The 44,256-nt window shown below is 69.5% G+C and carries 36 protein-coding genes and 2 tRNA genes; 25 read left to right on the top strand and 13 right to left on the bottom strand.

Annotated features, from left to right (window positions below; genetic code table 11):
* Nucleotides 1-635: 635 nt before the first annotated feature.
* Genes ACFFC4_RS15585 through ACFFC4_RS15575 form a run of 3 tightly spaced genes read right to left on the bottom strand, consistent with a single transcriptional unit; the run spans nucleotide 636 to nucleotide 2,023 of the window.
* Entirely contained in the window at nucleotides 636-1,343 is a 708-nt protein-coding gene (locus ACFFC4_RS15585; RefSeq protein ID WP_375502472.1) for an SIMPL domain-containing protein, read from the bottom strand.
* Nucleotides 1,344-1,347: 4 nt separating this feature from the next.
* Nucleotides 1,348-1,569 carry a hypothetical protein gene (locus ACFFC4_RS15580; RefSeq protein WP_375502470.1) on the bottom strand — a complete coding sequence of 74 codons (222 nt, stop codon included), beginning with the start codon at nucleotides 1,567-1,569 and terminating at the stop codon, nucleotides 1,348-1,350.
* Nucleotides 1,570-1,618: 49 nt separating this feature from the next.
* A complete protein-coding gene (locus ACFFC4_RS15575; protein WP_375502468.1) occupies nucleotides 1,619-2,023 on the bottom strand; it encodes a secondary thiamine-phosphate synthase enzyme YjbQ in 405 nt (134 codons plus the stop codon).
* 40 nt (nucleotides 2,024-2,063) lie between these two features.
* On the opposite strand from ACFFC4_RS15575, the gene ACFFC4_RS15570 reads away from it, so the two are divergent.
* On the top strand, nucleotides 2,064-5,249 hold the full coding sequence (locus tag ACFFC4_RS15570) for a BTAD domain-containing putative transcriptional regulator (RefSeq protein WP_375502466.1): 3,186 nt from the start codon (nucleotides 2,064-2,066) through the stop codon (nucleotides 5,247-5,249).
* A 10-nt stretch (nucleotides 5,250-5,259) separates the two neighbouring features.
* On the opposite strand, the gene ACFFC4_RS15565 is transcribed toward ACFFC4_RS15570, so the two are convergent.
* Nucleotides 5,260-6,117, bottom strand: a complete 858-nt coding sequence (locus ACFFC4_RS15565) for a LysR family transcriptional regulator (RefSeq protein ID WP_375502464.1) — start codon at nucleotides 6,115-6,117, stop codon at nucleotides 5,260-5,262.
* Between the two features lie 45 nt (nucleotides 6,118-6,162).
* On the opposite strand from ACFFC4_RS15565, the gene ACFFC4_RS15560 reads away from it, so the two are divergent.
* The 21 genes from ACFFC4_RS15560 (at nucleotide 6,163) to ACFFC4_RS15460 (ending at nucleotide 31,589) form a co-directional block, all read left to right on the top strand.
* On the top strand, nucleotides 6,163-7,518 hold the full coding sequence (locus ACFFC4_RS15560; protein ID WP_375502462.1) for an FAD-binding oxidoreductase: 1,356 nt from the start codon (nucleotides 6,163-6,165) through the stop codon (nucleotides 7,516-7,518).
* 96 nt (nucleotides 7,519-7,614) lie between these two features.
* A complete protein-coding gene (locus ACFFC4_RS15555; RefSeq protein ID WP_375502460.1) occupies nucleotides 7,615-7,740 on the top strand; it encodes a hypothetical protein in 126 nt (41 codons plus the stop codon).
* A gap of 151 nt (nucleotides 7,741-7,891) precedes the next feature.
* Nucleotides 7,892-8,656: an alpha/beta hydrolase gene (locus ACFFC4_RS15550; protein ID WP_375502458.1), complete on the top strand. Its 765-nt coding sequence runs from the start codon at nucleotides 7,892-7,894 to the stop codon at nucleotides 8,654-8,656.
* A gap of 67 nt (nucleotides 8,657-8,723) precedes the next feature.
* Nucleotides 8,724-10,550 carry a rhodanese-like domain-containing protein gene (locus ACFFC4_RS15545; RefSeq protein ID WP_375502456.1) on the top strand — a complete coding sequence of 609 codons (1,827 nt, stop codon included), beginning with the start codon at nucleotides 8,724-8,726 and terminating at the stop codon, nucleotides 10,548-10,550.
* A 27-nt stretch (nucleotides 10,551-10,577) separates the two neighbouring features.
* Nucleotides 10,578-11,771 (top strand): LLM class flavin-dependent oxidoreductase, encoded by a 1,194-nt coding sequence (locus ACFFC4_RS15540; protein WP_375502454.1) that lies wholly within the window; start codon nucleotides 10,578-10,580, stop codon nucleotides 11,769-11,771.
* Nucleotides 11,768-12,976: an LLM class flavin-dependent oxidoreductase gene (locus ACFFC4_RS15535; protein ID WP_375502452.1), complete on the top strand. Its 1,209-nt coding sequence runs from the start codon at nucleotides 11,768-11,770 to the stop codon at nucleotides 12,974-12,976. Before ACFFC4_RS15540 ends, ACFFC4_RS15535 begins: the two co-directional genes overlap by 4 nt.
* Complete coding sequence (locus ACFFC4_RS15530) at nucleotides 12,973-14,238, top strand: LLM class flavin-dependent oxidoreductase (protein WP_375502450.1); 1,266 nt, start codon at nucleotides 12,973-12,975, stop codon at nucleotides 14,236-14,238. The genes ACFFC4_RS15535 and ACFFC4_RS15530 overlap by 4 nt, the downstream gene beginning before the upstream one ends.
* The gene (locus ACFFC4_RS15525; RefSeq protein ID WP_375502448.1) at nucleotides 14,235-15,482 is read left to right on the top strand and encodes an LLM class flavin-dependent oxidoreductase; all 1,248 of its coding nucleotides are present in this window, start codon (nucleotides 14,235-14,237) and stop codon (nucleotides 15,480-15,482) included. The genes ACFFC4_RS15530 and ACFFC4_RS15525 overlap by 4 nt, the downstream gene beginning before the upstream one ends.
* Nucleotides 15,479-16,696 (top strand): acyl-CoA dehydrogenase family protein, encoded by a 1,218-nt coding sequence (locus ACFFC4_RS15520; RefSeq protein WP_375502446.1) that lies wholly within the window; start codon nucleotides 15,479-15,481, stop codon nucleotides 16,694-16,696. The genes ACFFC4_RS15525 and ACFFC4_RS15520 overlap by 4 nt, the downstream gene beginning before the upstream one ends.
* Nucleotides 16,693-17,862: an acyl-CoA dehydrogenase family protein gene (locus ACFFC4_RS15515; protein ID WP_375502444.1), complete on the top strand. Its 1,170-nt coding sequence runs from the start codon at nucleotides 16,693-16,695 to the stop codon at nucleotides 17,860-17,862. Before ACFFC4_RS15520 ends, ACFFC4_RS15515 begins: the two co-directional genes overlap by 4 nt.
* A 57-nt stretch (nucleotides 17,863-17,919) precedes the next feature.
* A complete protein-coding gene (locus tag ACFFC4_RS15510; protein WP_375502442.1) occupies nucleotides 17,920-19,635 on the top strand; it encodes an ABC transporter substrate-binding protein in 1,716 nt (571 codons plus the stop codon).
* Between the two features lie 63 nt (nucleotides 19,636-19,698).
* Entirely contained in the window at nucleotides 19,699-20,649 is a 951-nt protein-coding gene (locus ACFFC4_RS15505; RefSeq protein WP_375502440.1) for an ABC transporter permease, read from the top strand.
* A 3-nt stretch (nucleotides 20,650-20,652) separates the two neighbouring features.
* Nucleotides 20,653-21,591, top strand: a complete 939-nt coding sequence (locus ACFFC4_RS15500) for an ABC transporter permease (RefSeq protein ID WP_375502438.1) — start codon at nucleotides 20,653-20,655, stop codon at nucleotides 21,589-21,591.
* Complete coding sequence (locus ACFFC4_RS15495; RefSeq protein ID WP_375502436.1) at nucleotides 21,588-23,300, top strand: dipeptide ABC transporter ATP-binding protein; 1,713 nt, start codon at nucleotides 21,588-21,590, stop codon at nucleotides 23,298-23,300. The genes ACFFC4_RS15500 and ACFFC4_RS15495 overlap by 4 nt, the downstream gene beginning before the upstream one ends.
* Nucleotides 23,300-24,322 carry a ketopantoate reductase family protein gene (locus ACFFC4_RS15490; RefSeq protein ID WP_375502434.1) on the top strand — a complete coding sequence of 341 codons (1,023 nt, stop codon included), beginning with the start codon at nucleotides 23,300-23,302 and terminating at the stop codon, nucleotides 24,320-24,322. The genes ACFFC4_RS15495 and ACFFC4_RS15490 overlap by 1 nt, the downstream gene beginning before the upstream one ends.
* Nucleotides 24,306-25,388 (top strand): LLM class flavin-dependent oxidoreductase, encoded by a 1,083-nt coding sequence (locus ACFFC4_RS15485; protein ID WP_375502432.1) that lies wholly within the window; start codon nucleotides 24,306-24,308, stop codon nucleotides 25,386-25,388. The genes ACFFC4_RS15490 and ACFFC4_RS15485 overlap by 17 nt, the downstream gene beginning before the upstream one ends.
* Nucleotides 25,389-25,437: 49 nt before the next feature.
* Nucleotides 25,438-27,282: an ABC transporter ATP-binding protein gene (locus tag ACFFC4_RS15480; protein WP_375502430.1), complete on the top strand. Its 1,845-nt coding sequence runs from the start codon at nucleotides 25,438-25,440 to the stop codon at nucleotides 27,280-27,282.
* Nucleotides 27,257-29,104 carry an ABC transporter ATP-binding protein gene (locus tag ACFFC4_RS15475; protein ID WP_375502428.1) on the top strand — a complete coding sequence of 616 codons (1,848 nt, stop codon included), beginning with the start codon at nucleotides 27,257-27,259 and terminating at the stop codon, nucleotides 29,102-29,104. Before ACFFC4_RS15480 ends, ACFFC4_RS15475 begins: the two co-directional genes overlap by 26 nt.
* A complete protein-coding gene (locus tag ACFFC4_RS15470) occupies nucleotides 29,082-30,197 on the top strand; it encodes an LLM class flavin-dependent oxidoreductase (protein ID WP_375502426.1) in 1,116 nt (371 codons plus the stop codon). Before ACFFC4_RS15475 ends, ACFFC4_RS15470 begins: the two co-directional genes overlap by 23 nt.
* A gap of 10 nt (nucleotides 30,198-30,207) precedes the next feature.
* Nucleotides 30,208-30,696 (top strand): flavin reductase family protein, encoded by a 489-nt coding sequence (locus tag ACFFC4_RS15465; RefSeq protein WP_375502425.1) that lies wholly within the window; start codon nucleotides 30,208-30,210, stop codon nucleotides 30,694-30,696.
* 119 nt (nucleotides 30,697-30,815) lie between these two features.
* Entirely contained in the window at nucleotides 30,816-31,589 is a 774-nt protein-coding gene (locus tag ACFFC4_RS15460; RefSeq protein WP_375502423.1) for a DUF4232 domain-containing protein, read from the top strand.
* Between the two features lie 6 nt (nucleotides 31,590-31,595).
* On the opposite strand, the gene ACFFC4_RS15455 is transcribed toward ACFFC4_RS15460, so the two are convergent.
* Both ACFFC4_RS15455 and ACFFC4_RS15450 read right to left on the bottom strand, forming a co-directional pair.
* Nucleotides 31,596-32,426, bottom strand: a complete 831-nt coding sequence (locus ACFFC4_RS15455; protein ID WP_375502421.1) for an ABC transporter permease — start codon at nucleotides 32,424-32,426, stop codon at nucleotides 31,596-31,598.
* Nucleotides 32,423-33,400, bottom strand: coding sequence for an ATP-binding cassette domain-containing protein (locus tag ACFFC4_RS15450; RefSeq protein WP_375502419.1), 978 nt, complete (start codon nucleotides 33,398-33,400; stop codon nucleotides 32,423-32,425). The genes ACFFC4_RS15455 and ACFFC4_RS15450 overlap by 4 nt, the downstream gene beginning before the upstream one ends.
* Nucleotides 33,401-33,473: 73 nt before the next feature.
* Between ACFFC4_RS15450 and rph the strand changes: the two genes are divergently transcribed.
* Both rph and rdgB read left to right on the top strand, forming a co-directional pair.
* On the top strand, nucleotides 33,474-34,196 hold the full coding sequence (gene rph, locus ACFFC4_RS15445; protein WP_375502417.1) for a ribonuclease PH: 723 nt from the start codon (nucleotides 33,474-33,476) through the stop codon (nucleotides 34,194-34,196).
* 3 nt (nucleotides 34,197-34,199) lie between these two features.
* Entirely contained in the window at nucleotides 34,200-34,823 is a 624-nt protein-coding gene (gene rdgB / locus ACFFC4_RS15440) for an RdgB/HAM1 family non-canonical purine NTP pyrophosphatase (RefSeq protein WP_375502415.1), read from the top strand.
* Here rdgB and ACFFC4_RS15435 read toward each other — a convergent pair.
* The 6 genes from ACFFC4_RS15435 to orn form a co-directional block, all read right to left on the bottom strand.
* On the bottom strand, nucleotides 34,798-35,619 hold the full coding sequence (locus ACFFC4_RS15435) for a transglutaminase family protein (RefSeq protein WP_375502413.1): 822 nt from the start codon (nucleotides 35,617-35,619) through the stop codon (nucleotides 34,798-34,800). The two genes, rdgB and ACFFC4_RS15435, sit on opposite strands and share 26 nt — an antisense overlap.
* Nucleotides 35,620-35,654: 35 nt before the next feature.
* Nucleotides 35,655-40,466: a beta strand repeat-containing protein gene (locus ACFFC4_RS15430; RefSeq protein ID WP_375502411.1), complete on the bottom strand. Its 4,812-nt coding sequence runs from the start codon at nucleotides 40,464-40,466 to the stop codon at nucleotides 35,655-35,657.
* A 457-nt stretch (nucleotides 40,467-40,923) separates the two neighbouring features.
* Nucleotides 40,924-40,999: transfer RNA gene (locus ACFFC4_RS15425), tRNA-Lys, on the bottom strand.
* Nucleotides 41,000-41,041: 42 nt separating this feature from the next.
* Nucleotides 41,042-42,208, bottom strand: a complete 1,167-nt coding sequence (locus ACFFC4_RS15420; RefSeq protein WP_375502409.1) for a YbhN family protein — start codon at nucleotides 42,206-42,208, stop codon at nucleotides 41,042-41,044.
* A gap of 185 nt (nucleotides 42,209-42,393) precedes the next feature.
* Nucleotides 42,394-42,469 (bottom strand) — tRNA-His (locus tag ACFFC4_RS15415).
* Between the two features lie 79 nt (nucleotides 42,470-42,548).
* Complete coding sequence (orn, locus tag ACFFC4_RS15410; RefSeq protein ID WP_375502407.1) at nucleotides 42,549-43,139, bottom strand: oligoribonuclease; 591 nt, start codon at nucleotides 43,137-43,139, stop codon at nucleotides 42,549-42,551.
* A gap of 54 nt (nucleotides 43,140-43,193) precedes the next feature.
* Between orn and ACFFC4_RS15405 the strand changes: the two genes are divergently transcribed.
* Entirely contained in the window at nucleotides 43,194-43,505 is a 312-nt protein-coding gene (locus ACFFC4_RS15405) for a 4a-hydroxytetrahydrobiopterin dehydratase (RefSeq protein ID WP_375502405.1), read from the top strand.
* 8 nt (nucleotides 43,506-43,513) lie between these two features.
* Here ACFFC4_RS15405 and ACFFC4_RS15400 read toward each other — a convergent pair whose 3' ends face one another.
* The gene (locus ACFFC4_RS15400) at nucleotides 43,514-44,143 is read right to left on the bottom strand and encodes a TetR family transcriptional regulator (RefSeq protein WP_375502403.1); all 630 of its coding nucleotides are present in this window, start codon (nucleotides 44,141-44,143) and stop codon (nucleotides 43,514-43,516) included.
* Nucleotides 44,144-44,256: the final 113 nt, after the last annotated feature.

The following is a 44,256-nucleotide window of genomic DNA, read 5'->3' as shown; positions in this document are numbered from 1 at the left end:
GGCCATGGAGCTGCCTCCTGCACTGGGTCGCGGGCCGGCCTGTCCGGCTCCGTCATCAGCTACGACGAACACCCTGCCGCCGGATCGACAGCTAGCCCACGATTTTCTTCAAAGATTTTTCCGGCGCCACCGCCACCGTGCGTGCCGGAGTCCGCTTTGCGTGCTGAGATGCACTCCAGCGGCCCCACCTGACGCTCCGTCTCGCCGCGGAGCGGCGCGACGGGATGCTGCCCGCCGACGCCTAGAGCGTGTTGCCGCCCGTGCTCATGGCCGAGTGCGTGGCCGCCCCGGCTCGAAGGGCCCAACGCGATCGGTTCGAGGCGGTCGGCGGGCACGTCGACCGGCGGTGCGTGCCGAGCCCCTTCCGCATGTTGATGCGCCCGCACGATGGTCGAATCGACCGCGACCTTCCGCATCTGCCCGCCCGACCGGCCATCCGGTACGTCACTGCCGGTCTGCAACGCGGCCAGGAAACCCGTCGATCACCAGCCGGTGATCGGCCCACCGGTGCCCCCGCCGCGGATTCGGCGGCATCAACGCCCACTGCTCGTCGGTCAGGTCGTGCCGGCTCAGCCGCTCATCCATTACGTCCGACAGGCACACAGACCTAACCCCAATGATCTACAAGACACGCTCTAGTCGGCTGGACGCTCCGGCAGGGCTCCGACGGTGGTGATCAGTCGCGCGTCGATCACCGCTGTCACGACCTGCGGCTCGGGGTTCAGCGATGTCCGTCGCGTTCCTCGCAGTGCCAGGGCAGTGGCCTGCCGGTGCGGGGTGCTGACCGCCTCGCCGCCCAGTAATCCAGCGTCCGCTACGTGCTGGACCCGCTCGACTCGGCCGCCGAGGGCGGTCGCGTAGTCCTGACCCTTGATCAGCGCGCCTCGGATGGCGTCGGCTCGCACGAGCGACCAAGCCGGATTGTCTTCGTCCACCTGCCAGGACATGCCGTGCAGCGTGATGTCGTCGCGGGAGGTCAGTGCGTCGAGAACGCCCGTGAGCAAAGTGAAATCCCGAACTCCGACCTGCAACGTCACGGAAGCGATGTGTTGACCCGTCGCCTGCGAACCGTTCTTGTCGTGGCGGTGCTCGGCTTCGGTGCGCATCGAGTGTGCACCCCAGGACAGCGCTTCGTGAGGTGCGTCCGCCCGTTCCGGCAGGCCACCGAGATCAGCGAACCCGTCCGACAGGGATTGGACGGCGATCTCCAACTGCTGCTGAGCGACGCTCTTGCTGGCGGCAATGGCGACCATGCTGGCGTGCATGATCGTCTCGTCCGGCTCGACGGTGCGTTGCGCAATGGCCCGGACCGACAGCAGGCAGGACTCGTTCAGGCCGGGCAACTGGCTACTGCTCGTCGCCGTCTTTCGCGGACTGCCGCGCCACCTGAGCCATGATCGCGGTCATCTGGGGCTTGCGGTGAATGTGCGTCTGCATCGTGAGCCCGACCCGGTGGGTCACCCAGACGTTGTCCGGGAAGGCGCTGGATCCCTCGACCCCGTTGATGACGCCGATCTGCCCGCAGCGGCACCGAACCTCGAGATTGTTCATCCACGTCGTGTCGCTCATCCCCTCAGTGTGCACCCTCCGGGCGACGGTCCGCGTGTTCAAGGGGCCCTCAGCCGGCGAGAAAACTGAGCCGGACGGTCCGTACGGCGTTGTCGACGTTGGTGTCGACCAGGCAGATCGACTGCCAGGTGCCCAGGGTCAGGGCGCCGTCCACCACCGGAATGGTGATCGACGGCGCGATCAGCGCCGGCAGCACGTGGTCGCGCCCGTGGCCATGGCTGCCGTGTCGGTGCCGCCAGCGGTCGTCGCGGGGGAGCAGCTCGTCGAGCGCGATGAGCAGGTCGTCGTCGCTGCCGGCGCCCGTCTCGAGGATGGCCACGCCGGCCGTGGCGTGCGGGACGAACACGCTGAGCAGCCCGTCGCCCTCGCCACGAACGAAAGCCGAACAGTCGCTGGTGAGGTCGTGAACCTCGGGTCGTCCACCGGTGCGGACCTGCATCGTTTCCGTGCGCATACGCCCATCCTGCCCACCCGCGCGTGGGACAGTTGACGTCGTGCAGATCGCGATCCTCGGGCCGCTCGTGGTCGGTGACCCGACCGGCCGCCCGGTCGAGATCGCAGGTGCCCGGTTGCGCACGCTGCTGGTCCGCCTTGCGCTGGACGCGGGACGTCCGGTCAGCACGACCGCGCTGGTCGACGCCGTCTGGGGCACCCAGCCGCCGGCCGAGGAGGTTAACGCGCTGCAGACCCTCGTCTCGAGGCTGCGCCGCGCGCTCGGCGGCGCGGGCGCCGTCATCGCCTCGGCCGCCGGCTACCGGCTCGCCGCCGACCCCGGCGACGTCGACGCCCTGCGCTTCGAACGGCTCGCAGCCGAGGGTGCGGCCGCCCTGCGGCGCGGCGAGCACGCAGCGGCAGCCGACGCCCTGCGGACTGCCCTCGACCTCTGGCGGTCCTCGCCAGCAACGGCCGCGCTCGGCGACTGCGGCGCGGCCGTCCTCGCCCGCGCGGGCCGTCTCGACGACCTGCGCCTGACGGCTGTCCTCGACAACACCGAAGCTGCCGGCTCCCCGGACGTCGCCATGCTCGGCCAACTGGCGACCGAGCACCCGTTGCACGAGCGCCTTGCCGGCGTACTGATCCGGACGCTCGCAGCGGCCGGTGATCAGGCCGAAGCGTTGCGCCATTACGAGCGGTTACGGGGCGCGCTGGCCGACGAGCTGGGCGTGGACCCCTCGCCCGAGCTGCAGCAGCTCCACCTCGCGGTGCTGCGCGGTGAGCTCGCGCCGGCCCCATCACCCGCTGCACGCCGCACGAACCTCAAGGCGCAGCTGACCAGCTTCATCGGCCGCGAGGACGAGGTGGCGCGCATCGCGAAATCGCTCGAGCAGAACCGGCTCGTCACGCTCGTCGGTCCCGGCGGGGCGGGCAAGACCCGCCTGGCCACTGAGTCGGCCCGGACCATCAGCGACCGCGCGCCCGACGGCATCTGGCTGGCCGAATTGGCGGCCGTCACCTCGGGCACCGACGTCCCGCAGGCCGTCCTGGGCAGCGTCGGACTGCGCGAGACGCACCTCATGGACCGCGGCACCGCTCTCTCGCCCCGCGACGCAGTGAGCCGGCTGCGCGAGGGACTGGCACAGCGGCGAGCAGTGCTCATCCTCGACAACTGCGAGCATGTCATCGAGGCCAGCGCCGGTTTGGCCGAGCAGCTGCTCGGCGAGTGCCCCGACCTGCGCGTGCTCGCCACCAGCCGCGAGCCGCTCGGCATCTTCGGCGAGGCACTGCTGGCCGTGCCCGCATTGGGTCAGCCCACCGCCGCAGCTGGCCCGGTCGAGGCGCTCGAGTACCCGGCCGTTCGGCTGTTCGCCGACCGCGCCGCGGCCGTCCAACCAGACTTCGTCGTCGACGACAGCACAGTCGCTGCGGTCATCGAGGTCGTGCGCCGGCTGGACGGACTGCCGCTGGCCATCGAGCTGGCCGCAGCGCGGTTGCGGACGGTGCCGATCGACGAGATCGCGCGTCGGCTATCCGACCGGTTCCGGCTGCTCACCGGCGGCAGCCGCACGGCGCTGCCCCGGCACCGGACCCTGCGCGCGGTGGTGGAGTGGAGCTGGGACCTGCTCACCCCGGCGGAGCGACGGATGGCCGAGCAACTGGCCGTGTTTCCTGCGGGCATCACCACGGCTGCCGCGAGCGCCGTCCGGCCGGGCGACGTCGCGAATGAGGACGTCGCCGACGTCATCGCTTCGCTGGTCGACAAGTCACTGCTGCAACCCGTCGACGACGGCAGGCGCACCCGAATGCTCGAGACGATCCGCGAGTACGGCGTCGACCGGTTGGCCGAGCGGGGCGAGCTGGCGGCCGCCCGCGAACGGCACGCCCGACACTTCGCCGCCCTGCTCTACGAGGCGTCGCCACACCTGACGACGGCAGGTCAACTGCCGTGGTTCGCGACCCTCGGCGCCGAGCGCGAGAACATCGTGGCTGCGATGCGGTACCGCTGCGATGTCGGTGACGCCGACGGCGCATGCCTCATGGCCGTCCAACTGGCCTGGTACGCCATGATGCTCGGCGACCACGGTGACATTCCCACCCTGCTGGTCGAGGCGCTGGCGGTGCCCGGCGGGCAGGACCGCACCGTCCGGCTCGTGGCCCGCGCGGCCCTCGCCCTCAACCTTGCGGCCTCCGGAGCCGGCTCGGAGCAGATCTCGCAGACGATGGACGAATTGCGCGCGGTCGCCGCCGCGTTCGACGGGGTCGCGGTGGCGGTGCACCCGTGGATGACGCTGTTACGGCCCGCGGTCGCCTACTTCGCCGAGGACCGCGAACGAACGCAGCGTTTCGCCGAGGAGACGCTGGCCGGTACCAACGCCTGGGCCCAGGCGGCGACGCGCATGTTCCTCGCGCTGATGGCCGAGAACGAGGGCGACATCGCGACGATGCGGGCACAGACCGAGACGGCGATGGCGCAGTTCCGCGAGCTCGGCGAGCGGTGGGGGCTGGCCAGCACGCTGCGCAGCTTGGGCGCGGTTTATCTGCTCGACGGGCGATTGGACGACGCCGCCGAGGCCTACGAGGAGAGCCTGAGACTGGTCGAGGAGCTCAACTCCTTCGACGACAAGCTGTTCGCCTACGCACGGCTGGCCGACATCGCGCTACGGCGCGGCGACGTGGCTGCTGCCCGCGACTACGCCGCGCAGGCCCAGGCGTGCGCGGACGCCGGGGGCGGCGTCGAGGCGCTGTTCGTCGCAGCCGTGATCGGTGACCTCGATCGGCGCACAGGTCGCGAGGCCGAAGGCCGCGCGCTGCACGCAGCGGGCATGCGGCGGCTGGAGCAACTGCCCCGCGAACATCCGATGCAGAGCCACCTGCGCGCGTTCATGCTGGTGCTCTCGGCGCGGATCGCCATGGATGACGGCGATCTCGCCGCCGCCGGACGAGCAGCCCATGAGGCCTACACCGCGGGGCTCGGCACGAAGGACCTGCCGATCCTGGCCAGCACCGGGGTCCTCGCTGCTGAGCTCGAGATCGCCTATGGTCGGTTCGAGTCCGCTGCCGAGGTGCTCGGTGCGGCGGCCCGGCTGCGCGGCGCCGATGACTCGACCGCCCTGGACATCAGGACGGCGACCGCGGCCCTGCGGGACGGCCTCGGCGACGCCGGCTTCGAAGCGGCCTACGCACGAGGCCGGTCGCTCGACCGCGCAGCGGCGACCACCCGGCTGGATACGTCCGGTGGCTGATCGGCGCCGATCACGTCCCGCTCAAGGCGTACCGAGCCGCCTCGGCCACCGCGTCGAGGACGTCAGGGGTAGTGGCGTCACCGCCGCGGACGTGCATCGGTTCAGGTAGGACAGCAGGCAGGCCGGGTTCGAGTCGCAAGCCCTCGGGAGGTGGGCCGGAGTGCGCGACGAGTGCCACGCCCACGCCGGCGCGCACCGCACCGAGCACCCCGGCGAGATGGCCGGCCTCGCAGACCACGGAGGCCGGGATGCGGTGGCGCCCGAGACTCTCGACCGCGCGCCGCCGGATCGTGCATGGCCCGTCGATCACGACGAGCGGCACCGGTTGCGCGGTGTCCAGCGGGCCGGCGTCCGTCGCGGTGAACCAGGTGAGCGGGAGCGCCCCGCCGGCCCGGGTGCGGTGTCCGCGCTGGTCGCCGATGAGCAGCGCGGCGTCGATGCTGGCATCGTCGATGCCCTCGTGCAGGCGGTGCCCGCGGTCGATGCGAAAGCGCACCGGTTGGTCCGGGAACTGGGTGCGCAGCCGCGTGGTCACGGCCGGGAGCAGCAGATCGGCGGCGTGCTCGGTGGCGCCGATGACGAAGCCGGGTTGCGTGCCAGGGTGGTCGAGCAGGCGGGCGAGCGCGTCGTCGTGCGCCGCGAGGATGGCGCGGGCGTCGGCGAGCAGTCGCTCGCCGTCACGGGTGAACCGGGTGGCCCGGCCGTCGCGCGCGACCAATGAGCGACCGGAGACGAGCTCGAGACGACGCACGTGCTGGCTGACCGCGGACTGCGACAGATTCAGCTCGTCGGCGGCGCGCCGGAAGCCGCCCGTGTCGGCGATCGCGACCAGGCTGCGCAAGGCAACGACGTCCAGCACTCCGGGCATCTCTATAGGATAGATGCGGTTTGTACACAACGGATTCAGGACGCCATGACTTCGACCCGCACCTTCCCCGCGCACGCCGACGTGGTGTGGCACGACGACCACGACACTGTTCGTGCGTTCCGATTCGACCGTTCCGGATGGGAACCGGACGTCACCCCAGCCGTCGTGGCCCAGGTCCGCAGCGTCGCCGGCGTGCAGCACGTGCTGCGCCTGGCGAATTCCATGGGCCTGCCGGTCGTGCCGCGCGGTGCCGGTACGGCACTGACCGGCGCGGCCGCTGCCGTCGACGGTGGAGTGGTGCTCGACCTGACCGGTCTGGACCGGGTGCTCGGGATCGACGTCGAGAACGAACTCGCGTCCGTGCAGCCTGGTGTGATCACGGCGGATCTGGATCGCGCAGCGCGGGCAGTGGGGCTGCGGTACGCCCCGGACCCCGCGAGCGTCGAGATCTCGACGATCGGCGGGAACATCGCCACGAACGCCGGCGGCCTGCGCTGCGCGAAGTACGGCGTCACCCGCGACGCGGTGCTGGGGCTGGACGTCGTGCTGGCCGACGGGCGGTTGATCCACACCGGTCGGCGCGCGATCAAAGGCGTTACGGGCTACGACCTCACCGGCCTGTTCGTCGGCTCGGAGGGCACGCTCGGCGTGATCGTGGGCGCGACACTACGGCTGCGGCCGCTACCCGCGACGACCACCACCATCGCCGCCTACTTCGATGGGCCGGCACAGGCGTTCGCGGCCGTGGCGGCGATCCGCGCGGCCGGAGTGGTGCCCTCGGTGGCCGAGTTCATCGACGGCCCCACCCTGGCTCGGATAGCCGAGCACGCCGCAAGCACGCTGAAGGCCGCCGGGAACGCCTTCCTGCTCGTGCAGATCGACGGCGCTGCGGCACTCGCAGAGGCCGCGATCGCAGTCGAGGCGCTGCGCCCGATGGCAACATCGGTGACGGTGACGCAGGACCCCGACGAAGCCGAGACCCTGGTCGCTGTGCGCCGGGCCGCGTTGCCGGCGTTGGAGCGTCTTGGCCGGGTGTTGATCGAGGACATCAGCGTGCCGCGGTCGCGCCTGACCGACGCCGTTGCAGCTGTCGAACGTGCCGCGGCCATGACCGGCACCACGATCCATACCTTCGCGCATGCTGCGGACGGCAACCTGCACCCGATCGTTGTGCTGCGCCCGGGCCAGGACTTCGAGCACCCGGACATCCAGGCTGCCGCGAACGCCATCTTCCGCGCCGCGCTCGACCTCGGCGGCACGGTCAGCGGCGAACACGGAGTGGGAGTGCTCAAGCGGCGGTGGATGAGGATCGAACTGGGCGAGGACGTCGTCGCGTTGCAGCGTGGAATCAAGGACGTGTTCGACCCGCTCGGCATCCTCAATCCCGGCCGGGCGATCTGAGCCTGCGCCTGCCACCTGAACCAATAAGCACGTGCGATCGCAGTGATCGCCGATCGTCGTTGGACAGTGACACTAATGCCTACTAGTTTACTAGACATGACCGAGAGCGAGGGAACCGCGCTGCCGGCTGCTGCCGCAGCTGCGCTCGCCGACTCGCGCCGCCGCCTCACCCAACGTCGCGTGATCGATCTCAAACTGCACGCCACCGCGCGCTGTCGCTGACCCACACCACCCCCGGTGACGAGCGTTGTCGCTCGTCACCTCCATCGCGCGCATCGCAGCCGACGCTGGCCCTGTCACGGATTCGAGCAGGCCTACGCCGGCAGGCCCGCTAGCCGTGCCGTGCACGCCGTCCCTGCTGAGAGGCAACCTCATGACCGTCGCCCAGGATCGTGCCGTCCGTACCTGGACCGAGCCGGAGGGCATCGCGCTGCGTGGCACCCTGCTCGTGGTCCCGGGCCGAGGGGAGAGCCCCGAGGTGTATGAGCGCCTCGGCCGGCGCCTGGCCGCCGACGCCTACCGCGTGCACGCCGTCACCGCTCCCACCGAGTCCGCCCACCACGCTCGCGGCCAGGTGGAGGACCTGCTCGCCAGCGCCGAGGCGGGCACGCCTCGGGTGCTCGTCGGATCCGACGCGGGCGCGGCATTCGCCGCTCACCTGACTGCGACGGGGCAGGTGCCCGCGGTGTCTGCCCTCGTGCTTGCCGGCCTGCCGACCTCGGACGCCGCGGCCCCCGCGCAGGGCTGGGACCAAGAGCTGGAGGCACGTACCCAGTGCGCCGCCCATCGCGCACGCATCACCGCGGACGGGGTGCGCCGGTCCGAGTTGTACGCCGAACTCCCCGCCGCATGGATCGACGTCGCGCTGGCATCCCGCATCGCGGTTCCGGTCCTGGGTGTGCACGGCCAGGACGACAGCGTCAGCCCGTTCGACGCGGCACGCCGCTGGTACGCCGCCGTCCCGCGGGCAGAACTGGTCGCGATCGCCGGCGGCCGCCACGACGCCCTCAACGACCAGACCCACCGCACCGTCGCAGCCTCGATCGTGCTGTTCCTCGAGCGGCTGCGGGCCGGCGCCCACCTGCCACCCATCGCGAGCGTCGCCGACTCCCGGCTCGTCGGCGGGACGCCCTCATGACCACCCTCCGCCGCGCTCCGGCCGCCAGAGGCCATTTCCAAAGGTCCTGCTCCGACTGGTTCGTCGCATGACTCGCTACGTCGTCATCGGTGCCGGCGCAGTCGGCGTGAGCCTGGCCGTCGAGTTGCGCGTTGCCGGACGTGAAGTGGTCTTGGTGGGCCGTCCCCGCCAGGCCGAACTCATCGCGGCGGGACGCCTGCGCTACATCACGGCCGACGGCACCCAACACGTGGACGTGCCGTCCGCAACCGGACCTGCGGAGGTGGCGCTCGACCGGCACGACGTGCTCGTCCTGACGACCAAGACCGGTGACGCGGACGCGGCGCTGGCCGAGTGGTCGAGCCAGCCGGTGGGCGACGGGCGGCATCGTGCAGGGGACGTGTTGCCCGTCGTCACGGTGCAGAACGGGTTGGACGCCGAGCGTTCGGCGCTGCGCCGCTTCGCGACGGTGATCGGCGCCGTGGTGTGGATCCCGTCGGTCTACGTCACCGACGACGAGGTCGTGTCGCCCGGCGCCCCGGCCAGGGGAGTGTTCTGGCTCGGCGCGCATCCCGACGCGCCGGCCACGGACGCCGTCGCCCGGGTCGCCGACGACCTGCGCGCGGCCCGCCATGAGGTGCAGGTGGTGGACGACCTGTCCCGCTGGAAGGCCAGCAAGCTGGTCGCCAGCTCGACCTTCGCCCTCGGCGCGCTCTACCCGTCCGGGCCGGAACGCGACCGGGCCGCCGAACTCGTCCGCGCCGAGACCGAGGCGGTGCTCACCGCGGCCGGCTTCACCATCGCCGATCACACCACTGAGGCCACGGTGGACCTGGGCCGGTTCGGGGTGCACCAGATCGAGGGCCACGAGCGTCCGGGCAGCTCCACCTGGCAGAGCCTCGCCCGGGGACGCACACCGGAAACCGACTTCCTCAACGGCGAGGTCGTGCTGCTGGCCCGGTTGAACGGCCTACGGGCCCCGGTCAACGCCGCGCTGCAGGCCCGCGTCTCCCGAGCGGCCGCCGAGGTCACCGCGCCCGGAACGCTCGACGCCGCCGACCTGGCCACGACCCTGGCCGCGGCGACGGTCACCGTCGACCCGACGACCCTGCGGGTGGAACTGGCCGGCCCGCAGCCGCCCGTCGTGCTGGACGTGCGGTGGGCGCTCGGCGACCCGGATGGTGAGAAGCACTACCTGGACGCGCACCTGCCCGGCGCGGCCTACGTCGATCTGGAGTCCGAGCTCGCGGCGCCGGCGTCCGTCGAACAGGGGCGCCACCCGCTGCCCGACATAGCCAACCTTCAGCGTGCTGCACGTCAGTGGGGCGTGCGCACCGGCGTCCCGGTCGTCGTCTACGACGACAACGGCGGGCTGAGCGCGGCCCGCGCCTGGTGGTTGTTGCGCTGGGCTGGCGTCGCGGACGTCCGAATCCTCGACGGTGGCCTGGGCGCATGGGTGGCGCAGACCGGGCAGACCGAGAGCGGTGCGAGCACGCCGGAGCCCGGCGACGTCGTCCTCACACCGGGCCACCTGCCGGTGCTCGACGCCGACGCCGCGGCCGCGCTGCCAGGAACCGGGGTGCTCATCGACGCCCGGGCCGCGGAGCGTTATCGAGGCGAGGTCGAGCCCGTCGATGCAAGGGCGGGTCACATACCGGGTGCGGTCAGCCTGCCTACCGCGGACAACCTCGGGCCGGCCGGAGCCTTCCGCAGTGCCGCGTCGCTGCGCGCCCGGTTCGACGCCGCCGGCGTCACCGGCAGCGTCGGCGTCTACTGCGGTTCCGGGGTGACTGCGGCGCACGAGATAGCCGCCCTGCACATTGCCGGCATCGACGCCGCCCTCTATCCCGGCTCCTGGTCCCAGTGGTCGGGCGATCCGTCCCGCCCGGTCGCCACCTCCGCAGACCCCTCCTGATTCATTCCGATCGAAAGCGAAAAACCCATGGCCGTCGAATTCATCAGCGCCGTCAACGTCAATCCGAGCAACGAGCTCAACAAGCTCGGCCGGGCCGAGATCGACCTGCCGTTCTTCAATCGATACGTCAACGCGCTCGAGGACGCCGGGTTCGACTACACGCTGTGCGCCTACGCCTCGCCGTTCCAGGACCAGTTCGCCATCGCCAACCAGATCGTGGCCCGCACCGAGAGGATCGCGCCGATCATCGCGTTGCGCCCCAACACGATCTACCCGACGGTGGCGGCCAAGGCGCTGGCCACGCTCGACCAGTTCGGCGGCGGCCGCGCGGTCGTGCACTTCATCTCCGGCGGCAGCGATGCCGAGCAGGCCCGCGAGGGCGACTACCTGACCAAGGAGCAGCGCTACGCCCGAACCGCGGAGTACATCGACATCGTTCGTCAGGTCTGGACCAGCACCGAGCCGTTCAGCCACGAGGGTGAGTTCTACAAATTCGACGGATTCCTCAGCGCCGTGCGGCCCACCAACAAGACGATCCCGGTGTCGGTCGGTGGATCGTCGGCCGACGCGTACCGGGTCGGTGGGTCGCGCGCCGACATCTTCGGACTGTGGGGCGAGCCGCTCAAGGACACGCAGGACCAGATCGACATCGTCCATCGTGAGGCGGAGAAGGCCGGGCGTATCGATCGACCGCGGATCTGGGTGACGTTTCGACCCATCATCGCGGCTACGGAGGAGTTGGCCTGGGAGAAGGCGCACCGCATCCTTGCGACCCTCCAGAGCAAGCAGGGTGATCCGGGGTTCGCCCGTAAGGTCTTCGGCAACAGCGCGCCGCAGAACGTCGGGTCCCAGCGGCTACTCGAGATCGCCAGCCGCCAGGACGTTCACGACCGCGCACTGTGGACGCCGACCGCCAGCGCGACCGGTGCTGCCGGCGCGTCCACCGCCCTGGTCGGGACGCCCGAGACGGTGGCGGCGGCGATCCTCGACTACGTCGATCTCGGCGCCGACCTGATCTCCATCCGCGGCTACGACAACCTCAACGACGTCATCGACTACGGCCGCTACCTGCTACCGCTGGTCCGGCAGGAACTCGCACACCGCGAGGTCACCGGGCGGCCCGGCACCCTGCAGGCCGACCACCCCGGCGCGCTCGCGAGCGCCGCCGATCACTCGCAGAACCGCCACTCGCAGAACCGCGCTGAGAGGACTTTCGCATGACCGCTCCGAATGTCGACTCCACCATTCCGGCGACCGCGTCGCCCGAGGTGGAATTCATCAGCCTGTCGCATCTGAACCCCTCGACCGAGCTGAACCCGGTCCCGTCGCGGGGCATCGATCTGAAGTACTTCCGCCGATACGTCCGTTCCCTCGAAGAGGGCGGTTACGACTACACGCTGCTGCCCTACGGCGCGGGCAGCGCCGATTCGTTCGTCGTCGCCAGCGCCGTCGGCCAGCTCACCGAGCGGATCAAGCCGATCGTCGCCCTGCGGCCGAACACCACGTTCCCCACCGTCGGGGCGCAGAAGCTGGCCACGCTCGACCAGCTGACCGAGGGTCGCGCCGTCGTGCACCTCATCTCCGGCGGCAGCGACGCCGAGCAGGCCCGCCAGGGCGACTACCTGCCGAAGGAAAGGCGGTACGCCCGTACCTCGGAGTATGTCGATGTGCTGCGCCGGTCCTGGACCGAGCCCGCTGCGTTCAGTCACGACGGCGAGTTCTACAAGTTCGACGACTTCGGGCCCGGGTTCGCTCCCTACGGGGGGCAGATCCCGATCTCGATAGGCGGCTCCTCGGATGAGGCGTTCCAGGTCGGCGGCGAGAAGGCCGATATCTTCAGCTTCTGGGGCGAGCCGCTCGACGACCTGCGCGCTGAGATCGAGCGGGTGCACGCAATCGCCCGGGCGGCCGGCCGCACGACCCTGCCGAGGATCTGGGTGACCTTCCGGCCGATCATCGCCCAGACCGACAAGCTGGCCTGGGAGAAGGCGCACGAGTACGTCGCAAAGGTGGCCGACACCTGGGGCAAGATCAGCCACCGCTACGGACCCGGAACGCCGCAGAACGTCGGCTCCCAGCGAGCTCTGGCTTTCGCCGACAAGTCCGAGCTCTACGACCGCGCGCTGTGGACCAAGACGGCCGCGGTCACCAACGCCGCGGGCGCGTCGACCGCGCTGGTCGGCTCGCCCGAGACCGTCGCTGCTGCGATCGTGGACTATGTCGACCGCGGTGCGTCGCTGGTGTCGATCCGCGGTTACGACACGCTTGCCGACGCAGTGGACTACGGCCGCTTCGTGCTGCCCCTGGTCCGCGAGGAGCTCGCCCACCGCAAGGCCACCGGTGAACGCGGCCGCCTGCAAGCCGAGAATCCCGGCAACTACAGCCCGCAGTACACCGAGTACGCGACGGCCGGAGCGCTCTCATGAGCGACGCGAAGATCGTGGACACCGCGGCGATCCCGGAGACGGCCGCCGACCAGGTCGAATTCGTCAGCATCACCGGCTACAACCGGGCCAGCGAGCTCAACGGCGCGGCCGGGAAGGCTTTCGACTTCGCGTTCTACCGCGAGTACGTTGCGGCGCTCGAGGAGGCCGGTTTCGACTACACCCTCAACGGCTACAGCTCTGCGTCGGCCGACTCATTCGTCATCGCCTCCGCGACCGGTCAGCTCACCGAGCGCCTCAAGCCCATCGTGGCCCTGCGCCCCAACCACACGTTCCCCCTCGTCGCAGCCCAGAAGCTCGCAACGCTCGACCAGTTGACCCGCGGCCGCGCTGTCGTCCACCTCATCTCCGGCGGCTTCGATGCTGAGCAGCGCAAGCAGGGCGACTACGAGCCCAAAGCGCGGCGTTATGCGCGCACCTCGGAGTTCATCGACCTGCTCCGTCGCGCCTGGACCGAGCAGGAACCGTTCAGCTTCGACAGCGAGTTCTACACGTTCGACGATTTCGGACCGGGTTTTCGGACCTACTCCGGCGATCCGGTCCCGATCTCCATCGGTGGGCAGTCCGACGAGGCGTTCGAGGTCGGCGCCGCCAAGGCAGACTGGTTCACCTTCAATGCCGGCGAGTCCATCACGCAGGTCCGTACGGACATCGAGCGGGTCCATCGGATCGCCGGGCGGGCCGGGCGCCCGAACCCGCGCATCTGGGTGACATTCCGCCCGATCGTCGCGCCGACCGACGAGCAGGCCTGGGAGAAGGCGTTCGACTACGCGGCCAAGGCCGGCGCGTCCGCCGAGGGCATGCGCGCCCGTTTCCTGGGCAAGACGAAGATCAACCCTGCGGAGAGCGAGGGCGGCAAGCGCCAGCAGTCCTACGCCGCGGCGGACGAAGGTTACGACCGGGCGTCCTGGTCGGGCATCGTCCGCGCGACGGGCGGCGCCGGCGGCGCCTCGACCGCCCTCGTGGGCAGCTACGAGACCGTCGCCGCAGCGATCGTCGATCAGGTCGACGCCGGCGCGAGCATCGTGTCCATCCGGGGTTTCGACATCCTCAACGACGTCGTCGACTACGGCAAGAACCTGCTGCCGCTGGTGCGTCAGGAGATCGCCCACCGCAAGGCCACCAGCCGGCGCGGCGATCTTCAGCGCGACGCCGCCGGCTTCGACAGCGCCGAGTACGTCGCTGCCCATCAGCGCGCCGCCGAACGCGCGCTCGCGTCCCAGCCGATCGGAGCATCTGCATGACCAGCGTCTCGAGCGCTATCGACGACACGATCCCGGACACTGCGTCCAAGACCGTCGAGTTCGTCAGTGCCACCAACTACGCCGGCGGTTCCGAGCTGCGGCCGGCCTCCGTGAACGTCGACGTCAACGCCTACCGCGACTGGGTCCGCACCCTCGAGAGCGCCGGCTTCGACTACACCCTCAACGGCTACAGCGCGGCTTCTGCCGACTCGTTCATCGTGGCCGCGGCGAGCGGTCAGCTCACCGAGCGCCTCAAGCCGATCGTGGCGTTGCGGCCCAACACCGTTTTCCCGTTGGTCGCCGCACAGTCCCTGGCCACCCTCGACCAGGTCACCGAGGGCCGCGCGGTGGTCCACCTGATCTCCGGTGGCGCCGACGCCGAGCAGGCCCGGCAGGGCGACTACCTGCCCAAGGACAAGCGCTACGCGCGCACGAGCGAGTACATCGACCTGCTCCGCCGCGCCTGGACCGAGAAGGAGCCGTTCAGTTTCGCCGGTGACTTCTATCGTTTCGAGGACTTCGGACCGGGCTTCGAGACCTACTCAGGCCACCCTGTCCCGATCTCCATCGGCGGGCAGTCCGACGCCGCCTTCGAGGTCGGCGGCGCGAAGGCCGACTGGTTCACCTTCTGGGGCGAGCCCCTCGCCGAGGTGCGCAAAGAGATCGACCGCGTGCACTCCATCGCCGACCGGGCGGGCCGTCCCCGCCAGCGGATCTGGGTGACCTTCCGCCCGATCATCGCCGCAACCGATGCGCAGGCGTGGGAACGGGCCTACGACGTCCTGGGCGTCCTCGCCGACCGGGTGAAGAACGGCACATCCGTCGTTCAGCGGTTCGCGCGCGGGTTGGTCGACACAAACCCGCAGAACAAGGGCGCGCAGCGCGCATTGGGTTTCGCCGCCGAGTCCGAGCGCTACGACCGCGCGCTGTGGACGCCCACGGCGAGCGCGACGAACGGCGCAGGCGCCTCCACCGCCCTCGTGGGCAGCTACGAGACGGTGGCGGCAGCGATCCTCGACTACATCGACGCCGGGGCAGGCATCGTGTCGATCCGCGGCTACGAGGGGATCGCCGACATCGAGAAGTACGGCGAGTTCATCCTGCCGCTCGTCCGTACGGAACTCGCACACCGAGCGGCGACCGGCCGGCGCGGCGATCTGCAGCGCGAGCACCTCGGTTATCGCGACCCGGACTTCCTCGCCGCGCACGACGCGGCTGCCGCCAAGGCGGGGCTGGCAGCATGACGCTCACCGCTGAACCGCGGCAGGTCCACGACGTCCCCGTCCCCGACCTCACCGAAGACGCCCTGGCACGGGTCACCGCCGAGATCGCCGAGCACGCCGCGGAGTACGACCGCACCGGCGAGATCCCCTGGAAGAGCCTCGAGGTGCTCCACCGGGCGGGGCTCACCACCGCCACCGTGGGCACGCAGTACGGCGGACCCGGCCTGGGCCAGCGCGACGTGGCTCGCATCGTCAGCGCCGTGGGCCAGGGCGACCCGTCGGTCGCACTCTTCCTGGCCAACACCGTGATGACCCACGCGGCGCAGGCTGCTGTCGGTGGGTGGTACGACGTCCACTACGACGACCTGCTGCGCCGATCGCTGGAGCGGCCGACGTTCGTCAACGCGGTACGGGCCGAGCCCGAGCTCGGCGCGCCCGCTCGCGGCGGCATCCCGGCGACGACGATTACCCGCACGTCCGATGGCTGGCTGCTCAACGGCCACAAGGCTTACGGCACTGGTGGTCGTGGGCTGGCGTACCAAACGGTATGGGTCAGTGCGGTCGAGCCCGATGGCGACCCCGAGCGCCCGCGCGTCGGTCACATTTCCACGCCCAACGACCTGCCGGGCATCACCTGGCTGGACACCTGGGACCACATCGGCCTGCGCGCCTCGAACACCCACGACGTCCGCTACGACAACGTCGAACTGCCCTACGAGGCGTTCCGCGAGATCCCTCGTCAAGCCGACGGTTCCTACCGCGACCCGGCAGCCGCGGCCGGCCCCGGCGGGTTCGCCCACGTGGCGCTCTACATCGGCGTGGCTCGCGCCGCGCGCGCGGACTTCCGCGCGTTCACCCGCGGCCGGGTTCCCACGGCGCTCGGCAAGCCCATTGCCGAGACCGAGCGCATCCAGTCCGTCGCCGGTGAGATCGACCTGCAGATCGCCACCGCGGAAACCTTGCTGCACGGGTCGCTGCTACGCCTCGAACAGGGCGACCAGTCGATCCTTCCGCAGCTGTCGGTCATCAAGATCGCCATCGGTCGCGCCGTCGTGGCCGCGACCCAGATCGCGGTCGCCGCGCTGGGCAATCCCGGCCTCACCCGGCACAACGCACTGGAACGGCATCTGCGCAACGCGCTCTGCGTCCGGGTGCATCCGCCGCAGGAGGACGCTGCGCTGCTGGCCGCGGGCAAGCGCGTGCTGGCCGACACTGCAGAGACGAGTAGGGCATGACCGCCGTCCACGAGAGCAAGATCCGCGCCCTCCCGGTACCAGACCTGTCCGACGCCGGCCTGGCAGAGCTCACCGCCGAGCTCGCCCAGTACGCCGCGGAGCACGACCGCACCGGCGAGATCCCGTGGAAGGGCCTCGAGGCGCTGCACCGCGCAGGTGTGACCACGGCACGCGTGCCGGCCGAGCACGGGGGCCCGGACATCAGTGATCTCGACGCGGCGCGTCTCGTGGTCGCAGTCGGCGAGGGCGATCCTTCCGTTGCGATCATCCTGGTCAACACGCTGCTGTCCACCCACCCCCTGCCGGGTCTCGTACAGTGGCACGAGCCCACCTACGCTGACTACCTCGCGAAGTCCGCGCAGCGCCTCACCCTCGCCAACTTCGCGGGCGCCGAGCCTGAGGCCGGAGCATCGGCACGGGGCGGCCTGCCGGCGACCAACGTCAGGCGCTCCGGTGACGGCTGGGTCCTCAACGGGCACAAGGGCTGGGTCACGGGCGGCAAGGCACTCGACTACCTCCTCGTACACGTCGTGGCGCTCGAGGACGGCAAGGAGCCGCAGGTCGGTTTCGTCACCCTGCCGACCGACCTCCCGGGCATCAGCTGGCTCGAGACGTGGGACCACATCGGCCTGCGCGCGTCCAACACCCACGACGTCCTGTTCGACAACGTCGAACTGCCCTACGGCGCGTTCGGCGCTGCGGAACGGCCGAACTTCACGTCGCGACCGCTGCCGGCGAGCATCCTGGCGCACACCGGTCTGTACGTCGGGGTGGCGCGGGCGGCCCGCGCGGCGTTCCGCGAGTTCACTCGCAGCCGCGTCCCGACTGCCCTGGGGAAGCCGATCGCCGAGACCGACCGCATCCAGACCGTCGCCGGCGAGATCGACCTGCAGATCGCGACCGCCGAGGGGTTGCTGTACGGGACCTTGCTGCGGGCCGCGAGCGGAGACGACTCAGTCGGCGAGCAGATCACGATCATCAAGGCAGCCATCAGCCGAGCTGTCGTCACCGCAACCCAGACCGCGGTCGCGGCGCTGGGCAATCCAGGCCTGACCCGGCACAACTCCCTGGAGCGGCATCTGCGTGACGCCTTGTGCGTGCGGGTTCACCCGCCCCAGGAGGACGCGGCCCTGCTCGCGGCTGGACGTCGCGTGCTCGCCGGTTAGGCCGGGTCCGTCACCCATCACGACCACCGCACGACCCACCGAAGAGAAGGACATGAAATGAACGTAAGCCGACGTCCGGGCATGATCGCCCGGCGCCGAAAAACGGCACGGTCCACGGCCGTGGCCGGCCTCGCCGCGCTCAGCGTGCTGGCGCTGGCCGCCTGCAGTTCCAGCAGCAGCAGCTCCTCATCGAACCCATCGACCGGTGACGGCGGGAAGCCCGTCCGCGGTGGCACGCTGAGCGTCTCGTTCTGGCAGGACAACCCCAACCTGCTCTGCGTCGACCCCTTCCAGACCTACTGGATCGAACACCGCTCGGAGATCCGGAACTTCACCGACTCGCTGACCGACCAGGACCCCAAGACCGGCAAGGTCATTCCCCACCTCGCGTCGAGCTGGACGATCTCCCCGGACGGTAAGGCCTACACCTTCAAACTGCGCACGGGCGTGACGTTCAGCGATGGCACGGCCTTCGACGCCGCCGCGGTCGTAGCAAATGTGAACGGCTGGCTCGCGACGCAGAAGGCGGTGCCGGGCGCGTTCGGCGACTCCTACATCGCCAACCTGGCCGGCGCCAAGGCAGTCGACCCGCAGACCGTCGAGATCGATCTCAGCGCGCCGAACAACTCCTTCCTGCAGGCCACTGCGACCACGAACCTGGCGATCCTCGCGCCGTCGGCGTGGCAGGTCTCACCGGCGCAGCGCTGCACCGGCAAGGGCCTGATCGCCACCGGCCCGTTCGTGCTCGACAAGTACACGCCGAACGTGGGACTGGTTTTGAAAAAGCGCACCGGCTACAAGTGGGCTTCCGCCAACTCGAAGAATCAGGGTGAGGCCTACCTCAACGAGATCGACTTCCACTACGTCAAGGACGACAGCGTTCGCACCGGCAACCTGCTCAACGGCACGACCGATATCGCGTGGCCACGAAACCCGTTCTCGATCCAGCAACAGGCCCAGATCAAGGGCAACAAGGACGTGATCGAGACCCGGTCGCTGCCCGGCGTGTCCTACCCGTACTTCGCCAACACCACAGCGGGTCGACCACTGGCCGACGCGAAGGTGCGACAGGCGATCTACAAGGCGACCGATCTCAAGACGATCGCGAGCACGACGAACGGGCCGGACTACCCGGTCGCGCAGGGTGTGTTCGACTCCACGACGCCGTACTTCAAGTCGCAGTCGTCCAAGCTCGGCTTCGACCTCGCCGGCGCCAAGAAGATCCTGACCGACGACGGCTGGGCCGTGGGCTCCGGCGGCATTCGGGAGAAGAACGGTCAGAAGCTCACCCTCATCGCACCGCAGGGTGGCTTCGCCGCGCCCGGTGTCGAGTTGTGGCAAGCCGAGCTCAAAGCGGCCGGCATCGACCTGCAAACGCCAATCGTCCAGCAGTCGCAGCTGTTCACGATCCTCGGGGACCCGAGTAAGTGGGACCTCTACGGCAGCTACCTGACCAGAGCCGATCCGGGCGCGCTGCGCAGCATCATCCTGCCCGCCAACGCAACCCTGCCGGGTCTGGCGACGGCGTTGACGGCGTCCGTCCCCGCTGCTGCCACCGAGATCCAGGGCCTCTTCGCCAAGGCGACCAATACGACCGACCTTTCGGTCGCGGGCGAGACCTACGGTCAGCTGCAGGACTACCTGATCGACCAGGGTCTGGCGTTCCCGCTGCTCGAGCGGGTGCAGTACGCCGGCGTCAGCCCCAAGGTGCACGGCTTCGCCTTCACCGACGAGGCATTCCTGGACGCCAGCTCGATCTGGATCGCCAAGTGAGGGTGCCGGCGCTCTGATGCGCCGGCGCTCTGACAACAGGTAACAAACCGCAAGGAGCCACTCATGACCCGATACGTGATCGGGCGGGTTCTACAGGCCATCGCCGTCCTGTGGGCCGCGTACACCGTCGCCTTCGCCGTGCTGTATCTGCTGCCGTCGAATCCGATTGCACTGCAACTGACCGCAGCGGGGATCGACACGACGTCGCTCAAGCCTGCGCAGCTGCACGCGGCGGAGGCGAGGTTCGGGCTCGACAAACCGGTGATCGTGCAGTACTTCGATCATCTGGGTGGCTTCCTGCACGGCAATCTCGGCACGTCGATCACCCGGGACATCCCGGTGACCCAGGTCATCGGGGACCGCATCGACAGCACGCTGCTGCTGAGCCTGGTCGCCGGCGCCGTCGCCCTCATCTGGGGCACGGCGCTGGCGTACCTGGCGAGCTACGTTCGTGTCCGGTGGCTGCGGCTGATCCTGAGCCGGCTGCCGGCGTTCGGAGCGTCGCTGCCGCAGTTCCTCACCGGCCTGCTCCTCATCCAGTTCCTGTCCTTCCAGCTGGGCTGGCTGCCCTCCACCGGACAGCAGGGCTGGAAGTCGCTCGTGATGCCCAGCATCACCATCTCGCTGATCACCGGCTCCGTTCTGGCGCAGGTGCTCATGCGCAGCTTCGAAGACGTCATGCGTCAGCCGCACATCGCGACGGCGCGGGCGAAGGGACTCTCCCGCGGCGCCGTGCAGCTCAGGCACGGGTTGCGCAACGCCGCGCTCCCGGCGCTGACGATCCTCGGCGTCATCGTCGGGCTCACGGTGACCTCGTCGGTCGTGGTCGAGACGGAGTTCAACCGGCAAGGCGTCGGCAGTCTCACCCAGGACGCGGTGTCCACCCAGGACATCCCCGTCGTCTTGGCGATCGTCATGATCGCCGCGACCCTCTTCGTCGTGGTCAATCTCGTCGTCGACCTGCTCTACCCCCTGCTCGACCCGCGCATCTCCCACTACGCCAAGGCGGCCTGATCCATGAGCGTCGACATCTCCGCCGCAAGCGACCAGCTGGCCGTCCTGACCACGGGGCCACCGCCCGGCCTGCCGAAGGACGACGTCCTGGATTCGCGCCACCTCGAGACCGGGCGCTACGGCAACCTGCTGGCGGCGCTCGCCCAGCTCGCGCGCAAACCGTTCTTCGTGATCGCGTTTCTGTACGTCGCGTTCGTCATCGTCTCGGCGATCGTCCCCGGGTGGTTCAGCTCCGGGCAGCCCTATGCCACGCACCCGGCCGACGCGATGCGATCGCCGAGCCTCCACCATCTCTTCGGGACCGACAATCTCGGCCGCGATCTGTGGACACGGGTGCTCTACGGCTCGTCGCTGACCATCGAAGCCACCATCACCGCGATCGCGATCGGACTGGTCGCGGGCTTGACACTCGGGGTCGTCTCCGGGTTCTTCGGCCGCTGGGTCGACGCGATCATCATGCGGATCGTCGACGTGCTGCTCGCAATCCCCTCACTGCTGTTCGCGCTGACGATCGTCACCGCCGTCGGCTACGGCACCATGCCGGTCGCGCTCGCGATCGGCCTGGGCGTCATCCCCGGCTTCGCGCGAACGACGCGCGCCGAGGTGCTCCGCGTCAAAACCCTGCCCTACGTGGAGGCTGCGCGGGCCAGCGGCGCGTCGTGGCTGCGGGTCCTGGTCCGCCACATCCTGCCGAACTCCTGGGGGCCGGTCGCCGTGCTCGCCGTCCTCGACGCCGGCGTCGCGATCATCGCGATCGCGTCGCTATCCTTCCTCGGCTTCGGCGCGCCGCCGCCGTCGTCGGAGTGGGGCACTCTCATCTCGAACGGGCGCGACTTCCTCGTCACGTCGTGGTGGCTGTCGCTGATGCCCGGCATCTTCGTGACGTTGGTCGTCCTGTCCCTGAACCACATCTCCAAGACCCTCCAGGAGCTCGAACGATGACGGCGACCCTGCAGCCCTCGCCGACCCAGCCCGGGGCAGCCCGCCCGATCGTCGATATCTCCGGGCTCGACGTCGGTTACGTTCGGCACCGCAAGGTTCAGCCCGCCGTCACCGGCTTGCGCCTGTCCGTCGCGCCCGGCGAGATCGTGGCCATCGTCGGCGAGTCCGGTTCGGGCAAGACCACAGTCGCCAACGCGATCATCGGCCTGCTGCCTGAGAACGGACGGATCACCGGCGGTTCCGCCCTGGTCGACGGCATCGAGACCGCGGGTGCCAAGGAGAAGGTCCTGCGGACGCTGCGTGGTTGCGTCGTCGGCCTGGTGCCACAAGATCCGATGGTCGGCCTCAACCCAACTCAGCGGATCGGCAACCAGATCGCCGAAGCGGTGCGGCTGCGCGGCGTCCCGCGCGACGAGGTTCGCGCAGAGATCATTGCCGTACTCGAGCAAGCCGGCGTTCCAGACCCGGAACTGCGCGCCCGGCAGTACCCGCACGAGCTCTCCGGCGGCCTGCGGCAACGGGTGCTGATCGCGATCGCATTGGCCGGACACCCCAAGATCATCATCGCGGACGAGCCGACCAGCGCCCTCGATGTGACGGTGCAGAAGCGCATTCTCGACCATCTGACGAATCTGGTGCGTGACACGGGCATCTCGCTGGTGATCATCACCCACGACCTTGCGGTCGCCGCTGACCGCGCGGATCGGGTCGTCGTGATGCAGGCCGGCCGCGTCGTCGAGGAGGGTGAGCCGCGCACGATTCTGGTGAGGCCGCGGCGGGACTACACCCGGCAGCTGATCGCCGCCGCCCCCGGCCTGGCACACGGCGGCGAGTTGGTCCCTCGCTACGAGGTTCGGCGGGACACCCTGCCCGCGCCGATCCTCTCCCTCACCGGGGTCACCAAGTCCTTCCGGGTCACTCTGCCTACCGGCGGCCACGACAACTTCCAGGCGCTGTCGGACGTCTCGATCCAGGTCCCGCGCGGTCAGACGCATGCGCTCGTCGGTGAGTCCGGCTCGGGCAAGACAACCGCGTTGCGGATCGCCCTGGGTCTCGAGCGCCCGACCTCGGGGTCGGTGGTTCTGGAGGGCGTCGAGATCTCTGGACTGTCCTGGGCCAAACAGCGCCCGCTGCGTCGCCAGGTCCAGATCGTCCACCAGAATCCGTTCGCTGCGCTGGACCCGAAGTTCACGATCAAGCAGAGCATCATCGAGCCGCTCGTGTCCTTCAAGGTCGGGGACCGCCGATCGCGCGCCGCACGTGCCAGGGAATTGCTCGACCAGGTCGCGCTGCCGTCCGCCTACCTCGACCGGCTGCCGACCGAGTTGTCGGGCGGCCAGCGACAGCGGATCGCGATCGCCCGAGCGCTTGCGCTCAAGCCCAGCCTGCTGCTGCTCGACGAGCCGGTCTCCGCGCTGGACGTGTCTGTCCAGGCCCAGATCCTCGACCTGCTCACCGAACTGCAGCGTGAGTTCGGGCTGTCCTACCTCTTCGTTTCACACGACCTGGCAGTGGTTTCCCAGATCTCGCACACCGTCTCGGTGATCAGCAAGGGCGAGATCGTCGAGCAAGGGCCGGTCGCCGAGGTCTTCAGAGATCCGCAGACCGCGTATACCCGTGAGCTCATCGCTGCGATCCCCGGGCACGCCGCCGCGCGCAGCTCCGACCGCGGCAGCGCAGAGCCGGTCCGCCACGGTGTCGAGGCCTGATGTCGCAACCCAGGTATGTCGTGATCGGCGGCGGCGCCGTGGGTGGAGTCGTGGCCGCGCAGCTCGCACTGCACGGACACGTCGTAGTGCTCATCGCCCGGGGCGAGCACGGCAAGCGGATCGCGGCTGACGGCCTGGTCGTTCGCCGTCCGGCGACGGTCGACGTCGTTCCGCTCGACGTCGCCGGCGGTCCGTCCGACGTCCGGCTACGAGGCGACGACGTCCTCGTGCTGGCGGTGAAGACCCAGGACGCCGAGTCGGCGATCGCCGAGTGGGCATGGCAGCCGGTGTTCGACGAAGAGGGTAATGAGGTCGGGTCAGCAGCAGACCTGCCGATCCTGACCTTGCAGAACGGCTGCGCGACCGAGGACCTCGCGCTGCGGCGTTTCCGGCACGTCTACGCAGCCACGGCCGGTATCGCGGCCAGCTTCCTGTCGCCCGGTGAGATCGTCTCGCCGTCGGTGAATCCGGTCGGCATTTTCTGGATCGGCCGGTACCCCGGCGGCCGTGCCGATCTCCAGCGAGACGAGCTGCTGGAGCAGATCGTCGCCGACTTCGGTCGCAGCGATCTCGGGGGCATCTCGGTGACGAACATCCGAGCTACGAAAGCCGCGAAACTGCTCATCAACCTCCAATACAACGGTGTCGATCTGCTCGACGGTTCGCCCGAGGACAAGGCGAGGGCGAAGGCGGCTATCCGCGACGAGGCGGCAGCGGTTCTCGCCGCGGCGGGCGTCCCCCTGCCTCCTGGCGGCCAACTCGATTACCACGGGCACACCCTTGACATCCAGCCTGTCGAGGGTCAGGACCGGCGCGGGTCCTCGACCTGGCAGAGCTTCGAGCGCGGAGTCTCCAACGAGGTCGACTTCCTGCACGGCGAGATCGTGTTGCTGGCCCGCAAGCACGACGTCGCCGCCCCGTACAACGAACGGCTTCAACACCTGCTCAACGCCCGGCATCTCGAGTCCCAACGCTCGGTGTCGGCTCTGCTGCGCGCCACGGTCGATGACTCCGCAGCCTGACCGGGTGACGAGCAACGGGCTGAGGCCACCGACACTGGGTTTCATCACCCGGGTGTCGTTCACCTCCGATGCCGGACCTGCTGCCGGCCTGCGCGACGGCATCGAGCTCTTCCGCTTCGCCGAGGATCTCGGCATCCAACGTGGTTGGGCCTATCAGCGCCACTTCGACAGCTACCTGTCGGCTCCGTTGCCGTTTTTCGCCGCCGTCGGCCAGCACACCTCGCGCATCACGCTCGGCAGCGCGGTCATCCCGCTGCGCTATCAGGAACCGGTGCTCTTCGCCGAGGCCGCCGCGACGACGGACCTGCTCGTGGGAGAGCGGCTCCAACTGGCGGTCAGTAGCGGCGGCAACGCCTGGGACGCGGTTTTCGGGCTCGGCCCCACCGGGCTCACCGGGCGTGCTGAGGGGCAGCGGCGGCTGGCGAAGTTCCTCGCGGCGATCGATGGCGACGTGCTACACACCGTCGACGAAGAACTTCTCGGCGCCCCGCCCGTCGGTACCCATCTACGGGCCACGCCGTACAGCCCGACCCTGCGTTCTCGGATGTGGTATGGCTCCGGTCACGTCGGTTCAGCAGTCCTGGCTGCCCAGCAGGGCCTGCGGCTGATCACTGCGGCCCAGACCGAGCCGACCGAGGAGACCTTCGCGCACTATCAGGCCCGTCTCATCAGCGAGTACCGCAGGACCTACCGGGACGTCCACGACCGGGATGCACCTCCGGTGGCCGTTCCCGCGTTCCTGCTCCCGGGCACGACCGAGGACGACCTCGCCAGGTACGAGGCGTACGACCTGGATCGGCAGCAGAACGGGCCAGCCTCGAGCCGGCCACAAGGCGCGTTGATCCCGAGCGCGAATCCCGCACTGGCCGGAGTGCGCTTCCCGCCGGTCATCCGCGGCACTCCTGAGGAGGTCACCAAGGCAGTTATCGACGACGTGGGATTGCAGGCCGCCGACGAGCTCATCCTTTTCCTCCCACCCGGCTTCGGGCCCGCACAGAACAAACAGATCCTTCGGGATGTCGTGGCGCACGTCGCGCCCAACCTCGGCTGGGCTCCGACCGGCTGAAAGGCAGCAATGTTCCACCTCGTGCACAGCCGTCCGGTGTCAGTGACCGATGCCTGCTGACGTCCGTCGAACCTCCGCGCTTGCCGTGCAGTTCGCCGGCGCGCGGGCGCACCCGGCGCCGGCCTTCGTCGCCACGCTCAGCGGGCTGCTGAACGGGGCCACCATGGTCTTCGGTGCGGCCGCGATCGGCTGGGCCACCGACCACCTTGTCGTTCCGGCACTCGACGGCCGCCGGGTGTCCGCCGGCGTCTGGTGGGCGAGTGCCCTGTTGATCGCCGGCATCTCTGCTGTCCGGGCCAGCACCATCTTCATCCGGGGGGTGGCCACTGGCCGCGTGCAGTACCGAGCGCAGGCCCGTACCCGGCGCTCGGTCGTGAGCAGATTTCTGTCCTTCGACGCTGATTGGCACCGGAGCCGCTCGCCCGGCACCCTGCTTGCGCATGCGATGTCCGATGTCGACGCGATGTGGTCACCGATGCAGTACGCCTACTTCGCGGCAGGCATGGTCTTCATGCTGCTGCTCGCGTTGGCCGAGCTTTTCTGGCGCGACGCGTGGCTCGGTCTGCTCGGCGTGGTGCTCGTCGCGCTCGTGCTCGGTGTGAACGTCGTCTACCAGCGATTGCTTGCCCCGCGGGCGCAGCTCGCGCAGGCCGCCCGCGGCTCGTTGGGCGCGATCGCGCACGAGTCGATCGAAGGGGGCGCAGTCGTGCGCAGTCTCGGGCTGGTCGACGGGCAGGACGAACGGTTCGCGCCGGCGGTGGAGCGGCTGCGCGTCGCAGACATGCGCTTGGCCCGCATCTCGTCGGTGTTCGACCCGTTGCTCGAATTGCTGCCGACCGTTGCCATCCTGGCCACACTGGCGGTGGGCGCCCCTCGCGTCGAGACCGGCGGATTGAGCGTCGGGGACCTCGTCGGCGTGGTCTATCTGCTGATCACCGCGTCGATACCGCTCAGCGTTATCAGCCGCTTCCTGTCGATGCTGCCGATGTCGCGCGCCGGCGCTGAGCGCATCGACGCGGTAGTCGGTGACGCCGACGCGGTGGTGGGCGACGCGGTGGTCGGCGACCCCGGCACGGAGCGCGTCGGGCAGCGTGTCCTGCGTACGAAGTCGGCGCTGCGTGTCGAGCTGCGCGGCGCGGGGGTGAGCAGGCAGGGGCGGCTGCTGCTGCGCGACGCGGACCTCGTGCTCGAGCCAGGCAGCCTGACCGTCGTCGTCGGCGCGGTGGGTTCGGGCAAGACGACGCTGCTCGAGCTCGTCGCCGGCCAGGCGCGAGCGTCGGACGGCGTCGTGCTGTTCGACGGAATGGACGTGCGTGAGCTCGCTGCGGGCATCGTGGCCGAGCATGTGGCGGTCGTCGGCCAGCACCCGTTCCTGTTCGGCGAGTCGATACGCGACAACCTGTGCCTGTCCGGCCATCCGCGGCACCGGCGCGACTACGACGAGGCCGAGCTCTGGCGGGCGCTGCGGCTGGCGGCGGCCGAGGAGATCATCGGCGCGCTGCCCGACGGGCTCGAGACGGTGGTGGGGGAGCGGGGCGCAACGCTGTCCGGTGGGCAGCGCCAGCGGATCTGTCTGGCTCGCGCAATCCTGCGCGAGCCGGCATTGCTCGTGCTCGACGACGCGACCTCAGCGCTCGACCCCCGAGTGGAGCGGCAGGTGCTCGACGGGCTGATCGAGGGGTCGGCGGCCCTGCGCGCGACGACGCTGCTGCTAGCGACGAACCGGCCGCGAGCTGCGGCCCGCGCCGACCGCGTCGTGCTGCTGGTCGACGGCCGGATCGCGGCCTGCGGAACGCACGACGAGCTGCTGGCCGACCACGGTTACCGCCGGCTCGTCACGGCCTACGAGCGCGGCGGGGAGGTGGCCGATGCCGAGCGCTCTCACGCGTCCTGAACCACCGCTCGCTGCGAACGGACTGGCCTATCTCGGCTCGCTCGGGCCACGGGCGCTCGTGGGCGCGGCCGTTCGCGTCACCCCCGAGCTGCGCGAGGGACTGCTGGTCACCGTTGTCCTGGCCCTTATCGCCGGCGCGGGCCGCATCGTCGCGCCACTGACAGTCCAGCACGCGATCGACGCCGGGCTCACCACGCACAGCGTGCGCCTCGCAGTCGCGATCGGCGCGGCGGCGGTATTGGCAGCCGGGGTGTCGTCGGTGCTGCTGAACCGCCGCCTGCAGGACCGCGTCGAACGCGCGTTGGCGGGCCTGCGGCGGGCCGGGTTGCGTCGCATCCACGACATGCCCGCCACGACTGCGGATCGGACACCGAGCGCCGATCTCGTCGCCCGGCTGACGAGTGACGTCGACCAGGTCACGACCTTCCTGCAGGGCGGCGGCCTGCAGTTCATGGTCAACGGGGCGCAGCTGGCGATTGCGACGGCGGTGCTGTTCGCGTACAGCTGGCTGCTCGCCACGCCGGTCATCGTGCTGGCCGGGGTCCTGGTCGTCACCATGGCAGGTGTCCAGCGGGTGATCGCGCGGCGCTACGACCAAGCGCGGCGCGAGCTGTCGCGATTGCAGGGCGCGGTCGCCGAGTCGGTGATCGGCGCCCCGGTGGTTCGCGCCACCGGCACCGCCGAGCGCGCTCGCGGCAAGCTCCACACGGCCGTCGACCGCGCCCGCGACAGCCTGCTGCGCACGCTGACACCACTGCACGCGAACACCTCCCTCGGCGAGGTCGCCATCTCGAGCATGACGTTGGTAGTCCTGCTCGGCGGCGTGTGGTGGGCCTTGCTCGGCGATCCCGCGCGTCCACGACTGAGCGCAGGCCAGGTCGTCGCGATGGTGTTCCTGGTGACGTTCTTCGTCCGACCGCTGCAATTCCTCGTGCAGAGCCTGGGCGAGGCGCAGAATGCGCTGACCGGGTGGCGGCGGGCGCTCGAACTGGTGCTGACCCCCCGGGCGCAGGTCGACGCTCCAGCGCTGCTGCCGGCGGGCCCGGTCGCGGTTCGCGTCGAGCGGGCGAGCGCACGGTACGGCGCCGGCCCGCTGGTCCTGCGCGACGTCGAGATTAACATCGGGCCCGGTGAACACGTGGCGATCGTCGGTCGCACCGGCTCGGGGAAGTCGACCTTCGCGAAGTTGATCACTCGGCGGGTCGAGGTTGCGGCCGGCCGGGTGCTGCTCAACGGCGTCCCGCTCGACCGGCTCGCGGACGCCGCGCTAGCCGGCCGGGTGGTGATCGTCCCGCAGGACCCGTTCCTGTTCGACACAACGATCGGGGACAACATCGCGCTGGGCGTTCCCGGCGCGGCCAAGGTCGATCTCGTCCGTGCGCTCGATTCGCTAGGGCTGCGTAGTTGGCTGGCGAGCCTGCCGGACGGCCTGGCAACCGAGGTCGGGCTGCGCGGCGAGCGACTGTCGGTCGGCGAACGGCAGCTCGTCGCGCTGGCCCGTACCGCCCTCGTCGACCCCGATCTGCTCCTGCTCGACGAGGCGACATCCGGCGTGGACCCGGCAACCGATGTCGCGGTGCAGGACGCGCTGGCGGTGCTCACCCGCGGGCGCACCACCATCTCGATCGCACATCGGATGATGACCGCCGCGACTGCCGACCGGGTGCTCGTCTTCGATGACGGCCGCATCGTGCAGACCGGGCCGCACAGCACGTTGGTCGGCGAACCGGGGCCGTACGCGGCGCTGGTCGCCGCCTGGACCCGACACCCCCACCTGACCCGAGCAACCGGAGGACGAGATGACGACCCTGACGAACCCTGAACCGGCAACGACCGCTGATGACTCGCAACCGCCCGGCGGCCGTCGAGCGAAGACGAGCCTCGGGTTCAACACCAGGGTGTCGTTTCCCACCGGCGAGGCAGGCCGGGGCCTGCGTGAAGGCATTGAACTGTTCCAGGCCGCCGAGGCTCTCGGTTACCAGTCCGGATGGGCCTACCAGCGGCACTTCGACAACTACCTGTCCTCGCCGATCCCGTTCTTCGCCGCCGCCGGGCAGCACACTTCGCGCATCACCCTCGGTAGCGCCGTGATCCCGGCGCGGTTCCAGGAGCCGATCTTGCTGGCCGAGGCCGCCGGCACCGCCGACCTGCTGACCGGGGGCCGCTTGCAGCTCGCGTTCTCCAGCGGCACCGACATCTGGGACGACGTCTTCGGCGGCGTCGACACCGACGCCCGCACCGAGGGGCAACGTCGGCTGGCCCGTTTCCTGACCGGGGTCGCCGGCGAGCCCATCCACACGGTCACGACTCAGAAGGGGATCGGCGGCCCGCCCGTCGGCACAGAGCTGAGGGTGACCCCGCACAGCCCGGGTCTGCGCGATCGGATCTGGTACGGGTCGGGCAGCGTCGCCTCGGCAGTCACGGCCGCCCGGCAGGGTCTACGGCTCATCACCGGCACGATCTTGCACGACGTGCCCGAGGGACGATCCTTTCCCGAGCACCAGGCCCACGTGATCGGTGAGTACCGGGCCGCCTGGGCTACCGCGCACGGCACCCAAGCGCCACCGGTGGCCGTCGCGGCGTCCGTCCTGCCCGGCCCAACGCCGCAGCTGCGCGAGACCTACGCCGCCTACGACCTGGAACGTCGAACCCACGGACCGGCGGCCTCCCGGCCGAGCGGCGCTCTCGCGCCCACCCTCTCGGCCGACCTGCCGGCCGGCATCGTGATGAGCCCGGTCTATCACGGCGAGCCGGACGAGGTCGCGCATGCTGTCCTGGCCGATCCGGGGCTCTCGGTGGCCGACGAGATCGTGCTATTCCTGCCGCCGGCCTTCGACCTGGGGGCGAACGTCCGCCTGCTCGGGGACCTTGCGAGCACGGTTGCCCCGTTGCTGGGCTGGGTCCCGGCAGGCTGATTGGTGACGCATGACGAAAATCAACGTCTTCGATCCCCTGCGGCTGCGCGCGGTCTTCGGTGCTTTTCCCTCCGGGGTGACGGTGGTCGCGGCACTGGTCGACGGCGACCCGATCGGTATCTCGGCCAGCTCGTTCACGTCGGTTTCGCTGGAGCCGGCGCTCGTGTCGATCCGTGTCGCCCACGGATCCCGCACCTGGGCTGTGCTGCGGGGGGCTCCCCGATTGGGAGTGAGCATCCTGTCGGCCGGTCAAGAACGGGCCGGCCGACAGCTGGGCACACGCGGGGTCGATCGTTTCGCCGGCCTGGACTGGCGGACAACTACCGACGGTGCCGTTCTGCTCGACGGCGCCAGTGCCTGGCTGGACACGAGCATCGAGCAGCAGGTGCGTGCCGGCGACCACGACATCGTCGTGCTGGCCGTGCATGACCTCGACGCCGACGGTGATGTGCGGCCGTTGGTCTTCCACGCCAGCCGGTTCCATCGATTGCAGGCTTGACCGCCGGCCTGAGTAGGTGCTGACAGCGAGCAGGACTCCAGCACCACCGTGCTTGCGCCAATGCACTGAGTGCGGTGTCGTCTGGTATCGGCGACCGCCGGTCGAAGCTAGGGGTGCAGATGAAGGCTGTTGTGATCCGACCTGCCGTGCTCGCGTTCGCAGGCGCCGTGTGCGCCACCGGTCTCGTCGGTATCGCCAACACGGCGTCCGCGGCCCCCGCGCTTGCTGTCGCACGGTGCGGCAACCACTCACTCGCCGTGACGCGCAGCTATACCCAGGGCGGCGCGGGCCACAGCTGGTTGGCGTTGATCTATCGCAACGTCACCTCGCACACCTGCACGGTGTCCGGGTATCCGGGCGTGGACGCGATCAAGGGCAACGGTGCCGTGCTGACGCACGCCAAGCGAACGAAGTCGGGCTACGGCGGCGGAGGACCGCTCCGAACGGTGGCCGTCGCGCGCGGCGCCTACGCCTCCGCCAGCGTCGAATGGTTGAACTTCAACGGCGCTACCGGTGGCGCGTGCCGGCATTCGGCGGCGATCGACACCATTGTCGCCAACACCTCCCGCATCCACCGGTTGGCTGTGTCGGTGAGCGTGTGCGGGCTGCAGGTGCACCCGACGGTGGCCGGCACGCCGCAGTACCCGCACTACGGTCCGGCGCAGCTGTACTGGTTGCGCGGCTCGAAGGTCGACGCGGCCGGGATGAACTACTACTTCCTGAACGCCGAGCAGCAGCTGAAGACCGCGAAGGCCTACCCGACGCAGGTCGCGGAGCTCGCCCAACTCAGCTCTTTCCCGGACACCGGGCTCACCGCGAAACAGATCAAGCAGGCGCGGGCCGACGTCAGGGACCTCGACAGCTTCTTCGCGACGCCTGGCCTGTATTCCTGACCCCGATCAGGCGCGCCTGCGGTAGGCATGCAATGCCAGCGGCACGAACACGGCCAGCAGACCGGCCATCCAACCGAACGTCCAGGCCAGGTTGTGACCCACCGGCCCACCGAGCATCAGGCCGCGGACGGTGCCGACGAGGTGCGAGATCGGGTTGACCTTGACGAACGCCTGCAGCCAGCCGGGCATCGTCGACGTCGACACGAAGGTGTTGCTGCCGAAGGACAGCGGCAGGACGAGCAGGAACATGATGCCCTGCACCGAGCCCGGGGTGCGGACCATCATCCCCACCCAGACCGAGACCCAGCAGAAGCAGAGCGCGAACGCCAGGACGAGCCCGACGGCGGCGAGCGCCTGCAGCGGGCCGGTGATGACCCGGAAGCCGATGATGTACCCAAAGCCGATGAAGACACCAAGCAGGATCAGGTAGCGGAAGAAGTCGGCGAGCACGGCGCCGATTAGCGGCGCCGATCGGGCGATGGGCAGCGACCTGAACCGGTCGAAGATGCCCTTCTCGATGTCGGCGTTGAGGTTCTGGCCCAGGGCGATGCTGCCCAGGGCCACCTGCTGACCGATCAGGCCGGGTAGCAGGAACTGCAGGTAGTCGTGTTGGGAGCCGTTGCTGATCGCGCCGCCGAACACGTAGGTGAACAGCAGCAGGAAGATCACCGGCTGCAGCGTCACGTCGATGAGCTGCTCGGGGGTGCGCGCTGTCTTGATCAGGTTGCGCTTGGCCAGGACGAGGACGTGCCGAAGGGTTCGGAACCGGGGCGGTGCGGTGGTGTCGGCCGCGGCGGGCATCGTCCGCGGCGAGGGAGCAGTGAGGGTGGTGCTCATGCGGCGGTCTCGCTTTCGCTGTGGGTGGTGTCGGGCCGGCCCGTGAGGGTGAAGAACACCTCGTCCAGGGTCGGCAGGTGCAGGGACAGTTCGGTGACGGCTATGCCGGCGGTGTGCAGGGCGGCCACCGCGGTCGGCAGGGCGTGGTCGTCGGTCACAGGCACCGACAACGTGTCGCGACCGTCGGGCTCGGCGGTAACGCCGACGATGGATTCGAGCAATTGGCCGACCTCGGGTAGGCGCCCGGGATCGGTGGGGCGGACGGTGAGCCGCTGACCACCGACGACGCGCTTGAGGCCGAGGGGCGTGTCGTGGGCGATGACCCGGCCGTGATCGATGACCGAGATCTCGTCGGCCAGCGCGTCGGCCTCGTCCAGGTACTGGGTGGTGAGCAGCACCGTCGAGCCCTCGGTGACGAGGTTGCGGACGACGTCCCACATCGCCTCGCGCTTCGACGGGTCGAGGCCGGTGGTGGGTTCGTCCAGGAAGACGACGGCCGGCCGGCCGACGAGCGAGGCGGCGAGGTCGAGGCGCCGGCGCATCCCCCCGGAGTAGGTTTTGGCGACGCGATCGGCGGCGTCGCCGAGTTCGAACCACTCGAGCAGCTCGCGGGCACGGCGGGTGGCCTCGGCCGAACGCAGGTCGAGCAGCTGGCCGATCATGCGCAGGTTCTGCAGGCCGGTGAGGTCCTCGTCGACGCTCGCGAACTGTCCGGTGAGCCCGATCGACTGCCGAACCTTCACCGGGTCGGTGGCCACGTCGTGCCCGGCGACCCGGGCCGAACCGGAGTCGGCCTGCAGCAGGGTGGCGAGGATGCGCACCGCGGTGGTCTTGCCTGCGCCGTTGGGCCCCAGCACACCGAGGACGCTGCCCTCCCGGGCGACGAGGTCGATGCCGGCGAGGGCTTGGGTGGCGGTGGATCCCTTGCCGAAGCGCTTGGTGAGCCCCTCGGCTTCAATGGCGTTTTTGGTCATACGACAACTGTGCCTGGAGGCACTGGCACGGCACGTGCACGGCGCTGGTACGCCCGTCGTTACGCTGCCAGGTATGCCTCGTCCCGACGGCCGTGAAGCCGATCAGCTCCGCCCTGTCTCCATCACCCGCGACTGGCAGAAGTTCGCCGAGGGCTCAGCGCTGGTCGAATTCGGCGACACCAAGGTGCTGTGCGCGGCGTCGGTGCAGCAGGGCGTCCCGCGCTGGCGCAAGGGCAGCGGCCTGGGCTGGGTCACCGCCGAATACGCGATGCTGCCGCGCGCCACGTCGACCCGCAACGACCGCGAGTCGGTCAAGGGCAAGATCGGTGGACGGACGCACGAGATCTCGCGGTTGATCGGCCGATCGCTGCGGGCGGCCATCGACCTGTCCGCGCTCGGCGAGAACTCGATCTCGATCGACTGCGACGTGCTGCAGGCCGACGGCGGCACGCGCACCGCCGCCATCACCGGGGCCTACGTCGCACTCTCCGACGCGGTGTCCTGGTTGCGCGAGAAGGGCTCGCTCGCCCGGCCCGAACCGCTGATCAACACCGTGTCGGCGGTGTCGGTGGGCGTCATCGACGGCGAGCCGCGCCTCGACCTCATGTACCTCGAGGACGCCCGCGCCGAGACCGACATGAACGTCGTCGTCACCGGTACGGGGGACTTCGTCGAGGTGCAGGGCACCGCCGAGGGCGTCCCGTTCCGTCGTGACGAGCTCGACGCGCTGCTCGACCTCGCGGTCGGTGGTTGTGCCGAACTCTCCCGGCTGCAGGCCGAGGCACTGGGACGGTAGGTCTTGCGCGTCTTGCTGGCCAGCCGCAACGCCAAGAAGCTGGCCGAGCTGCGCCGCATACTCGCGCCGGCTCTGCCCGAGCTCGAGGTCGTCGGTCTCGACGACGTCACGCCATACCCTGAGGTACCCGAGTCCGGTGCCACCTTTGCTGACAACGCGCTGATCAAGGCTCGCGAGGGCTTCCAGCAGACCGGTTTGCCCACCGTGGCCGACGATTCCGGTCTGACCGTCGACGCCTTGAACGGCATGCCCGGGGTGCTGTCGGCACGATGGGCCGGCGCCCATGGCGACGACGAGGCGAACCTACGTCTTGTCCTGGATCAGCTCGGCGACGTGCCCGACGAGCGGCTCGGTGCGGCGTTCGCCTGTGCGGTGGCCTACGTCTACGAGGCGGGTGAGATCGTCACCGACGGCCGGATGACTGGGCGGCTCGTGCGGCAACCGCGGGGTAGCAACGGTTTCGGCTATGACCCAATCTTCGTACCCGACGGGTACGAACAGACGAGCGCGGAACTCGAGCCTTCGGACAAGGACGAGATCAGTCACCGCGGGCGGGCGCTACGCGCGCTGGCCGAGCAGCTTGCCGCGCCCAGCCCGACGATCAACCCAACGCGACCAGCTCGTTGATGTCGTCGCTCGGCAACGAACCATCAGTCCATGCCGAGACCGAGATCTCGAGCAGCTCGACCGGCGCGCCGTAGTTCGACAGGAACGCGGTGTCGGCGGCGTCGCGGCCGGTGGCGATGCGGACGAGCCCGCGACGCGGCGCTAGCAGCGTGGCGTCGACGACGTACCACCGGTCGTCCAGAGCTGCCTCGACAACGGCATGGAAGTCCATCGGGTCCAGGCCCGGGGCGTAGACCGCGGCCAACCGAGCCGGCACGTCCCGGGCGCGCAACAGGGCGGTGACCAGGTGGGCGTAATCGCGACACACGCCACGGCGCTCGAGCATGGTGTCGACCGCGCCGTCGGTGGCCTGGCTGCTGCCGGGCACGTACTCCAGGCGGGCCCCGACCCACGACGAGACGGCGTCCAGCAGGTCGCGGTGGTCGGTAATCCCCGCGAACTCGGCGCGGGCTACGGCCTCCAGGCGGTCGGACTCGGCGTAGCGGCTCGGGCGCAGGAACTGCAGCCGGTCGCTGGGGCTCGCGATCGGCGGCGCTGCGCGGCCGGCGACCGTGGCCCGGTAGTCGACGGTCAATCGGCCCTCGCCGGCTTGCACCCGATGCACCCGCCCGCCCGCGGTCGCCGGCAGCGCGTCGGCCCGGATGCGGACGCCGTCCAGTCGCACCTCGAGCAGTTCGTCGACGGTCGCCGGGTCGGCGTCGGCAACGCTTACCTCGATGGCGAGGGTGGCCGGACCGGCGACCTCGGCGACGAGATGGGACTCGACGTGCCGGACCAGTTGTTCGTCATCGCTCATACCTGCAGTGTCCGGCACGGCGGAGCCGCTCGCGGTCAGGTGAACGTGTAGGACACCTTGCTGTTCGTCGGGCTGCTGCCGCCGGGTCCCGTCACCGTCACCGAGTGCTTGGCTGCAGGTTCTGCCGGCGTGACCGCGGTGATCTGGGTGTCCGAGTCGACCGTGAAGCTCGTCGCAGCAACAGCCCCGAACAGCACCTGCGTGGCTGCGCTGAAACGCACTCCGGTGATCGTCACCGCCGTCCCGCCGCGCGCAGTGCCTGACGCCGGCGACACGGACGAGACGGCCGGAGCAGTTGACTTGTACGTGAACGCGCTCGACGAGCCGGAGCGGCTGGCGCCCTGGGCCGTGACGACGTAGATGGTGCGCGTTCCGCTCGCCTGGGCCGGCGACGTCGCCGTGATCGTGGTGTCCGAAACAACAGTGAATGAGGTGGCAGCCAGGTTGCCGAAGCGGACCTGCGTGGCTGCGCTGAAGGCCGTCCCGGTGATCGTGACCGTTGTGCCGCCGGTCGTCGGCCCGGAAGCAGGGTTGACCGATAGGACGGTCGGAGCAGGCACGACGTAGGTGAACGTGTCTGTCGAACCGCTGGCAGAGGTGCCGGTGGTGGTGACGACGGCGATGCTGACTGCGCCTCCGGCGTGCTGCGGGGAAACGACGGTGAGCTTGGTGTCACTGAGCACGTTCACCCCGGTCCCTGCAGCGGTGCCGAAATCGACCTCGGTGGTGTTGCTGAACCCGCTACCGGTGACGGTCACCTTCGTGCCGCCGAGCGACGTCCCGGTCGCCGGCGTCACCGAGGAAATGGCCGGGGTCCGCGGCGTGAACGTGAACCGGTCGCCCGCGACGGCGCCGCTGGTACCGCCGGCTGTGGTGACCTTGAGGTCGTAGGTGCCGGGAGTCTGCGCCGGGCTGACGACGCGCAGCTGGGTGCTGGACAGCACCGTCACATCGGGCGCCGCAACGGTGCCGAAGCTGACCGTCGTGCCGGCGTCGAAAGACTTGCCTGTGACGGTGATTGTCGTACCGCCGCTCTCGATGCCGTGGTTCGGCGCGATCGACGACACGCTTGGCCGACTCGGCTTGACGTAGGTGAAGCGGTCAGCGGTCACCGTCGCGCTCTTACCGCCGGCGGTGGTGACGAAGATGTTGTGCGCCCCGGCCGCTTGGGCTGGCGATGCTGCGGTGAGCTGAGTGTCGGAGACCACGGTGAAGCTCGTAGCCGAGACGCTTCCGAACAGCACAGCGGTGGCGCCGGTAAAGCCGGTGCCGGTGACTGTCACGGTCGTCCCGCCGGTGGTCGGGCCGCTCGTCGGGCTCACCGCCGTGACGGCCGGCTTCGGTGGCGGGGTGGGGCTCGTGGCCGTCAGGGTGGCCGTGCCGCTGACCGTACCGTCCTGACCGGTGACAGTGTGCACTCCGGCGTCGGGCGCGGTGCAGGTCGGCCCGGAGCAGGTGCCCGCCCCGTCGATAGTGAATGTGGTCTGTGCGGTGACGTCACCCACCGGGTTGCCGTACTGGTCGGCGCCGGTTGCGGCGTAGGTCTGGGATTGCCCGGCGGCGACCTGAGCGGTCGCCGGGTTGAGGGTCAGGGCGGTAACCGGTCCGGGCGTGACCGTCAGACTCGCACTCCCGGTCGCGGACCCGGTGGCCGTTGCCACCGAGGCGGTGACGGTGAACGTGCCGGCGGTGGTCGTCGAGCAGGCGTTCGCTGCGCAGCTGGTCCCGCCTCCGCCACCGGACGGGGTGAGGACGAACGTCGCGGCGTTGGTCTCGTCGCCCACCGGGTTTCCATAGCTGTCCGAACCGGCGGCGGTGTAGGTGACGGCGACACCGGCCGGCGTCGAGGTCGCAGCCGGCGTCAACGTGAGGGACGCGACCGCGGCGGGCGAGACGTTGAGCTGAGCGGAGCCGCTGGCTGCGCCGTCGGTGGCTGCGATCGTGTACGTCCCGGCCGTGGTTGCCGTGCACGAGCTGCCGGTGCAGTTAGCACCGGCCGACGAGCCAGTGCTCGTCGGGGTGATCGTGAAGGCGGCGGCCCCCGTGACGTCACCGATGTCGTTGCCGTACCTGTCGTGGCCCTCGGCGCTGAACGTCTGCGATCCGCCGGCGACGAGTTGGGCCACGGCCGGCGAGACGACCAGATTGTCGAGTGCCGCGGCGGAGACGTTGTGAGTGATCGTGCTCGAGATGGACGGCGCGAAGACCTGGTCGCCGCTGTACGCGGCACTGATGGAATGCGCGCCGCTGGCACTGTAGGTGACGCTGCAGGTCGCGGTTCCGGCGCTCACCGGCTGCTGGTCGCAACCGGTGATGTCCGAGCCGCTGTCGGTGAAGTCGACCGTGCCGGTCGGCGTGCCGCGTCCCGTGGCGGGGGCAACCGTCGCCGTGTAGGTGACTGTCTGTCCGGCCGCCGAGGACGCAGTGTCGGCCGTGATGCTGGTATCGGAGGCCCGCAAGGCCGGCGGGACGTAGCCGAACGTGACACCGACCGACTTCTGCAGCGACGGGATCAGGCCGGTCTTCGAGGTCAGCCCGTCGTTGTACCAGACGACCGAGCCGTCATCCTGGATCAGCTCTACGGACGCACCGCTGTCGAGCGGGCTGGGTACGGCGACGATCGTTTCCCAGCTGCCCGGGTTGGTCGCTGATGGCAGCTGCGGCAACGTCGTGCCGGTCGGCTGCGGGTCGTCTGCCGGATTGCCGTCCCACTTGTAGAGCACAAAGGATGAGTTCGTGTCGTCGGCCGTACCGGCGATGATCAAGTACTGCCCGTCGGCGTTCTGCTTGATGTCACGGACGCCAAGGCCGCCCAGGTCGAGAAAAATGGGGGCCCCGAAGGTGGCGTGCACGGTGCCGGGGTTACCCGCTGATGTGATGGCGTCGATATTGGTCAGCGGCACGACCAATGCCAGGTGACGGTCGTCCGTGGGTTCGAGCGGCGCGCGGAAAGACAGGTAGGCGGTGCCGCTGCTGCCTGCGAACTCCATGCCTTCGACGTTCAGCGCGTTGCTCTGATGGCCGTCGACGCCCGCCGCGGCTGAGGCGCCGAGGCCGAGGTAGTCGGCGCCCAACCCGGTGCCATTTGCGTGGTCCCAGGCGATGAGGTCGGCCTGCAGCCGGGTGTAGCTGCCCGTGTAGGTCAGGCTGGTGGCGGCGCCGCTGCCGGTAATGGTCGTGGCGAAAAGTGTGCTGCGGGAGGGCGCGAGATTGCCGCTGGAGGTGTTGCTCATCGAGCCGCCCCAGTAGATGACGTTGCCGCGCCGGGCCGCTGTCTCGAGGTCGATCTCGGCAGTGCCGAACGGGAACAGGGAGGAGAAGTCGAACGTCTTGACGGGAGGTCCGGAGGTGTCGAGACGGTACAGGCGCAGCACGTTGTTCTCGTCGTCCGCGACCACGGCGTAACCGCCGCCGACGTCGACCGCCGCTGAGGCGTTGCCCGCCCCGGAGTAGTAGCGGGCGGTCGGCTGACCGATTTTGTCTGAGACTGCGAAGCGGATCTGGGTGCTACCGGACGTACCGTCCGGCGCCGCGACCTTGACGGTGATGGTCGCGTTGCCGACGGCGCCCGCCGACGAGACGCTCAGCGTGCGGGTGGCTCCGGTTCCCGAGATGGTGATGCCGTTGTCGCTGGCCACCGATTGGTTCGACGAGGTTGCGGTCACCGTCAACTGGCCCGGGTCATAAGCGGCGTCTACGAGGTTCAGTGTTGTGCTCGGTACAGTCGGGTCACCGAGGGCAGCGGGCAGACCCGCGTCGGCAGCCGTGACCGAGGGCGGCGTGGCAGGCGGTGGGGTTCCGCCCGACCCGATGACGGTGCCGGGTGCGAAGGCGACCCCGCGAAACGCTTCGTTGGCCGGCGCGCTGGCGATCAGCGAGGTGCTTCCGCTTAGGGTTCCGCCGGCGCCGCTGGTGTCGGTGACCGAGTACAAGCCGGTCGCCGTCGTGGCGTACACAGTCACCACCCCGTTCACGTCGTTGGCGGTCAGACCGTCGGCCCCGCTCAGCGCGATGGAACCCCGCGCCTGCCACGAACCCGAGACAAGCCCATATTTCTGGATGATGCCGAGGCCGTTGTCGGCGACGTAGATCGTGTCCGGGGCGGTGCCGCTGCCCAACGTCAGTAGCGCGTAACCGTACGGACTGCTGTTCGACGGGTAGGGGATCAGGTTGGTGATCACCTGGTTGCCCGATGTCGGCAGGCCGGTGCCCACCGTCGCCACCGTGACCCCGGCCTTGGTCGGGTCGGCCGAGGTGTACAGCTGGCCGCCTACGTCTTGCACCTGGCGCAGGTTCTTGTACGTCGAGGACGCAAGCGACGTCGACGTGGACGCGCCGAGGGCGGCGTACCTCGGGCCGCCGGCCGCACCGCCGACCCAGAACTCTTGGCCATCAGCACTGGTTGCGCTGCGCGGGTTGTTGGCGTCCGCGAAGTCGGTCAGTGCGGTCGTGGTGTCGATGTTGTCCGCAGCGTCGACGCGAGCCACTGTTCGCGGCACACTTGCTGCGGCCGACGAGGACAGGCCCGCCGTCCCTACCGCGGCTGCGTATCCCGTCGCTACGAGGTAACGCCCGTCGGCGGAAAGGCTGAGCAGGCCTTCCGAGCCGGCGCTACCGCTGGCCACCAAGGGCTTGTTCGCTCCGTTTGCGGCGGTTGGCAGCGGGACGGACTGCACCGGGGAGCCGCCCGCAGACCCGAATTCGTCGAGGTAGACGGCAGTTCCGTTGGCCGACAGCGCCGAGCCGCCCGAGCCCACCCGGTAGACCACCACGTTGCCGGCGGTGAAGCTCCCGGTGACGGCGTGCGCGGCAGGTGCTGCGAGCGCGAACGAGGCAGTGGTCGTCACCGCGACCGCCGCCAGGCTGACGAATCGTCGCCCTCGGCTGCACGTCGGACGCGTCGTCGAACCACGCGAAATTCTGTTCATTCAGATGCTCCTGCGCTCGCTTCAGCACCCCCCGCCGGGCCGCCCGCGGGGACGTTAGGCAGTACAGATGAACACCGGGCGACTGCGGCCGGCTGGGTAGACGAACGTCTGGCTGCCCAGCGATGGCCGCCGCGATCAGCAGAAAACTTTCCGCGGAAGATATAAAGCAACGAGCGGGGGGGATCCTGTGTCCAGGCAGTTGTTGGACGGGTCCGGGGGGATCGTCCAGCGCCACGCACATCGGGGGACGTGCGTGTCTATGGTTGCACCTCGGGTTCGGCGTTCGGGGGAGCGTTCGAGCCGGTCCCATAGCCTGCCGAAACGTGAATCGGGCCTTCGTCTGACCGACGGAGGCCCGATTCGTTTGCTACCCGGATGGTGCGCCATCAGGGACTCGAACCCCGAACCCGCTGGTTAAGAGCCAGCTGCTCTGCCAATTGAGCTAATGGCGCCGGTCATGCGTCCGGCCCGCCGAAGCGGGCCGATTTACGACATTAGCACGGCGCCCGTTCCGGCTCGCTGGAGTAGCCGGCCGCGTCGGAGGCGCTCGGGAGGGCAGCCGGATCGGCGTCCGCGAGCGCTGTTCCGGCACGCCGCTCGAGGAACCACGACGTGATCCACACCAGCCAGCCGACGCAGACGACCAGCAGGAAACTGATGAGCCGGTAGAGCACAACACCGGCCGTGGCCGTCACCGTGCTGACCCCACCGCTGGTCAGGGCAAAGATCATCGCGGCATCGACGATGCCGAACCCACCGGGCAGGACGGACACGCTGGACGCACTCATGCCGGCTACGTAGGCGACCATCACCAGCGCCACGGAGGCGCGGTCGGCGCCGATGGCCTCGCAGCACGCCAACAGGCACAGGAGGTCGGCCGACCAATTGACAACCGCGAAGGCGAGGCCGGCGAACCAGTCGCGCTGGCGGGGCTGGATGGCAACCAGATCGCGTGTGAAGCGCTGGGCGACGGCGAGTCCCGCGTCGGGACTCCGTCGCAGCACGCGGTTCACGCGGCTCAGACCGACCGGAATTGCTCGCTGCAGCATGGCAGCTGGGTCCCGGTGCCGAAGCGCAAGGGCGCCGACGGTGACCACAATGGCTGCGACAACGACCAGCAGGGAGCTCGTCAGGTCGTCACCGGCGGAGATGCCGACGAAAACGGCGAGTATCGCGAACCCGACGAAGCTCAGTAGCCCGGATGCCACGACGGTGAACCCGGCCGCGGGCACGGTCGCTCCCCAGGAGCGCAATCTCTTGAACACGTAGCCGGAGGACAACGCGGTGCCGCCGGGGAATGTCACAGACAGCGCGTTCGCTGCGTAGGTCAGGGTCACCATCGGGCGCAGGCCGACCCGTTGGCCCGCCGCTGAGAGCATCCGACGCTGTACGCGGGCGAATGCGCCCATCGACAGGCCCTCTGCCAAGAGCGCGACCAGCAACCACCAGGGATTGGGTTCAGTGAGGGCGTTGGCGGCGCTGACCAGATACGGCATGACGATCGCGATCTCTACGCCGAACAAGGCAGTGAGGCTGAGGACGAATGACCAACGCAGCACTCGTCGTAGTGGCCAGCGTTCGCGCAGTGCAGATGGCACCGCGGCCGACGCGGCACCCGTCAGGGCGTCCAGGCTATTGACCGGGGGCGCGACCGCAGTCATGGCGTGACCCCCATGACCGCTCTACGCATGCCCAGCTCCATCCAACCTGGTTGAAGAGAAGAACTCTCTCGACTTCAAGTTATTCCCGGAGCTCGACGGTTTGTGACCCCACGAGGCTGTGCGTTCCCCGAATTCGGGCGTAGTACACGAAAGCCCCGGCCGCAGCCGGGGCAATCGATCAGGTTTGGGGTGAGTGACGGGACTTGAACCCGCGACATCTGCGACCACAACGCAGCGCTCTACCAGCTGAGCTACACCCACCATGCCGGCAGCACGCTGCCGAGCGCGATCAGTCTACCCGGCACCGCCGGGAACGCCGAGTCGGTATCGGCCGGTCGATTCAGAGTGCGTCGGCGGCGAATCGTGCCTCATCCAGGGTGGGTCCGGGCTGCGGCACGAACAGGGTGGACCGGTAGTAAGCGAGCTCGCGGATGCTCTCCAGGATGTCGGCCAGGGCCCGGTGGGCGAGGCCCTTCTTGGGCTGTGCCTGATACACCCGCGGGTACCAACGCTTGGCCAGCTCTTTCAGTGACGAGACGTCGATCATCCGGTAGTGCAGATAGGCGTCGAGCTCGGGCATGTCGCGGGTGAGAAAGCCTCGGTCGGTGGCTATTGAATTCCCGCACAGCGGTGCCGACCTGGCCTCCGGGACGTGCTGCTGCACGTACTCGAGCACCAGCTTCTCGGCCTCGGCCAACGTCACGGTGGACGCCCGCACCTCGTCGGTGAGTCCCGAGTGGGCGTGCATCTCGCGCACCACCGCGAGCATGCCGTCGAGCACGTCGTCGTCAGCGTGAACGATGACGTCCAGGCCGTCGTCGACCGGTACCAGGTCGGCATCGGTCACCACCACCGCCACCTCGATGAGCGCGTCGTGCGCAAGATCGAGCCCGGTCATCTCGCAATCGATCCACACCAGACGGTCAGCCACGCCTCGAGGCTAACGGCTTACGGTGAGCTACACGACGGCGGCGGAGGCGATGCAATGACGCGGCAGGTGTTGGACCAGGGCGAGATCGACGCGCGGCTCGCCCGGCTGCACACGGATTGGTCCGGGACGCCGGGTGCGCTGACGCGCTCGATCGAGTTCGCCGACTTCACGACTGCCGTCCGCTTCGTTACCGTGCTGGCGCCGCGGTGCGAGGAGCTCGACCACCATCCCGATCTCGCGCTGCGCTGGCGCTGCGTCGACGTGCAGCTGTCGACGCACAGCGCCGGTGGCGTCACCGAGAAGGACTTCCAGCTGGCCGAGATCGTCGACGAGCTCGCCGGCTTACCGCCGATCGACGGCGGCTGATCGGCCGGTCAGGGTTTGCTGCGCCAGACGCCCATGCCGAGCACGATCAGCCGCAGCTGACGTTCGGCCAGGCTGAGTTGCAGCTCGCCGTCCTCGGGATGCCGGTCGTCGACCTCCAACAGGTTGAGCACCGTGCCGAGCATCGTCGTGACCATGAGGTCGCCGGCCATCTCGAGGTCGTCCGCCGTCCAGTCCAGCCCCGCAGTCAATCGCGCGAGGTCGACGGTGAGGTCGCTGGTGAACATGCGCAGCTCCGTGGCGATAGCCCGGCGGACCGGGCCGACGCCGCCGTAGCGCTCGCGGGTCAGGAACCGGAACTGATCGGAATGCGACTTCACGTGACGTGCCAGCGACTGCACGGTGTCGGCGATGATGTCGCTGTGGGCGGTGCGGCCTCGCCGGGCCTCGCGCATCATCTGGCGCAACGGCCGCATGCACTCGTCCACAAGGTCGACACCGAGGGCGTCCATCGAGACGTAGTGTCGGTAGAAGGCGGTCGGCACGATGCCGGCGTCCCGCGCCACCTCACGCAGGCTGATGCTGGACAAGCTGCGCTCGGATATCAGTCGCAGGGTGACATCGAGCAGCTTCTGGCGCGTGCGCTCCTTGCGCTCCGCGCGTGATCTGCCCTCAGTCACAGCCTCACTCCGTTCGGCTGGCTGAGCCCACGCCTTCGGCTCGCTCCGCAAGCGTCGCTCACAGCCTCACTCCGTTCGGCTGGCTGAGCCCACGCCTTCGGCTCGCTCCGCAA

This window comes from uncultured Jatrophihabitans sp. (assembly GCF_964244045.1).
In the GTDB taxonomy this organism is placed as follows: domain Bacteria; phylum Actinomycetota; class Actinomycetes; order Mycobacteriales; family Jatrophihabitantaceae; genus Jatrophihabitans.
This window is presented reverse-complemented; position numbering and strand designations above follow the sequence as displayed.

Coding starts and splice junctions, on each gene's coding strand:
- ACFFC4_RS15580 (WP_375502470.1), bottom strand. CDS start 1,569: ATGAGCGACACGACGTGGATGAACAATCTCGAGGTTCGGTGCCGCTGC.
- ACFFC4_RS15575 (WP_375502468.1), bottom strand. CDS start 2,023: ATGCGCACGGAAACGATGCAGGTCCGCACCGGTGGACGACCCGAGGTT.
- ACFFC4_RS15565 (WP_375502464.1), bottom strand. CDS start 6,117: ATGCCCGGAGTGCTGGACGTCGTTGCCTTGCGCAGCCTGGTCGCGATC.
- ACFFC4_RS15560 (WP_375502462.1), top strand. CDS start 6,163: ATGACTTCGACCCGCACCTTCCCCGCGCACGCCGACGTGGTGTGGCAC.
- ACFFC4_RS15555 (WP_375502460.1), top strand. CDS start 7,615: ATGACCGAGAGCGAGGGAACCGCGCTGCCGGCTGCTGCCGCAGCTGCG.
- ACFFC4_RS15550 (WP_375502458.1), top strand. CDS start 7,892: ATGACCGTCGCCCAGGATCGTGCCGTCCGTACCTGGACCGAGCCGGAG.
- ACFFC4_RS15545 (WP_375502456.1), top strand. CDS start 8,724: ATGACTCGCTACGTCGTCATCGGTGCCGGCGCAGTCGGCGTGAGCCTG.
- ACFFC4_RS15540 (WP_375502454.1), top strand. CDS start 10,578: ATGGCCGTCGAATTCATCAGCGCCGTCAACGTCAATCCGAGCAACGAG.
- ACFFC4_RS15535 (WP_375502452.1), top strand. CDS start 11,768: ATGACCGCTCCGAATGTCGACTCCACCATTCCGGCGACCGCGTCGCCC.
- ACFFC4_RS15530 (WP_375502450.1), top strand. CDS start 12,973: ATGAGCGACGCGAAGATCGTGGACACCGCGGCGATCCCGGAGACGGCC.
- ACFFC4_RS15525 (WP_375502448.1), top strand. CDS start 14,235: ATGACCAGCGTCTCGAGCGCTATCGACGACACGATCCCGGACACTGCG.
- ACFFC4_RS15520 (WP_375502446.1), top strand. CDS start 15,479: ATGACGCTCACCGCTGAACCGCGGCAGGTCCACGACGTCCCCGTCCCC.
- ACFFC4_RS15515 (WP_375502444.1), top strand. CDS start 16,693: ATGACCGCCGTCCACGAGAGCAAGATCCGCGCCCTCCCGGTACCAGAC.
- ACFFC4_RS15510 (WP_375502442.1), top strand. CDS start 17,920: ATGAACGTAAGCCGACGTCCGGGCATGATCGCCCGGCGCCGAAAAACG.
- ACFFC4_RS15505 (WP_375502440.1), top strand. CDS start 19,699: ATGACCCGATACGTGATCGGGCGGGTTCTACAGGCCATCGCCGTCCTG.
- ACFFC4_RS15500 (WP_375502438.1), top strand. CDS start 20,653: ATGAGCGTCGACATCTCCGCCGCAAGCGACCAGCTGGCCGTCCTGACC.
- ACFFC4_RS15495 (WP_375502436.1), top strand. CDS start 21,588: ATGACGGCGACCCTGCAGCCCTCGCCGACCCAGCCCGGGGCAGCCCGC.
- ACFFC4_RS15490 (WP_375502434.1), top strand. CDS start 23,300: ATGTCGCAACCCAGGTATGTCGTGATCGGCGGCGGCGCCGTGGGTGGA.
- ACFFC4_RS15485 (WP_375502432.1), top strand. CDS start 24,306: ATGACTCCGCAGCCTGACCGGGTGACGAGCAACGGGCTGAGGCCACCG.
- ACFFC4_RS15480 (WP_375502430.1), top strand. CDS start 25,438: ATGCCTGCTGACGTCCGTCGAACCTCCGCGCTTGCCGTGCAGTTCGCC.
- ACFFC4_RS15475 (WP_375502428.1), top strand. CDS start 27,257: ATGCCGAGCGCTCTCACGCGTCCTGAACCACCGCTCGCTGCGAACGGA.
- ACFFC4_RS15470 (WP_375502426.1), top strand. CDS start 29,082: ATGACGACCCTGACGAACCCTGAACCGGCAACGACCGCTGATGACTCG.
- ACFFC4_RS15465 (WP_375502425.1), top strand. CDS start 30,208: ATGACGAAAATCAACGTCTTCGATCCCCTGCGGCTGCGCGCGGTCTTC.
- ACFFC4_RS15460 (WP_375502423.1), top strand. CDS start 30,816: ATGAAGGCTGTTGTGATCCGACCTGCCGTGCTCGCGTTCGCAGGCGCC.
- ACFFC4_RS15455 (WP_375502421.1), bottom strand. CDS start 32,426: ATGAGCACCACCCTCACTGCTCCCTCGCCGCGGACGATGCCCGCCGCG.
- ACFFC4_RS15450 (WP_375502419.1), bottom strand. CDS start 33,400: ATGACCAAAAACGCCATTGAAGCCGAGGGGCTCACCAAGCGCTTCGGC.
- rph (WP_375502417.1), top strand. CDS start 33,474: ATGCCTCGTCCCGACGGCCGTGAAGCCGATCAGCTCCGCCCTGTCTCC.
- ACFFC4_RS15435 (WP_375502413.1), bottom strand. CDS start 35,619: ATGAGCGATGACGAACAACTGGTCCGGCACGTCGAGTCCCATCTCGTC.
- ACFFC4_RS15420 (WP_375502409.1), bottom strand. CDS start 42,208: ATGACTGCGGTCGCGCCCCCGGTCAATAGCCTGGACGCCCTGACGGGT.
- ACFFC4_RS15405 (WP_375502405.1), top strand. CDS start 43,194: ATGACGCGGCAGGTGTTGGACCAGGGCGAGATCGACGCGCGGCTCGCC.